Consider the following 57,671-nt stretch of genomic DNA (forward strand, 5'->3'; position numbering starts at 1 on the left):
TTCAGCGCTATCACCTCTACTGTCCTACCAGCGCTTTCATAGCAGACGGCCAGATTATTTAGGCTGGTGGTGTAATCCTCTGCCCAGCGCGCAGGCTGCTCAGCATAAAGCACTTTTCGAATAGCCAGTGACTCCTCTTGCAGCGCTATCGCCTCTACTGTCCTACCAGCGCTTTCATAAAGATAAGCCAGATTATTTAGGCTTCGGGTGTAATTCTCTGCCCAGCGCGCTGGCTGCTCAGCATAAAGCGCTTTTAGAATAGCCAGCGACTCCTCTTTCAGCGCTATCACCTCTACTGTCCTATCAACGCTGTGATAAGAGGAAGCCAGATTATTTAGGCTTTGGGTGTAATCTTCTGCCCAGCGCGCTGGCTGCTCAGCATAAAGCGCTTTTCGAATAGCCAGTGACTCCTCTTGCAGCGTTATTGTCTCTACTGTCCTGTCAACGCTTTTATAAAGATAAGCCAGATTATTTAGGCTTCGGGTGTAATTCTCTGCCCAGCGCGCTGGCTGCTCAGCATAAAGCGCTTTTAGAATAGCCAGTGACTCCTCTTGCAGCCTTATCGCCTCTACTGTCCTATTAACGCCGTTATAAGAAGTAGACAGATTATTTAGGCTGGTGGTGTAATCCTCTGCCCAGCGCGCTGGCTGCTCAGCATAAAGCGCTTTTCGAATGCCCAGTGACTCCTCTTGCAGCGTTATCGCCTCTACTGTCCTGCCAACGCTGTAATAAGAAGTAGACAGATTATTTAGGCTGCAGGTGTAACCCTCTGCCCAGCGCGCTGGCTGCTCAGCATAAAGTGCTTTTAGAATACCCAATGACTCCTCTTCCAGCGTTATCGCCTCTACTGTCCTACCAGCGCTTTCATAGCAGACGGCCAGATTATTTAGGCTGCTGGTGTAATCCTCTGCCCAGCGCGCTGGCTGCTCAGCATAAAGCGCTTTTCGAATACCCAGTGACTCCTCTTGCAGCGTTATCGTCTCTACTGTCCTGCTAACGCTGTCATAAGAATAAGCAAGATTATTTAGGCTGAATGTGTAGTCCCTTGCCCACATGTCCCGGTTATACCTAAATGCCATTGCCAGTAGCGCCACATTAGCGCTCTGGGTGTATAACTTGTGCTCAAAAGCTTCTGCCGCTAGTAAGTTTTTAACATCTTCGGCTTCAAACCTAGCGTTCATCTCTTTGTGGGTAAAATCGAAAAACTCATCCTGCGCGTTAGGATGCGTTTCTTGCTGCACCAATACTGCGAGCGAGAAATTCAGTTGTTGACGCAAAAACACATTAAATAAGCCATGACGGTAGTGATGTCGATTAGGTTGTAGGCGTCTTAATATTTCAAACACCTCTTCCAATATTTCAACGTGCTCGTCTTTAAGTGAGCAACCTGCTTCTTGTTGCAAAAATGCTTTTAAAGCTTTGAGAGAGGGGTACTCAGCTGTATCTACTGTGGTTAGCTTCTCGATAAGGTGAGCAACAAGGGCACTGTCAAATGGAGCGCCAATTAATGCGGATAGCTGTAAACTGAAAACGGCAGCATCCCCGTAAGGAGTGTCGCCCTCGCTAAAGTAATCGTGAATAATAAGCAGACGTTCTTCCATTACTGCATAAGATGATAACGTGAAGTAGCTTTGGTCATTCTCTTGTGCGCTTGAGTGAGTAAAGGCATGCTGATGCGTGTCATGAAGTAACGAAAAAACGTTTTCAATGATTGCATTAACCTGCGCTGCCGATAACGCGCTTAACCGGAAAACCCCTTTACTTACTTGAGTGAATAATGGGGTGATGGTGATATTATCTTCGGCCTTACGTTGATAAAAGCGAAAGTCTGAAATCAAATTCAAGGCTTCAATGGCGAATAGTGTGACCACTTGCGTTTCGGCTGTAATCTCTTGCTCTGTTAACACGGTAATGATTTTTTCAGCGATTAAAGAGGATGTCTGTTCGTCGCTAATAGCGTATGTTTGTTCAATTAACGCTTCCAGCGTCCTCTTATCCATTCCTTCAATGATAATTTGCGCTTTTATTTTAATGCTATCAGGAATGAGGTTAACACTATCGGTCGTTTGCGCTTCTGTTACCGAGGTATTCAATTTAATAGCATCAAATAACGCTAGCTGATATGGCGAATGCTGTTGATTTTTCAATGCTAATTTATAGCTGGTGTTACTGTCAGAGTGGCGAGCTGTAAAGATTACCTCTGTTGAAAAATGGGTTGCTAGTTGTGTAAGAATAAACTCTGAAGACAGCTCGTCAATCCATTGCAAATCATCAACAAATAAAAGTATGGGGCTTTTTTCGGCTTCAGCGTCTATAAATTTTGATACGCTTTTGAGTTCTTTTATCGCTAGGAAAAGGGAACCAAACTGCTCTTGCTTTGCATTTTTGCTGTTTTCGTTGTTAAGCGCATCAACACTTTGAATTTGATGCTGATTGATTGTTGCCGCATTCCAAGCCGATGCAGCGCCGTCATGCACCGAACCAAAACCTGACAAATCAGAGATGAATTTAACTGCCTTTTTGATGCCTTTAATGGCTGCAATACGATTGTTTTTTAACGCCTCATATTGATCTTTATAGGTACCTGTTGCGTCATTAAGCTGCCCAAACTGAGCTTTAGCTTTTTCCCATTCAATGCGTTTATCTTTTATCTTGCGCTCAAAAAAGCCTAATTGTGTTTTATATTCTTCAGTGAGCCTCACTAACTCCAATTGGATCGAATGCTGTAATGAAGCCAGTCCAGTGATCTCTGACGAGTGGCCCGTTTGATTTAAGAGTGTTAATCGCACCTGACTGCTCGCTAGTGCATCTGAATGCATAAATAGCGTGTCTAAATGTTTTTTAACAAGTGCGGTTTTGCCCGTTCCTGGCTCCCCCTTCACTAACGTCCACTGGCTTGTGACTAGTTGTGATCCGTTAAGATGGCAACCCTTAATGAAGGCCTCATGCTCTGTTCGTAGTTGATGCAGCTCTAAAGACCGGCCGACAAATGTTTTTGCTCGAATTGCGGGAACAGGAATGCTAGAGCCAGGCTTTTCTAACATGCCATATCGCTGCACCATATGGCGTAAGCGCGTTAATTTTTGCTTAGTCTCATTATCAGGTAACGCATCAAACGGCTGTTTTTCTGTATAATTAAACAGTACAGACACTCCTGAATGCGTAACAGCCGGTTTATCGTCATCAGATTTAATCACTCCTTGTTTTGCATCTTTAGCATACGAAAAATATAACGATAGCAAAGCTAAAGAAGCCACATCCAGATTGAATGGATCGTTGATAACTATTAATTTAGGTGCACCGTCACCTAACGTTATTAGCAATTTAAGAAGAAATTGCATTGCCTGATGAGGTGTGTGCTCCTCGCTCAAATGTGTTGCAATTGCTTTTATTTCTGCTTGTGCACTGTCACTAAGGTAGAGTTTACGGCCAAGCTCATGTTTATCATTTGCCTTATCAGCCCCTTTAATTGCTACACTTTCAACTTGATCTGCAACCATACCTGTCGATTTATCAATGGCCCCCTTAACGCTTGTATCAACAAGGGAGCTGTCACTTAAACTGTCCTTTAGCCAAGAAATTGTTTCTTTAAATAAATCAGACGCTTTAGTATTTGTGACATCTCCAAGCACATCTCCTATTCCCTGTGAGGCAAAAAATATTGAAAGCTTTAATGCACTGTCTATGACCAACTTATTTCTTAACTCGTCACCGATTAGATGGTAAATCGCACTAAAAATCTGGGAGTTTTTGCCAGCTTCAGCATTGATGGTAATGATGTTTGTTGTGTCGTCATGAGATAATTCAGCATCATAGACATTATGGTAAGTAGCTGCCTCTGAGAACTCTGGCTTGTCTTGTTTGAGCTGTAGGATATGTTTTTTTTGAACTTCTATTAGCAGGGGGGTATTCACTGAATCTTGCAAATCACTGATGTAGTCATCATGTAGCGTGGTCATATATATCCTTGCTTTAGGGAGGCGCTGACTTTATTAATGAACAGAACAACCCGACAGTTACAAAATGATACAGGCTGCTGATATTATTGGGTTTATTTATATATCATATTTATCAAAGTATCACTTTATAAAAGGTGAAATCAGAGCCTTATCTCATTAAATTAACTTATTTGGTATATAGAAAAGTCATAGATTCCACTTTTTACAACGAATATTTTTAGAAAGGGTGTGTCTACACTGAAAACGCGTCCTATTTTTCAGTAGATAAACATTCATGGGCAGGTGCGAGCTTGAGTGCGAGGCTTAAGATAAACTGATTGACCGTAATTCCAGTTTTACTATGCTAAGGATGATATTGTCATTGATTTAGGTGATATGTTTTTTTCACCAATAGATAAATGTGAGGCTATTCTCAAAAGGCTTAGAGGAACAATTATTCATCTTGCTGGTAATCACTCCAAAGTACTGCGAAATCAGCTATGGAATAATCAATGTCACGACCATTTTGAGTTTTCTTTCGATGGGAATTTGGTAGTCCTAAACCATTATCCCATGAGAGTCTGGAATCGCTCGCACTACTCTAATTCATTTCACTTTTTTGGACATTGCCATGGCAATTTAGAGCCGTACAAAAATAGCCTTGACGTGGGTTGGGATGTACACCAGAGGCTTCTAACTCTTCAAGACGTGATTGAGTTAGCCAAAAAGGCTACTCTAGAAGATAAGTATGCTTTTTATATTAACACTGAGGATTAAGGAGCAAATTTTAGCTACAGAGTAAAACCCTGAAGAGTTAATACACAATTAGTAAGCCTCGCTTACTCGTTGCCAACACGTTTTGGGGCATAAGTGAGTCAGCGCAGACTCGCTGACTCGAAAATGGCCCATTGCAAGTCAGCGGTAACAACGAGGCTATTTAGAAAGAATCAATATAGTCTAACTTTCTGTAATCTTTTTTACGGCTTTGCTTGCCGCTCAAAAGACTGATTATCTATACAGGTATAACTGAATTGCTCCAAATTGAGATAATTTGGGGATCAAAGGATGCGAAAAATGAATTTTCTACGCATCGATAATTTTGTAACTATCGAGGAAATGCGTATATATCAAGGCACTGAAAAATGTTAAAAAGTGTTGTACAGACCTCGTAAACAAAGACGCATTCTTTCTCAGGCTATATTTGAAACATCACTAAAGTATTTGAAAAACATATTCTATTTACAACAATGACTTAGCGATGGTATCTTTTCCACATGATTTGAGCAGCCTGGAACGTTATCGTGTTGCTATTGAACAAGCTGTTATATGCATAAGGAGTATTAGTTGAAACTTGCCATATTATTGATGTTTTCGTTTGTACATTTTTCTAGTTTAGCTAGCGATTCGATAGCTGAAAAAATCTGTAACGCTTATGAGAAAGATGAAGATAAAAGCAAATGTTTTAGTGAGTTGGAAGAAGCCCCTCGATATATTTCTTTTGAATTTGGCGGCTCTGCCTGCCCAGATATAAAATACTGGGAAAAGCTGATCGATGAAGTAAGTACTGATGTTACGCCTGATATGAAGGAATTTGATAAACACTGTTTCTCTCTTAGAAAAGGGAATGTTGTTTATGGTTTTTTAAATAAAGTGTATTACAACGGTAGTGAATTGGTTCAAGTTAAATCTAGCGATGGTACTTTGTTATGGTTAGAGACTGCGGGAGTTAAAGACGTAGTATTTAGCCAAACTGAAAAACCAAAACATTGGTTGACTGTTCTAAGAAATCAAGACGGTAAAATAATAAATGCTACTACCCAACGATAAAATGCATATAACTAATAAGGATAGGTCGCGCGCAGCCGCGTACTTACCCCAAGTGTTGAACAAGCCCGAGTGTATCTTTATATAGTAAATATCGGCGTAAGAACTTACGCTTTTTAGGTGTGTTGAGTTGTAGTGACGCACTAATTTGGACCACTCAACTAGAGGGTTTTCAACACTTAAAGTAATCCTTTAAGTGCTAATTTAGCAGGAGCGCTATCTCATTTGTGTCCAGATACGTGTCAGTCGAATGTTGCTGACACGTTCATGCCCCAAAATGATTTCACTGGTAGAAGTTGTTAGTAGCGCAATTAAAGCATTAGCCTTATAAAGGCTAATGCGGAACGCAAGATATAAGAACTGCGTTAACATTGCACTTTATGCAATGATGACAGTACTTTATTTCACTCAGGCGGAGAAACTGTGAATCAGTTCTTCGTTGTTCTAACTCATTGTTGATAGGCTGGTTTACTGTTAGTCTTGAGTGATAAAAGTACTGGCGACCTGTTCTTATTAAGACCGTTATTATTCGGAGTTTAGCCTAATATACTGTTGAACTAAGCCGCTGCGCGGAGCCCCAAAGCCAATCATTTGAACCACACTTACCTCAGTGGATTTTTCCACTATCAAGGAGGTAAGTCATGTTAGTACAAACCCAATTATTCCATGATGAAATAACACTTAGACGTTACTCTGAGCGCACCCGCAAAGCGTATCTGTACGCCATCACTAAACTGGCTGAGCATTATCATCAGTCGGTTGAAACCGTTACCGACACTCAGTTGAGCGATTATTTCCGCTATTTAAACCTTGAAAAACAACTATCAAGAGCCTCTATTCAGCTCCAATTAAATGGTATTCATTTTTACTTTGAACACATTTTAAAACGTCAATTTAAGATTGACGTGTGTTTACCTCGACCTAGCCAAAAATTGCCGCAAGTGCTCAGTCAAGAAGAGATAGGCCAATTACTACAACATTGACCCAATCAGAAATATCACACCATGATAGCGCTGTGCTATGGCTGTGGATTACGTGTCGGTGAGCTGGTAAACATTAAAGTCAGTGATATTGATGGTCAGCGCCAGTTACTCAAAGTGTGTCAGGGAAAAGGCGCTAAAGACCGTTTGGTCATCATTTCGCCGTCATTGCTTAATCTACTGCGCCATTATTGGCAAAGCTATCACCCACAAGACTGGTTATTTGGAGTGAAATACCACGATAACATGTACCCCATACACCCATCGAGCCTGCGTAAAGTCATTAAAAAATCAGCTGCACTTGCGGGTATTACGAAGCCCTGTAGTCCTCACAGCTTACGTCATGCCTATGCAACACATCAATTGACTGCGGGCATGTTACTGAATCAACTCCAACATCAATTGGGGCACAAAAGCATTTAAACCACAGAGCGATATCTGCACTGGTCACCAGAGCTTGGGCATCAAGGGGGCGATTTACTGGCGGGTGTAGGGTGATGATATGGCGCATTATCACTTGAGTGACATACTGCAAACTCATTACGGTCAATACCAGCAACATCATCGACTGAGTCAGCAGAAGCGTTTGGTGTGTCAGCATATTTTGGCTTGTCGCACAGCAGCGCTCGGTCAACAGCAGTGGCAATGTAATCAATGTGACTATCAACAAAACGTGTTTTGCTCATGTCGAGACAGACATTGTCCACGCTGCCAAGGTAAACAAACCCAAGCATGGGTAGAGAAACAGCAACAGCATGTACTACATTGTCGCTATTATCATTGGGTGTTTACTTTGCCCCATGAGCTCAACAGGCTCACTCATACTGATGAACAAGCAAAGCAAGTTTACAGTGCGTTGTTCGAAGCTGTTTGGCAGACTTTAAGTCGATTTGGCATGACCCGTAAACACTTACAAGGGCAATTAGGTTGCACCGCCGTACTGCATACTTGGGGGCAAACCTTAACCCAGCATATTCACTTGCACTGCTTAATTCCTGGTGGGGTGTTAACCAAGCAAGGTGAGTGGCGCGGAGTGAAATCAGACTATTTATTTCCTGTAAAGGCGGTATCAACCGTGTTTAAAGCTAAGATGTTAGCGGCTCTTCGTCTGCGTGACATCAACATCCCTGATACTAATAACCTCATGGAAAAGGCGTGGTGTGTATACAGTAAGGCCTGTTTGTATAAAGCGGAAACGGTAGTCGCTTATCTCGGGCGTTACACCCGTAAAGGTATGCTGCATGAGTCACGGTTAAAGCAGGTTACCGCTAATGCCATTGATATAAGCTACGTTGATTATCGCGATAATCAACGCAAAATCATGCAACTGACACCCGATGAGTTCATCCGGCGTTACCTGCTGCATGTGTTACCCAAAGGCGTGATGCGAATAAGGCATTTTGGCTTTTTGGCTAATAGTTGTCGGCGTAAAAAGTTAAGCCAAATTCGACAACAAATACCCACCAAAGCCCATAAAGACATCAAGATTACTGAGTCGTTAGGGCATTGGTGTTGCCCGCAATGTGCCAATGGACGATTAATTTTTATGGGGCTGGTACCACTACTGACCATGTTATCGCGTAAGGCTAAGTTGAGGTTGTCAGGTTAATCAGAAAAAGTCGGGGCTATGAGTGATAAAATCAGGCTTAGCTAACATTGAGTTAGGTGGGGCAACCACACACATCCTCAAGCGGCCAAATCAGAAGATAGGACAATGAAAGAGCGATGATAAAAGATGGATAACAGCAAAACCTACCTTAAAAGGTGTAATCAGAACAAGCAATTAGTCGAAAGGCTGTACAAGATACCACTACCGCCCAAAAGCAAATTCCTATAGCATAAACTATACCGATTAATATGGATGTGGCATCGGCCAAGTCCAACAAGCGATTTATGCCTTGCAAACAACGCAACGCATAAATACTAAAACGTTATATTTAAAGGATGATTAATGCCCGAACTGGAAGCATGTACAACATGGGAGTGTGTTAATAGCTTTGCCGCTTGGTTCGCTGCTATTGCTACTATTATAATTTCTTCATTAGCACTTTGGCTGTCCGTTAAAGATAGGATGGTTAGGCTCGAGGCAACTTTTTGGAATTCTTTAGTTGCCTATAACAATCCAACAATTCCTGATACATGGTTCTATGCGCTAACATGTGTGAATTTAGGTTATCGACCAGTGACTATTACAAATTATCACTGGAAGTTATTTCAATTCCCATTTACTAAAAAAACTAAAATAGTGACAAATGGACATAAATTCATTGAAGCAGCTCAATTAAGTACAAAATTACCGGCGGATCTAGCAGATGGTAAACAAGCTGTATTTTATCTTCCTTCTACATTTTTTGAGCAATTAGATCGTAGTGATGAATTTATATTTTGTCGCTCTAATAAGCTTTTAGCTTTTTGGCGAATATATACATTTAATGTGTACGTCGACACAAGTGTGAGTAAGGTAATAAAGGCAAAGATGTCATTAAAGATGCGTCGTAACATTTGGTCAAAATATTTGAATATCACAAGTCGTTAAAGCAGGATAAATAAAAGTTGGCTTTTAACGAAGCGTTGGTCTATTAGGAAACTGGAGAGTTATGTATTCAGGTGAGAATAAAAGGAAGCAGTCTCGGAGAAGACGCAAAAAGATGGCTAAGGTACAGCAACGAAAACATAATAGAGGCTTTCGGCTGGAAAAGTTTCACCGAACTACCATTTATAAGCACCTTATTAGCAATGCCAATAGCGTAAAGATACTGGAGCATCTAGGTTCTGGCTTTGAGCGAGAATTATTTTTAGCGTCTCTGAATAATTTGAGTGATAAAGGAAATCCTCTTCGGTTTAATAATTTTGCCTATTGTATGCGAGAGATTATCACTCTAATACTGGCCAAATATTCTTCCGATGAAGATATCTTAAACTGCTGCTGGTATAAAAATGAAACAAACAAGGACGATGGAGTTACGAGAGCCCAGCGAGCTAAGTACGCAATACAGGGTGGGTTTAGTAACGAAATGGTTTTTGAGATACTTCAGCTTGATGAAGAGGAAGAAAAGGATTTTATAAAAGATACGCTTAAACAATTTACAAAGCTGTTTAGAGAGCTCAATGAGCATACGCATCTTCGAGAAAAGAGGTTTAATATCGGAGATATCTTATGCGAGTCTCTTGCATTTCAGGTACTAAGTGTGATGGATAGTATCTTGACACTCATCGAAGACTTGAGAGAGCAAGTTAAATCGTATGTAGAGGGTGAAATTGATGATGCCCTAATATCTGAATTCGTTAGTTCAACATTTAACGAACTGGATATTTTGTCTACACATACCTTCGTTGATTATTCGGAACTAGATAGCTATCACGTTGACTCCATTTGTAGCAAGCATGTCGTAATCAAAGGATATGGAACAGTTTATTGTGACTTACAATGGGGATCTGGATCTGACATGAGGAACGGCAATGGTGCTACCATGAGTGACAGTTTTCCATATGATTTCACTATCCACTCCAAGCTAACACATTTAAAGAAATTGGAGCTTGGGGATGAAGGCATTATCGTTGATACAGACTCATGGTATGAATGACTTAATCGGGTAGGCGGAGGTATCTAGCCTCCAGCCCCCCCACACCACCGTGCATGCGGCTCCGCACAGGGCGGTTCATTTAGAATACCTAACTCACTTTTGGGTTAGGATAATGAACAGTGATCCATCCTTCTCTTAGTGAATATAATCCTGATTTCTTCAAATATTCATTACTCAGCGCTTGCTGTATCCCTAGTGTTTTCGAACTTCGCCATGGACCTTTACTTGTTATTCCACAAGCTAACCGAATAAAGCTATGTAATCATGTCTTTACCTCAGCAGGAAAAACCACTAAGTTGTGTCCCCTATTTTTAGGAGCGCAGTATCACTACCGTATGTCAGACCTATGGAGCTATAGATAGCCCTGCTGACTACTGGTTTCACAGACTGCGTAACCGCGTGTTCTCTACCAGCATTCTCGTTTAAGCAAAATTTCGCTCACTAACAGGTAATGGGGCATAAATGAGTTATCTACCCTAACCCGTTTCTGGAAAAAGGCTTAGAGTCTTGAGTCGAGTTAACCTGTGTTGGATTATAATGGTCGCTACATTGACCTGTATCCGATAAACAGATGATGCATTTCACTCTATTTCAAGGGGTTTAATTTAGGTTTGAATGTTTCGATTCTCTGTGTTTTCAGTATTCCTAGGGCTTTAGAAATACTGTATTGGACTTTACTGACGACACTTAATCAAACTTATATTTCTGTGAAACCCAACGATGTCACCATAAAACAAAACATTGTTATTTTGAGGATATTCCATGCTGTTCTTGGGAGTATAGGTTTATTGATATAGCGAAATAAGTAAGCCACGGTTACCGCAATAAGCCCAGATACAGGTGAAAAGAAAAAACTTAACTCTGTTATACCTATGGTAAAGACTAAAAACACATACAGGAATTGCAGGTAGTGAAAACGACTCTTGTGCTGACGGATTTTTATAGGGTCTAGATAAACATCGTCTAAATTTAGCATATTACATCCTTGTAATGACTGACTAATTAAAGCTTAGTCGATAATAATGATAGTGACTATTCTATTTAGTTTTTTCTCGATGTATTAAAGACTTTAATGCAACTGATGGACCGCTTTAGACTTACTCACGTTTCATAGTATTTGAACAATTTTAATATCGCTTTTATCCATTCACTTGGCGCTATTACTCCCCTCTATAACTTAATGCTCATGGCACCGATTGACTGATAGTCATTAAGTAATAGCAATAATCATTCACAAAATACTACACATTACAAATATAAAGCATGGTTATTTATCACAATATTCTTACCCATATTCGTACTGGTATTGTCGAATTTGAGTCTTATACATCTGAGAAATACGGTATTTATAATCTATTCGATGAAATTAATTTACTTCCTCTAGTTCGTGTTTATGACCAGCGGAGCATAGAGCGTGGTTAACCTTTTGTACTTTGTCATCCTCAAAGCGCTTTACTTGTTTGTACTGTGTAGGTATTTCTTGAAAAAAATAGCAATTAGTTAGACGGAATTAACAAGCATCTTCTCTAGGGTAAAAGTGTTCTAACATCACATTCCAGCACTTCGGCCAATTGGTATGCTTTTTCAAGGGTGATGTTAACTTCTCCACGCTCAATTCTTCCAGCATAGCTTCGATCCACTTCTGCTAAAAGTGCCAATTTATCCTGAGATATTCCTAACTCTTTACGTTTAGTTCGTAAATTTAATCCAAATTGAACAGCTAAGTCTTTCATTTTTCATCTCGTTAAAAATAAAGACTATCTAAAGTTGCGGCTTATAAAGCCACGGATTATAATCCGCAATCTGTTTATAAATGTTTTACTATTCATTTGGACTAGTCATTAACCCCTTGAGATAAAGTTATGTCGAATGTTTCAATCACAATATGCACCACGTTGCATACTATTCTTCAGGATGAGAGCTTTAATAATTTCAAAGTTGTTCAGTTACGCGATAAATTTTTAGCTGCTTCGGCTAATAACCTAAGTATTCGCGAAGCTTATAAGTTTATTTATAGGCAAATTAGCAGACTTGTTAAAAGTGGCGCCTTAATAAGAATTGAAAGTAAAAAATCAAACATAGCTATTTACCAGAAAACAGATCGATTCCATCAATTAGACTTTGTTAAAAAAGAAGTTAATACAAGAACTCAATCGAAAGGGAAACAAGTACTCAAAGTCGAAAATGACGCTATTAATCAATTAAAAGAACGTCTTAAACAAACAGAAGTAGACTTGTTTACAAGTATTGGTGAGTCTGAAGAGTATATGAGTCTATATCTATCCTTTCCTGAGATGAAAGGGCACTTAGAATCACAGTACATGCTTGCTCGTGAAAAGAGTTCCAAATTGTTAGGTCAAATTAAAGCTATCAATTCCGTACTAGCACACCAACAGAAGTAATTTTAGTGAAATTAAGACAATGGCAATCAGAGTGCGTCAATCGTGCTCTAGAGCACTTTAGTGCAAAACATAAACACTTCCTTTGTTTGGCTACTCCAGGGGCTGGTAAGACGATTATGGCTTCAGAAGTCGCTGCTCAGCTACTTGAGCAAGGCCTTATCGATTTCGTACTTTGCTTTTCACCTTCGATTAATATATCGCAGGGTATTCAGCATACTTTCTCTAAACGGCTGGAATGCCGTTTCGATGGTGTCATAGGTGCAGTCGGTTGCTCCTATACGTATCAAAGCATGCTGTCTTTCAAAGAAGACTTCTGGCAACTGTTAAAACAATATCGGGTACTGGTTATATTTGACGAGATCCATCATTGCTCTGGCAGTTCTCTTGAAGATGCTAACGCCTGGGGGGAAGAGATCTTATTGAATATTCAAAACCAAGCCGAATATACTTTAGCCCTAACTGGCACTCCATGGCGCTCAGATCAAGCACCGATAGCTTTATCTCGTTATACAGACCCAGACAATCAAATACAGTGTGATTATATTTATGGTTTAAAGGACGCGGTTGCCAACGGCGTATGCCGAAACCCAAAAATAGTTCTAATCGATAATGAAAGAATCTCGGTTACTGACGAAGAAAATGAAACTAAAACGTTTAATAGTCTAGATGCTCTATTCAAAGGTTCATTAGTTACTTATCAGTCGATCATAAAAAATGAAATTGCCATTCGGCATGCCTTAACTCTTGCGACTAACAAGCTCGACGACATAAGACTGCACAACCCTAATGCAGCTGGACTTGTCGTTGCATCATCGATAGAGCATGCCGCATACATTCTGAATATGCTCAGAAATGAATATGCTCAAACGACTGAAATAGTTACCTACAAAGAAGAGCAACCCTCACTTAAAATCAATGAATTCAGGAATAGTAGTATTAACTGGATTGTCAGTGTTGGCATGATTAGCGAAGGTACTGATATTCCACGTCTACAGGTGTGTTGTCACCTTAGCAGAGTCAAAACTGAACTCTATTTTAGGCAAGTACTCGGTAGGGTTTTACGAGTAAATAAGGCTATCAATCAGGAGGCTTGGTTATTTACTTTTGCAGCACCAAAGCTTGTAGAGTTTGCAAATCGCATCGCTGAAGAGATACCTAATTTTCCCGTTATATTCAGAGAATCCGAAACTGCAACAATCTGCGTAGAGCTGAGTGAAAGTGAAATAAAAAGAACGAGTACCCAACACCAAAATGAATACAACATTAGTTTTAGTACACCAGCTTTAAATGAATCGGACTTTCCCTTATTAGCACCGCCAAAGAATCAAAACCACATTTGGGCAAACTCGCCATCATTTGAAATTTTAGGTGGCTTTAGAGAGAGGGTTGTATCGACTTTTAATTCGCCATTTTGATGCATAGCCCTTATTTATGGTGTCACCATTTTAATGGCTGCTTGTGTTAATTTTTAAGCATGGCAGAGTTTTACGTTTGAGGCCAAGAAAACTAGGTCGCTAACAAACTATTGGACAAAAATGCGATAGAGTTAAAGCACTGGAAAGACTATTGGCATTAGTGAAATTATTGCAATCGGATAACGCCAAAAGCAGCGATGCGAAGCATCCGCTGCCTTTTCTTATTAGCTGTTGCTTGCAAGGACTAAATTATCTATATGTACAAATATCCTGCTAATTCCGCCACTTATAGGGGTTGAAAGCGTAACTTCTACCATGTCATCAACTACGTTAAGGTTTGTTGCGAGAATAAGCGTATCTCCAACCATAATATATGCGGATTTGTCGTCTAGGCTATTCACTGCATTTCTAAATGTGCTCATTTTACTCTCCTTAGTTATTACACTTTCCAAGTGCGACTTTACATGCTTCTCTTTTCTCTGTGTCAACAGATGCAGTCACCATACAAGAGTCATAGGTGGTTAAACATGCTTCGGCCTTAGCTTGTAGAAAAGCAACTGCAACATTGGCGAGAGCTTTATTGTCTAATTTCACCGCAGCCTTAACTGCTTCAGCCTTCGCCTTTTCAGCCTGCGCCTTCACTTTATCTGTAGTGATCATTGCTGTAATTTGCTCGACGATTTCATCTTGACCAAGTTTAAATTCATCATCATCGATCCAGCCATTAGCTCTAGCCTTACAATTGCTTGAGATAAATTCTCTAGCCAACAACACGATTTGAGTTCGCCCTGCTAGCTCAAGTGCGGTCGTTGAAGCATCTGAACTACCTTTTAGACCCAATGCATTAGACACGCTCCCCGACGCACTATCATCACCAGTAGTTGCAGAAGTTTCTACTGACTGTGTGTTTGACGCGTCTAGGGCCAACTTTAAAGCGTTAGACATAGCAATATCGGGCACCGGCTCAGAACACACAATATAGTCCGCATTTTTTTTTCGGATATCTATTGTTCGAAGATTCGCAGGGATAGAATACATATCACCCATATCCCCAATAGCTTCTGAAGATATTTTTTGTGGTTTTTGAGGTGATAGTACTGAACAGCCAGATAGAACTATGATGCCTACCAGAACGATTACTTTTTTCATTTAACTTCTCCATAAGTTGAAATGCCCTTATAAAACGAACCACTCAGTGATAAAAGAGCCAATATCACTTTTCGTCAAATCTAAGCTGCATTCGACAGCTAACGTATTAGTATTTATGCTTTGCGCTGTTTGGGGCATAAATCGCTTATTGGACTTGGCCGATGCTTAGTCCAAAATAATTTTGTATGCTTTATGCAATAGGATTTTCTTTTTTTTCGGCCGCAGAAAGATCCTTTGGCGTGCTATCAGCTCTTTGTAGAGCTACCTGTGCTAACTTGGCAGCCAGGTCTTCTGCTTTTGTTGCCGTGAAAAATGGTAATATTGCGCCAAGAGCTCCGACGGTTGAATCAACTCCTGTATTGTCTTCGGGATTAACACTAACTTTTGACAACAACCCTTTTTCATTGAAGTTAAGTTTAAAGCTTCCTTTCGCAAACTCTGCCGGGTCGAAATTTACATAATAGTACTCGCCTGAAGCAATATATTCGTAACTTTAATCAACTTGTTTTTTACGACATAAGTCAGGCCAATCAGCTCCAGTTATCTCTTCGTCTGAGGTAGTTGTTATCACTTTAACAAATTGTGGCTTAGGGACAGGAACTCCTTTCATTTCATTTTCGTTAGTATCATATGTATGCAGTGTTGTTGAACAACCTGAAATCACTCAAGCTATTATCAATAATAAAGGCATATTTTTCATATTAATTTCCCTAAGAATTAAGATAAAAACTCTTGACGATATATTGTTAGGTGATCATAGATTCTACCCACCTGCCCTGAAGTAAATTCATCCATCCACTGATCGTCTACATAGTTCATATAATTATGAATAGGAGCATCGTTAGTCTCACTAGAACATGCATTGTGCCTTTCTCCTCTCTCTGGTTTTCCATAGTTTGGGGCTTGGTGAGCTGAAGTATCGCCAACATGATCGCCATATGCATCACACCCACCTTGGAATGTATGCCATAAACCTAACCAGTGACCTACTTCATGAACCGCAGTCTTTCCTAGATTGAAATTCGTTGCATTGCCACCAGGTAATGTTTCAGCTAGCATCACAACTCCATCTCTTTCTGGATCACCATCGAGCTCCCAAGGAAAAGTTGCCCAGCCTAATAAGCCCTCAGATAATCCTGCAGTATAAAAATTTAATATGTTGCGGGGATTACTATGTAGTGCTCGTTTAGCATCCCTTTCAGCCCAGCTTCCGTGATCCATTCTGTACCATTCAGCATTGTCAATATTTACGACTGATGATGGGTCATAAGTAAAAGTTAAGCCGAATGATGAATACGCTTCATTTAATACTTCAATTTGCTGGATTCTTTGGGACTCACTGATCTCCCCTAACTCTCCATCCTTAATATGAATAAATTTTACTGGAATTATCGCACCAGATCCTCGGTTCCCTGAACTTCTTACTCTCGCAATTTTATTATCATTTCTCCTAATTTGATAATGATTCGGTGTCGTTGTAGCACAGCCTCTACCCTGCATTACAAACTCTTCTATTGAACCAAAATCTTTATTGTTTATTTTATAACTCATGTGATTCCATCCTTTTGTCTTATAAAGTTTAGAAATTGATAAGGTTGTAGTATTTATTTTTTGCGCTGTTTGCAGAGCATAAGTCGCTTGTTGGATTAGGCTTTAGAACCCAATTTCTTATATTGGCCATCACCTGTTCTTTCACAGCAATATATAGAATTTGATGTTGCATTTTTACTTAAATCAAATTTATATTAGCGATTTATTTTTGTTCTTATTGAACCTTGAGGTTCACGGTTTGTTATAAACAACATAAAGATTTCCTTATCGATTACATTAATATTTAACTATGTACCCCGAAGACGTTATTTCACTTGTCACGACAACAATATTTCCATTCGTTGCAGTGGTATAAAACTCTTTGTTAGATTTGCTTAGTTCAATAACAGACTTGTGAAGATTCTTGTCATAATGTCCAGTGATGACATCATGTTCGTCCGCATCATTAAGATTTGTTGCTCGCTTTATTACGGACTGTCTTGGGTGCCCATAGTTATTACTTATACTTGAGCTACCGATGATGATTTTTGGCTTTAAGGCATTCATCCAGGCTGTAGAATTAGATGTCGTACTACTACCATGATGACCAAGCTTATATAAATCGACGTTAAGCCAGTCATTGTCATAACGAGCAAGCACGGTGTTCTCGCCAGAAAAAGTCGCATCTCCAGTGATGATGGCTTCGAAATCATTAAATCTGACCATTACCATTATAGAGTTAGCATTAGTCTTCCAGGTTGGTTTAGAGGCCTTGGGCGGTGTCTTTGCAGCAAGTATATGAACCTCTGCATCGCCGCAATCTATGAGCTTATTAGGTTGTGTCTCATCATCATAATAGTCTGAAGTGGGTTTAATGAAGTTTGCACCTAACTGACTAAACCAATGACTAAACTCAGAGCCACTGCTATTAATACTATCTGCATCATAATCAGCTACCTCACCGACATAAAATACGTTCTCTATAGGTATATCGCCAATAATGTCATCAGAGAGCACATAGTGGTCTTTGTCTGGATGAGTAATAATGAAGCTTTGAAGAGTGAAGTTGTTATTTAGCGAAGACTTAAATGCAGCCTGTATATCTATGATAGTTTTTGATTTAGGAAGACGACTCGTGCCCATATCAATCAGTACATTATTGTTATTAGGGCAATTAATTAGTGTGGCATCTCCTTGCCCAACATCTAAAAACGTTAAGGTTAATTCAGCACTAGTGTTTGATTGTAGATTTGTCCATGCTTTCGATACGAACCCTTCTTGGCCATCTGCTAATTTTACATTGTAGTAATATGGTACAGCATTAAGGAGTATTGCTTCTTCAGCAGGAAAAAGGCGACCTAATATGGATGAGTTACTAGATGGTTCAGCTCTTAGCACCACACTACTTTTTACTCTATCTGAAGGCACTATCACGCCTTTTGAGTGACCTGGATAACTAATCAGCAGGAGTATAATTAGCAGGTATTTCATTCATCATTCCGTGATGGCATTCCTTGTTATTTATACAACCCTACATCGCGCCTTTTACAATATCAAGGAATTATGTGTACAGTTATTGAGCTATCAAAGTTCAACAACTCTTTAAAACACTTGAAAAACAGATAGTTAATTTTAAATTGGTACACCCCCGATTGTTGCATTTTTGTAAAATCAATCGTTATACTTATAAAAAGTAAGTGTTTTGAAGGTGACTTTATGATGTACTGAATCAGAATATTTGCAGACTAGATAATATTGGCATGTCGATGACAGCGTATTGAACGCGAGACAACCCCTTCTAAGGTAAAAGATTCGTTTGTCGTGATTAAAGCGGATTCGTGCTCAGGATTGGCAGATATTAGAAGCTTGATCTTTATATCAATGATTTTACAAATAAACTCACCTTTATAGCTGCCGACAATGACATCGAGATTGCGAACCACTAAATACCTATCCACCACTAAAATATCACCATCAAAAATGCCGATGTCTTGCATGGATTCGCCTTTGGCTTGACCAATGAATGTTGCACTTGGATGTTCAATCAATAAATCATCAAGACTGAGCGGCAATTACTTGTATTCCGCCGCTGGACTCTCAAAACCAGTAATACCAGCACTTGCATAGATAGGGATAATATTCATAAAAAACCAACACTGTGTATTTATACAGTATTTTATATCCTTCTACTATTTATGCAACGTTTTAAGTTTACCGTCTTGTGAATATTGTTGAATTAGCTCTTTACGCAATACCAGAATTTTCTTGTCGGCATGTATGCCAATGCGGTTATGGGACATTATCACTATTTCCACATCATCTAATAAATTGCCATGAGCATCATGAATACCGGATAGAACGAGGGTTTCTTCTTTTTGGCGGGTTAAATACAGCATCAAACATTCCTTGTTTTTAAAATGGTGTCTAAGTGTAGAACATATATAGTCATTTAATGGTGAGTGTAATTCAATCAAAAAATCGAGGAGAGATTACCTATTATTTAGTAGGGTTAGAATGGAGTGGATAAGACTCAGTGCCAATTAAGATTTAAAAATATTAAAATTACCGATTTTTGTAAAGAATAATGAGTGGTAATTTATTCAATTTTTAGTCTCCAAGGCCTTAAGCTTACAAAAGCTAGTATTTTCGTAAAGAAAACTTAGAAACAAAGAGATTGAAAGCCAATATATAAGGGGGTATGTTCATTCAGCCACTAATTTGAGTACAAATTTTGGTAAATATAACGAGAGTTTAAGGATAAAATAGATTAGCCTATATTAAAGATACTTTTAACCATGAAAAGCCTTTGTATTAGCAGCTACTCCCAGTAGTGATCAGAGGCGTTTAGCTCTTATTAGCAAATCCTTCCTGTGAAAAGAAATAAGCCTATCTTCAATAAAACTTGACCCAATATAAAACTTCATGTGTAAATTAGTTATTGTTTATTTAGCCAGAAATTAACTTAAGTTGTAATTTTTCAAACTAAATACCAGCTTAAAACGGCATAAACTAAAAACTGAGGTTAACTAATGACACTTCACAACCGATCAATAAGCAAGCTACCACTAAGCAACCTGCCAACTATTGGGTCTTTATTAATTTTAGTACTTTCCCCTATGTCAGCTATCAGTGATGAACAGGAGAAAACGGTTGTTCAACTTTGTTCAACTTGCCACAAGGTAAGTAACCTTGAACGAAGTTCTGGTTATAGCAAACAGGATTGGCATTCTCTTATTAGTTACATGGTCAATCTTGATGCTTCAAGCACAAAATCAAATCAAATTAGTGAATATCTCGCAGAAAAATACCCTATCAATGATAAACGTGCATCAAAGGTCATTGAAGGCGATATGAAGCTGCAGTTTAAATATTGGCAGGTGCCTACATTGGGTCAAAGAGCACGAGATCCTATTCAAGGCAAAGATGGAATTATATGGTGGGTAGGACAATGGGGTAATATTCTTGGTCGACTTGATCCAATAAGTGGCAAAATGAAAGAGTATACGCTACCAGATGGTACCTACCCCCACAGTGTCTCGTTAGATAAAAATCTCAGACCATGGTTTTTAGGTAACAAGAATGGAACGATTGGTTATTTAGATCTGAACACTGAAACATTTAAAGTGTTTAATATGCCAGATAAAAAAGCGCGAGATCCTCACACTGGTGTGTTCGATAACAAGGGTTTATTTTGGTTTACATTACAACACAGCAATATGATAGGTAAGTTAGATCCAAGCACTGGTGATATTCAATTAGCTTCTTTACCCACGCCAAACTCTCGTCCCTATGGGATTAAGCTCGACTCAAATGGAACACCTTGGGTGTCATGCAATGGTTCTAACTGTCTCATTAAAGTTAATAAACAAACAATGGCATTAGATGAAATAACACTGCCAGGAAAGTACACTCATACACGGCGTCTCGCCATTACACCTGATGACATGGTCTATTATGTCAATTCTGGCATGGGTAAATTAGGCAAATACAATCCAAAAACAGCTGAAATTTCTGAGTGGAATACTCCAAGTGGAAGAGATAGTCATCCTTATGCAATCGAATATGCTGACGGCGCGATCTGGTTTAATGAATCAGCTAAAAGACCAGAAACCTTAGTCAGATTTGATTTACAGACTCAGACAATGCAGAGCTGGCAAATTCCAAGTAAAGAAGGCGTTTATTCAGGTCTTATTAGACACATGAGAATGGGTAATAACGGTTTAATCATTCATCAAACGGCTACCAATCAACTAGCTGAAATAACATGGTCAAAATAACAGGTGAGAGTTGGCAGTTTTTAACAACTAAAGTTAATTTTCAAAATTAATAACTTACAAGTAAAAATTAGACACAAAAAAAACCGCATTAAGCGGTTTTTTTATGGCGTCTTGATTAATGTTCTTAAAACATTGAAACGAAGAATGCACTAAAACAAATTACGATTACTACTGAGGTGCCAAGAGCCATTTTTAATTCTGTTGTCATTATCTTGTCTCCAAATGAATATGATTTAATTTTAGCGAGTCTCTGTTATTTTCCCACCTTTAAGCCACAATTATGTGAACTCAAACCATAAAATATTCTAATTAAAATCAATTTTTTAACTGCAATAAAAATTTGCTATGCTAACAAAAATTTCTTATCGATAACGAGAGTGTACCTTATGTCACAACTACTCCATACAATGATCCGTGTCGGAAATCTTGAGCGCAGCATTGAGTTTTATACCAAAGTCATGGGCATGAAACTATTAAGACAATCAGAAAACGCTGAATATAAATATACCCTTGCATTCGTTGGTTTTGGCGAAGAGTCAACAGGCCAAGCAGTGATTGAATTAACCTACAACTGGGGAACTGACAACTACGATTTAGGTACCGGATTCGGTCATTTAGCGATCGGTGAAGCAGATATCTATCAGCGCTGTGAGGCCATTGCCGCGGCTGGCGGTAAAATAACCCGCGCACCAGGTCCTGTTGCTGGCGGTTCTACCGAAATAGCATTCGTTGAAGATCCTGATGGTTATAAAATCGAACTAATACAGAAGAAAGCCATGAGCGAAGGATTAGGCTAAAAATTAATTTCTATCTTTAACAGCCAATAAAAAAGCCAGCAAATGCTGGCTTTTTTTGTTTTTAAAGTTCGTTTAGAACTTCATTGAGATACCTGCGTATATTTGACGACCGATAGTGTCATAAACTTCAGGAACTGTACCTGCGTCATTTTCACTTGGGATCATCAATGGCTCTTCATCAGTTAGGTTTTTAACACCGATATTTGCAGAAATTGTATCGTTAAAGAAGTAAGTTCCTGAAATATTGTGATAAAGAATCGAATCAATCGCTTCGTCAGTATTAATGTCGTTCATTTCACCGATATAACGGTTTGAATACATAATACTCCAATCGCCGCGCTTCGCAGAGATACTGAAATTATTTTTGTATTTAGCATAACCACCGAACATGCCACCAATAGTACCAGTATAATCAACACCATCTTGCTCAAACTCAATTAGATGAGTTAAGTCATTGTTAATTCTCCAGTCTACACCACCTAACTCAAATGCATACGCTAAGTTAAAATCGATACCACTAGTATCTTGATAACCGACGTTAGTTAAAGGGTTAGTTAGGTCAGATAAGTCACCACCTGGGCCAATATTAAATTGTTCACAAGATCCTGTATCACCAGCAAAACAACTATCTAAACCAGCTTGAACATCTAAACGCGCAATTGCGTTGTCAATTTTGAATCTCCACCAATCTAAAGTCAGCGATAACCCATCAACATAACTAGGTGAATAAACTAAACCAGCAGTATATGATTCTGATGTCTCAGCATCTAAGTTTTCATCAGATACGTAGTTAACTAAGATCTGATCATCAAGCTCTTTGCCCCAAGGGTCAGTTAGATAATCGTAAGAGCCTGAGTTACCGCCATAAAGTTCACTTACACTTGGTGCACGGAAACCCGTTGCAGCAACAGTTCGTAACATTAAGTCACTGGTTGCTTCATAAGTTAAACCAACCTTCCAAGTAGCAGCGTCACCAAAGGTTGAGTAATTATCATAACGTAATGCAAATTCACCTGTTAACTTTTCAGTAAACGGTACGCTAAGTTCCTGATAAACCGAAATAACATCAAAGCTTCCGTCAGTAGGGTCTTGTTGTGCCGCAGTACCTTCACCTGCAACAATCACAGGATCTGGGTTGTAGTAACCACTTTCATGACGGTACTCTGCACCAATGGCAAATGCCACAGCACCTGCATCTAAATCGAACGCTTCACCGCTAATAACACCTGCTAGAACATGTTGCTCATTACCACCAGAAGTCGTTTCTTTGTAGCTAACAGCATCAATCATTTCTTGGGTCATTGGGTTGCCACCAAACCATGCATCTTGATCTGCATAGATTGATTTTTCCATGTTCCCTTGGTGAATTGAGTTGTGTACCCAAGTGTCTGCAGAGTTGTTACCGTAGGTGTAAGAGGCATCCCAATCTAGCCCGTTACCCGCATCAAGATAACCTGTTAAACCCGCAGAAATACGGAATGTATCAGTTTCTTGTTCATAAATACGGTTACCAACATCGTTCATACGTTTACGGTAATTAATTTGTCCGTCATCGTTAGCTACAATTCCACCAGCGATCATTTCACTATCAAGAGTGACACAATTTTCAGTTACATCAGCATCACAAACATCTAAGTCCATCACTGCTGGCTGAGCTGCCATCATCTGGTGAGATTTACGTTTTGTGTAAAGCACATCAGCATTAAAAATTAAATCATCATTAATTTCTTGAGTACCGTTAAAGAAGAAGCTATAACGCTTATTTGGCGTTTGTAGCCAACTATCTTGAGTAAAGTCATAGCCTTCAGGTTGTGCTATCCACTCTCCGTTCTCAATATTCTTCACTTCTTGAACGATATTGCCATCTTCACCGATAACAGGATTGCCGTTTTCATCCAGCTTATTACCTAAAATGCCACCCTGAGGTGTAGTAGAGCTAGCGCCTTTTGCAACCCAATCACGGTCACCTTGCATAACACCTTGTCTCTCAGAATAAGCTAGACCAAAAGAAAAGTTACCTTTGTCAGTATTAAAGCCATATAGAGCACTTAGCTCGATATTTTCGCCATCGCCTTTGTCAGTTGCACCACCAGTTACATCAAACTGGAAGCCTTCAAAATCTTTCTTGGTAATGATGTTTACAACACCTGCAATTGCATCAGAACCATATACCGCTGATGCACCATCTTTAAGAATTTCAACACGTGCGATCATCGCTACTGGAATGGTATTCAAATCCACTGCGCTATCAGCACCAGAACCTGAATTAACCATACGACGACCGTTTAATAAAACAAGTGTTCTACTTGAACCCATACCACGAAGGTCTACTTGAGCAACACCGTCAGATCCGTTGTTAGTTGTTGAACCAACCGCCATACCAGCCATTGCAGGTTGAGATTGTAGAATCTCATCTACAGAAGTATAGCCTTCTGCTTTAATAGAACTTGCATCAATCACGGTGACTGGAGAAGCCGTTTCCATGTCTTGACGTTGAATACGGGAGCCTGTCACTGCAATTCTTTCTACATTTGCAGATTCCTCTTCAGCATAAGCGCTTACTGAAACAGCTGAAGCAGCAGAAACTGAGGCTAATAACGCCACATTTATGCTGTTTGATAGTTTTGATCTTTTAATCATTTGTTGCTCCCTGGTGATATCTTTTCTTATTCTGTTTACGCAAATAAATAAGTATTTAAATTTGCGTTGGACTAGATACTGAATAACCAGAGATATTTCGTCAAACCACTAACTTGTAACTTTTGACCCATTTTTTGTTAATAAAAATGCACTTTATTTGTAAATCAAAATAAGTGACCGACCTCTCAAAACATTATTTAAATTCAATTACAGATGAATAAACTGCCAAAACGTGAATATTGAAGAATTATTATCTAGATGGTTAATAACATTTTTAATACTTACCTAAACACAAAAGTGTGAGGTGTATCACATAAATATATTGAACCATGATTCTACTAAATCAAATATCTTCAGTTTTGGTACAGTTTTGTAGTTTTCGAAATTCAAAACGCTGAAACATGCAGCAGGACTGGCACTGCTCAGGTTTAGTAAATAAGCTGATTAATTGAACAAGTTTATTATCGACAATGAACAGTAATTATTTTGAGTTAGTTGTATTATTTACCAGACTCTACGAATGAACATTAGCCAACAAATGTTCACATCCCATGAACAAATACACGCGCAGATACAAAATGCTAACATCGGATTTTTTTAAGATATTTCTTAATAAAGATTAATCAAACTTAAATGTTAATATTCTGGTTATTGCTAGTTTGCATAGTTATTCATTTTATTTAGGCAATAAAAAAGGAAAGACTATGCTTTCCTTTGTGGTTTAGTTAACAAGTTATTCTGCAGGCTTGATGATATTAAAGTGTTGATAAGCTCTATCGGTTGCAATACGCCCTCTTGGCGTGCGCTGTATAAACCCTTGCTGAATTAAAAAAGGCTCTAACACATCCTCAATCGTTTCTCTGTCTTCACCTATGGCAGCAGCTAAGTTGTCTAGCCCTACTGGCCCACCCATAAACTTATCAATTATCGCAAGTAACAATTTTCTATCGAGGTAATCAAACCCTTCTAGATCAACATCGAGGAGGTCTAAGGCTTTTTGTGCAACGTCTTCTGTCACAAAGCCATCGTGTTTAACTTCAGCATAATCTCTAACCCGTCTAAGAAGACGATTAGCTATTCTCGGTGTACCACGTGAACGCTTAGCTATTTCAAACGCACCTGCTTCATCAATAGGTAATTCCATCACTTTGGCTGAACGGGTTACAATCGTGCAGAGATCTTTAACGTTGTAGAACTCTAAACGCAGTGGAATACCGAATCTGGCTCTAAGTGGCGATGTTAGTGCTCCAGCACGGGTTGTAGCACCAATTAATGAAAATGGCGGTAAATCGAGTTTTATTGAGCGAGCAGCTGGGCCTTCACCAATCATAATATCTAATTGATAATCTTCCATCGCTGGATAAAGAATTTCTTCCACTACTGGGCTTAAGCGGTGGATCTCATCAATAAACAACACATCACCATGCTCAAGATTGGTCAGTAATGCGGCCAAGTCCCCTGCTTTTTCAAGCACGGGACCAGAAGTCGATTTGATATTAACGCCCATTTCATTAGCTACAATCATGGCTAACGTGGTTTTACCTAGTCCTGGAGGGCCAAAAATAAGCATATGATCCAGTGCTTCTTCACGCTTAAGCGCAGCTTCAATAAACACTTTCAATTGAGCACGAGTATCATCTTGCCCAGTATAATCCTCCAACATTTTAGGGCGCATGGCTCTATCAATATGAACTTCTTGTTCAAATTCTTGTGGTTGGATTAAACGATCAGCTTCTATCATTATCGCCTCTTTATAACATCGACTTTAATGAGGCTTTAATGAGCACCTCACTGGTCATTCCATCACTATATGCACTTAATACTGCTTTACTTGCTTGTGCTGGTTTGTAACCTAGCGCAATTAATGCAGCAATAGCATCTTCTTCAGCATTATTTTCAACCACTGCAGGTTTGTAATTACTTTGCAGCGCAAACTCACGCTCAGAACCCACTGAAGCTTCTAATAAACTCTTAAGTTTGTCACGCATCTCTACGACTAATCTTTCAGCAGTTTTTTTGCCCACACCAGGTAACTTAACCAAGGTAACAATATCGTCGCGCTCAACACAATTAACAAACTCTGAAGCCGTCATGCCTGACAAAATCGTTAGCGCAAGCTTAGGGCCGACACCGTTGGTTTTAATCAGTAATCTAAACAGTGCTCTTTCTTGCTTAGTGATAAAACCATAAAGAAGTTGCGCATCTTCACGCACGACAAAATGAGTGTAAAGCATGGCTGATTGATTAAGTTCAGGTAACTCGTAGAAACTCGTCATTGGAACTTGTAACTCGTAACCGACACCATTTACATCTAGTACTATTTCTGGTGCTTGTTTTTCAACAACAAGACCACTTAATCTTCCAATCATTTATAACGTCCATAGGTTCGGCTTTGGGCTTTACCGCCCATAGCAATTAAACTTTGAAAAGTATGGTGATGGCACACAGCAACACCTAATGCATCTGCGGCATCTGCTTGCGGGGCAGCTGGCAGTTTAAAAATTTGCTGGATCATGTGCTGAACTTGCTCTTTTTGAGCTCGGCCAGTTCCCACTACCGCACTTTTGATTTGAGTCGCACTGTACTCAGCAACTGGTAAGCCAGCATTCATCGCAGCAACAATGGCAACTCCACGAGCTTGGCCTAATTTAAGTGCAGAATCGGCATTTTTTGCCATAAAAACTCGCTCGATGGCAAATTGATCTGGCTGATATTGTTTAATGATTTCAGTCACGCCATCAAAAACTTGTTTTAATCTGGTGGGTAAATCATCAGCTGAAGTACGAATACAACCACTGCCAAGATAGCGCTGCTGCCTGCCTTGGCATTGAATAACGCCATAACCGGTTATTCGTGAACCCGGATCTATGCCCAATATGATACTCATGGTTTAACCCTTACCAATACCATCTTATCCAAGGGTTTCCATCACTTCATCAGAGATTTCAGCGTTATGATAAACCTCTTGAACATCATCATGATCTTCGAGATTATCAATTAAACGCATAAATTTAGCCGCTGTATCTGCATCTAAATCAGCTTTCGTACCTGCAATCATGGTAACTTCAGCATTTATTGCTTCAAACCCTGCTGCATCTAGCGCATCTTTTACACTACCAAATGCATCAGGCGTGGTCATAACATCAAATGCGCCATTGTCATGGGTAATAACATCTTCTGCACCTGCTTCAAGCGCAGCATCCATTAACTCATCTTCATCAATGTTTGCATCATAAGAAATCACACCAGATTTGGTAAACATATAAGCAACTGAGCCGTCAGTACCTAAGTTACCACCAGATTTACTAAAGGCATTACGAACACCTGAAACTGTCCGGTTTTTATTATCAGTCATGGTTTCAACCATAACTGCAGTACCACCAGGGCCATAACCTTCATAAATAATGGTATCTAGCTGTTGACCGTCGAGCTCTCCTGCACCACGTTTAACAGCACGTTCAACGGTATCGCGTGTCATATTGTTCGATAACGCTTTGTCAATTGCAGCACGTAAACGCGGATTTGCATCAGGATCTGATCCACCTTCACGGGCAGAAACCGTCAGCTCACGAATAAACTTACTGAATAACTTGCCTCGTTTTGCATCTTGAGCAGCTTTACGATGTTTAATGTTGTCCCATTTACTGTGACCAGCCATGGCAACTCCTTGAATATGTGTTTCATTGATATTTCTAGGCTACATAAAAACAGACCGAGGCAAAAGCCTCGGTTTGTGGGTTAACGCTTGTTATACAAACCATCTAGGTTTGTTGAATGGCTAGTTAACATTACTCGTCAGCAGCAGGCTTTTCTTGTGGGATAACGCTAATCCCTAAATCAACTAATTGCTGAGGGTTAGCAAACCCTGGCGCATTCGTTAGTGGACACGCTGCCGTCGTTGTTTTCGGGAACGCCATTACATCACGAATTGAGCTAGCACCTGTCATCAACATAATAATACGGTCTAAACCAAATGCTAAACCAGCATGTGGAGGCGTACCATAGCGTAATGCTTCAAGTAGGAAACCAAACTTCTCGTTAGCTTCTTTTTCATCAATACCTAAGATGCCAAATACTGCACTTTGCATTTCAGCATTATGAATACGAACCGAACCACCGCCTAATTCACAGCCGTTAAGCACCATGTCATAAGCATCAGAAATAGCAGCACCTGGATTAGCTGCAAGCTCCTCAGCCGTCACGCCTCGAGGAGCAGTAAACGGATGATGAACGGCGTGGTAACCACCGTTAATTTTCTCGAACATAGGGAAGTCAACAACCCACATTGGGCGCCACTCGCCTTCAAGTAGTTCGAAATCTTCACCCGCTTTTAAGCGTAATGCACCCATTGCTTCAGCCACAACGTTTGCTTTATCAGCGCCAAACAGAATGATGTCGCCAGTTTCTGCATTCGTACGGGCGATAATTTGATTAACGATGTCTTCGTTTAAGAATTTAAGTACTGGTGATTGAATACCTTCAATACCTGCAGATAAATCATTAATCTTCATCCATGCTAAACCTTTAGCACCGTATATGCCTGCGTACTTGGTGTAGTTATCGATTTGCTTACGAGATAAAGAAGCACCAGTTGGAATACGAAGCGCTGCAACGCGGCCCTCTTCATCGTTTGCAGGACCACTAAATACTGCGAACTCAACGTCTTTGACTAAATCAGCAACATCAACTAGTTCAAGTGGGTTACGTAAATCAGGCTTATCTGAACCATAACGAGTCATTGCTTCTGCGTATGACATACGTGGGAACTCACCCAAATCAACATTCATTAAATCACTGAATAAACCGCGAACCATTGTCTCAGTTTTTTCCATGACTTGCTCAGCTGACATGAAAGAAGTTTCAATATCAATTTGAGTAAATTCAGGCTGACGATCGGCACGTAAATCTTCATCACGGAAACATTTAACGATTTGGTAGTAACGGTCAAAACCAGACATCATCAGCAGTTGTTTAAATAACTGCGGAGACTGAGGTAATGCAAAGAACTGGCCTTTGTAAGTACGGCTTGGTACTAGGTAATCACGGGCACCTTCTGGTGTCGCTTTAGTCAAAATAGGCGTTTCAATATCTAAGAAGCCACTATCATCTAAGAATCGACGTACTGCACTGGTGACTTTAGAGCGGAAAACTAAACGATCTGCCATTTCTGGGCGGCGTAGGTCAAGGTAGCGATATTTTAAACGCTGCTCTTCACTGTTGTTTTGATGGTTATCCATACTTAATGGAAGCGGCGCAGAAGTATTGATAATCGTTAGGTCTTGGCCTAATACTTCAATTTCACCGGTTTTCATTTGTGCATTAATTTGACTGTCAGGTCTTGCACGTACTAAACCTTTAACTTGCACGCAGAACTCACCGCGTAAGCTGCTCGCTACTTTGAAAACGTCTTCCAAGTCTGGATCGTAAACAACTTGAACAATCCCTTCTCTGTCACGAAGATCTAAAAATATAACACCACCTAAATCGCGGCTACGGTTTACCCAACCGACTAAGGTGACTTCTTGACCAAGATGAGACTTATTAACGTCTCCACAATAATGACTGCGCATTTAACTCTACCCTTTGTTCGGAAATAGGTGTCTAAAAAATAATTTATTTTGGCATTATATAAAATAATGCTGGCAACTATAGCACTTATAATACGTCAAAAACGTGATTATTAAACGTGTACTACTTATTTGCACGGAAGTATCAATTAGTTTACTGCAATTGAACAGGCTTTAGGGAAAGTTCCCTTTGTAACCGAGTAAAAAAACAGCAAATAATAGGATTTATCTTATTAATTTCTTTTTAACGGTGGTGCTTTATTAAAAGCTGTGTCGATCGCCACCTTGTTTTTTCACTTTATACATTTTTTTATCGGCACTTTGCAGTAAGGCAATCGCATCATCGCCATCATCTGGGTATACAGCTATGCCGATACTCGCAGCGGTGACTAGCTTAATTCCTTCAACATTGATTGGCTCAGATAATACCTTAATAATATTGTCAGCAACTTTAGCAGCACACTCTGCGCTTTCAATTTTATTGAGTAAAATCACAAATTCATCACCGCCAAAACGTGACACTGTGTCTGACTTACGCACCACTGACTTTAATGCCGATGCAATGTTAATCAAAAGCGCATCACCGATATGGTGACCATGTTGATCATTTACACTCTTAAATTTATCTAAATCGATAAACAATAAAGCAAACTTAACGTGCTCTCGTTCATGTGCGCTAATGGCAACCGCTAACCTGTCATCAAGTAAGCCTCGATTGGGAAGCTTAGTAACAGGGTCATGTTCAGCAACGAACTTAATTTTTTTCTCAGCAGTTTTTCTTAAAGCAATCTCTAATTTAAGGCGTTTATTACCCAAAAATACAATAAAGGTAATCACACTAATAATCAGTAAGCCAAATAATACAATTTTGAACCATTTTTGGTATTTGTCAGCTTCTGAACGTAAATCCACAGCTACCCACTTTTGGTACATTTGCTGCTGTTTAGTTTCATCAATGGTTTCTATTGCCCTATTAAGTAGAGGAACGATTTGTTTTAATTTCGGGTAGACACCAATGTGACTTTTCTGCTCGGTTAAATCTGCAACTAGTGCCATTTTTAAATCAGGGAATTCACCTTCATTAAGCACATATGCCAGCGTGACCACTTGTTCGATAAATAAATCTACACTGCCAGAAGATACTGCTTCTAAGCCAGCTTGAGTGTTATCAACCAACACTATATTTAAACCAGGAAATTGCTGACGCAGTAAATTAATGAGGTTATAACCTTTAACGACCGCAATCCGTTTGCCATTGTATTGGCTTAGATTAAATAGCGGCTGCTGAGTTAACGTTGTAGCAATCGCCCAAGGAGATGGCCAATAGCCTTCTGTAAATTCAAGCGCGGGTTCACGATTGATATTCTTAGCCATACTGCCGACTAAATGAATGCTGCCATTCTGTAGATCTTTATTAAGTTTATCCCAGTTTTGATAAGCTATAGGAATGATATCTATATCAAGTTGTGCAGTAATTATCTTTATCACTTCTTTATTAATACCAGAGAACTCACCCAGCTCATTTTGATACTCCATAGGAGCCCACTGGGTTAAATATCCAAGTTTAATGGCACCTAAAGAATCTAAATATTTCTTTTCTTTGTTACTGATATATATTTGTTTATCTACGGTAGAAAATGTTCTATCAGCTTTATTTAATAGCCATTTTTGCTCAAGCTTAGCCATTTCGAAATCGCTAATAAGCTTAAAACCATTAGCGATACGCTCTGCAAGCTCAGCATCTTCTACCTTAGTTAAATTATATATTTGAGTATTAAAGTCGACCTTATTGAACTGATAAAACTCAGACCAGGATTTTTGGTGCAGTAAGTAATGAGACGTATAGGCACTTGAAGCAACAAACCCGGCAATGTCACCATCGCGACTTGCCTTAATTAATTGTTCCATAGAGTCGTAATAACGAATTTGCGCTTTAGGCAGTAATTTCCTGAGTTCTATAATGTAAGGTGATGTGGCAAATAAACCGATGCGTTTACCATCTATTTCACTTATTTCCTTGATTTCTTTGTTGTAGCTAAAAAATCGACTTTTAACAGAATAAAAGTGATTGGCGCGATTGAGCCCTGTATTAATTTCTTCGCTTTCTGGGTAGCCAATATGAACATCTGCATGACCATCTTTAATTAATTTAATACTGCCATTCATATCGCTGGGTATGAAATCAATTGCGATACCCGTTTTTTCTGACCAAAGACGCCATAAATCTACGTAAAGCCCATGGGGTAAGCCATCTAAACCAATATCAACAAAGGGCTCAACATTCATTTGCATGGCAATCAATAAGCCGTTAGATTCACGGCGATAGCCAAACCATCGTTTTTCAACTTCATCAATATGACTATCAGGTATTTGACTAAACCCTTGATTAAATTCAGCTAACCAAGTGTGATTGTGATTTGCAACGGCGGGAGCTAACTCAATTTCTTTAATTAGAATGCGCGAAGATATATGAAAATTGTTGGCTAGTTCTAGGTTAATTGGCACCCCTTGGTTATAACCTTGAATCGCAGCAAAGGCGTATAACTCACCAGCCACCACAGCATCGTATAATGCTTGTTTGGTTTTAAAGCTTTTAAACGTTAGATTGGGTTCAATAGCAAGTAGATCATCTTTATGTGACGTGCCTTCTATAATGCCAATTTTAAAAGGACGAATATCCTCAATGTTTTTTTTATTTGCGATATCTTTATGAAGGTAAAGGTATGAGTTAAGAGAAGAGACTTGCTCGCCGTATGAAAATAGCTGTTGTCTTTCTTCTGTGATTGCCATTCCTATATGAGCATCAACATCTCCATCTGCTAATGCCTGTAGAGATTGCTTCCACTGCATGGGTTTAAATACAAGTTTGACTCCAGTGGCAGAAGACCATTCACGCCATAAATCGACCATGACACCTGCAGGGTTGCCTTTATCATCAACAAATTGATAAGGGTAAGCATCCTCACTCATCGAAATTGAGAGTGTATTTGGTATGGGTAGCGGTGCCGTTTCCGTAGCTTGCTCGTTCGCTATTGTTGGCGACATCACTAAAGTAAACAGTAAAAAAGTAAAAATAGTGCTAATTAACTTCAAGCGCGTTCCTTTGTGCTAAGTTTTTGAGCTAGTTTCTTTTGGCTAGCTTTTTGAGCTAATCGTCATTTGAAATAATCGTCATATTGTTAGTCATTATTTGTTTTAATTATTCTAAACGACTTCCCTTTTATGGTTGTCATATTGTTAACCAACCACAGGATCATTTGTAAATGATTTTAATTATTTGTTCATCATACCGATTTATATCGGCCATTTGACCTATTAGAATAAATTTTTACCCTAAATTAAGTAAATAAACAAAATAAAACAAAAAATACCAATAGGATACTTGCTGCTATTTGCTAGGATTGGCTAAAATGAAGCTATGATTTTCTCAAGTTACCCCAGATGAACTCTCAACAAGATACAATTTACGCCGCAGCAACAGACAAAATATCCGATTTTCAATTTGATAATCGTGTTGCAGGTGTCTTTAACGACATGATTAGACGGTCTGTGCCTGGTTACACCCAAATCATTAGCACCATTGGTGATTTTGCAGACCGTTATGTTACGCCTAAATCTAATATTTATGATTTAGGCAGTTCTCTTGGTTCTGCAACGTTAAGTATCCGTCGTCAAATAGAGCAACGTCAATGCAGAATTATTGCGGTCGACAATAGCGAATCTATGGTAGCTCGTTGCCAAGAAAACCTATCTGCTTATGTCAGTGATACTGATGTTGAATTAATTTGTGGTGACATTAGAGATATAGAAATTACTAATGCATCAATGGTTGTATTGAACTTTACCCTTCAATTTTTACCGGTTCACGACAGAGATGAGTTAATCGCCAAAATTTATCAAGGTCTACTTCCTGGTGGAATTCTAGTGATTTCTGAGAAGTTAAGATTTGAAGATAACGTGATACAAACCTTGCTCGATGAACAACATTTAGATTTCAAACGCGCAAATGGATATAGCGAATTAGAAATTAGCCAGAAACGCAGTGCGCTTGAAAATGTAATGCGCCCAGACAGTTTATCCATGCACCAACAACGCTTCACTGATAATGGTTTTAGTCATTCAACAGTGTGGTTTCAATGTTTTAATTTCGCATCAATGGTGGCTATCAAGTGATCAGTTTCAGTTCCTTTTACCAACAAATTGCCGATTCAAGTCTTCAACATTGGCTCGAAGAGCTTCCAGCAATTCTTGGAAAATGGCAAAGAGAGCACAAACATGGCAATTTGCCAAAATGGGAAAAAGTACTAAACAAACTCAATTACCCAGCTCATACCCATATTGACTTATATAACGGTGTAAAAATTGGTGATGGCAGTCAACTTACAGCCGGTCAAACCGAAAAACTACAAAACCTATTAGGCTTGTTTCAGCCTTGGCGTAAAGGTCCTTTTTATATACATGGTATTGAAATTGACACTGAGTGGCGCAGTGACTGGAAATGGGATCGCGTTAAAGAGCACATTTCACCATTAGATAACCGCACTGTGTTAGATGTGGGCTGTGGTAGTGGTTACCATATGTGGCGCATGCTAGGCGCTGGTGCTAAACGTGTTGTGGGAATAGATCCTTCACCGCTCTTTTTATGTCAGTTTGAAGCCGTTAAGCGTTTAGCAGGCAATGAACACCCTGTACATTTATTACCTTTAGGCATTGAAGAGCTTCCTCCGTTAGATGCCTTTGATACCGTTTTCTCAATGGGTGTCTTATACCATCGCCGCTCGCCAATCGATCATATATTACAATTACGTGACCAACTACGCATGGGTGGTGAACTAGTACTGGAAACATTAGTCATTGATGGTGATGAAAATGCAGTGCTTGTGCCTGAAGATCGTTACGGAAAAATGAACAACGTTTGGTTTCTGCCTTCCGTTGATGCTCTTATGTTATGGTTAAAGAAGTGTGACTTCACTGATATACGCTGTGTAGATGTCGATATCACTTCAATGGCTGAACAACGCTCAACACAATGGATGAAGAACGAGTCATTAGTTGATTATCTTGACCCAAATGATGTTAGTTTAACAGTTGAAGGATACCCTGCGCCAAAACGGGCAACGATTATAGCTATTAAAAATCAACCTAATCACGACCTAGTTTGATGCTATAACTTATATAACTAGTTAAATTATAATTTTAAAGATTCGCTTAGATTACAAAAACAGGAATTGTCATGTTAAAGCAGGTAATAATATTATCCGTCACCGCCGCATTAATATCAGGCTGTGCATCAAGTGAGAAAATCACCCCAGTCGGCAGTGAAGAGTTAAGCGCAAATCTCGCCAGTTCTCAAAGTGCCATTATCGAAGCGATTAATGCACAATGTATAAGTTCTGCAAGTGAGATTCAAAGTTTAAGTACTGAAGTCAACGAGCTCAAATTACACATAACAGACGTCTTAGCTAAACAATCTAAAAAAATGAATGATGATGCGGTGGCACTTGCACAACTTAGCGAGCCACCTCAATGTCCTGAGTCTGTGGTTTCAGACAAGATAGTACTTGGTGAAGTTGAACACGTATTTGTGGATGAATTAAAAGCCTCTTTTGAAACCCGTATTGATACTGGTGCGGAATCATCTTCATTAGATGCCAGAAACATTGTGTTATTTGAACGTAATGGCGTTCAGTGGGTGCGTTTTGATGTGATGACAAATGGTGCAGATCAACCTGGCAATACTTTCGAACACAAAGTGGAGCGTTTCGTACGTATTAAGCAGGACTCTGATTTGCCTGACGATCGCCGCCCTGTTATTCATGCACACTTAAAAATAGGTCAATATGCTGCAGAAACTGACTTAAACTTAACCGACCGTAGTCATCTTGAGTTCCCATTATTGCTTGGTCGTAAATTTATGAAAGATATTGCTGTGGTTGATGTTGGCCAAATTTACATTCATGGCAAACAACCTCAAACAGAATCTACTAAAGAATCTACTAAAGAATCTACTAAAGAATCTACTAAAGAATCTACTAACGAAGCTAAATAGGAATTCAAATGCATTCTCGTAAGCCATTTTTTATCTTTGTTGCCCTACTTTTCATTTCAGGGATCACTACGAGCATCTATCGTAGTGTTGAACATAACGTACCTTTCTTCCCTGGCGAGCAAGTTCAAAGCTGGTCAGTTGAAGCAAAAGTCATGTTTAATGGTACCAACAAACCCGCTGAAGCTTCACTTTCATTACCTCAAGATCCTGCGTTTGATGTTTTAGCAGAAAACGCGACATCTGCAGGTTACGGATTAAATATTTCTGAAGGTGATGATCGCCGCGCAGTATGGTCAATTCGTGAAGCATCAGGTCGTCAATCTTTATATTATCGCGTCACGCTAGTACCTACTGGTCAATTACAAGTTGATGCTGAAGAAGAGCCAACTACGCCAGAACCTTACTTATGGCAGGTCACTGAGCGCGGCGCCGCTGAGCAAATCATTAATCAAGTATGGGAAAGAAGTGCGAGCAATATTTCTTATGCTCAGCAGTTAATGGCTGTGATTAACGATAGCAATCAATCGCAAAATCTTGCTTTGCTTCTATCTGTAAATTCTCGTACTCAACTATTTTTGCAAATGCTGCAATCAAAAGGCGTACCCGCTAAACAAGTTAGTGGTTTGATGCTTGAAGATCAGCGTCGTCGTCAGCAGTTGAATCCTTACGTGCAAGTTTATCAGGATGGTGAGTGGATTTTATTTGATGTTGAAAACAACAAACAAGGTCGCCCAGAAAACTTAGTCTTATGGCAGCACAACGGCATGTCAGTGCTTGATGTTATTGGCGGCAATAATTCACAAGTTAATTTCTCAATGCTTAAAGAAACACGTTCAGCATTAGCCACATCGATTGATATGATGATGAACACTAACTCATTAGACTTCTCTTTGTATCAATTACCACTAGAAGAGCAAAGCACCTTTAAAGGGATTTTATTGATTCCAATAGGTGTATTAGTTGTGGTGTTTTTAAGGGTTATTATTGGTATTAAAACATCTGGTACCTTTATGCCAGTATTAATCGCCCTCGCCTTTATTCAAACCACTTTGTTAACAGGTTTAATCGGCTTCTTACTGATTGTCGCATTTGGTTTGATGATACGTTCGTACTTATCTCAGTTAAATCTCTTGCTCATATCCCGAATATCCGCGGTGATTATCGTAGTGATATTCATTATTGGTTTATTCACCCTTATTTCCTACAATCTAGGGTTAAGTGAAGGGCTCACAATTACTTTCTTCCCAATGATCATCCTTGCATGGACAATTGAGCGTATGTCTATTTTGTGGGAAGAAGAAGGTCCAAAATCAGTAATTATGTCTGGCGGTGGTAGCTTATTTGTCGCAACGTTAGCTTATCTTGCAATGAGTAATACTTGGATCCAGTATTGGGTATTTAACTTCCTAGGTATTCATTTAGTTATCTTAGCTATGGTATTGGTAATGGGTCAGTATACTGGTTACCGCTTAACTGAACTTAAACGCTTTAAGCCATTGGCTGAGGAAAAGTAATGAAAAATTACGCTTGGCCTTGGGAATTACGTCGTAACGGCGTGTTGAATATGAATAAGCGCAATATCGATTACATTGGCAAATATAACCAACGCAAATTTTACAAACGCGTTGATGATAAGCTCATTACTAAACAATTAGCGTTAGCCAATGATATTGCAGTTCCTGACTTAATTGGTGTTGTTGAAGAACAGCACAAAATTAATGAAATACCGCAAATGGTATTAGGCAGAACTGGTTTTGTGATTAAGCCAGCTAAAGGTTCTGGCGGTAAAGGAATTCTCGTAATAACCCATGTTGAAAATGGCCGTTATTACAAGCCAAATGGTGATGAAGTAACGCCAAATGAAGTTTATCGTCATGTATCGAATATCCTGAGTGGGCTTTTCTCACTCGGTGGTATTCCTGATGTGGGACTGGTTGAAGGCTTAATTCAATTTGACCCTGTATTTGATGGTTTCAGTTATGAGGGTGTCCCTGATATTCGCTTGATCGTCTTTAAGGGTTATCCAGTAATGGGCATGCTTCGTTGCTCAACTGCGGCATCGGATGGTAAGGCAAACTTACACCAAGGTGCTGTTGGGGTTGGTTTAGATATTGCCACTGGTAAAAGCTTATACGCAGTGCAATTTGATAAACCTGTGCTCACTCACCCTGACACTAATTATGAACTGTCACAAATCCAAGTACCTAACTGGGATGTTTTATTACATACAGCATCTAGCGCATATGAAATGTGCGAACTGGGTTACTTGGGCACTGACATGGTGTTAGATAAAGTCCGCGGTCCATTACTGTTAGAACTAAATGCAAGACCTGGTTTGGCTATTCAAACGGCCAATGGTAAAGGGATTTTAGGAAGACTTAAACATGTAGAAAGCCTCAAAGGGCCGACGTTATCAGTGGAAGATCGTGTCGCTTATGCAAAGAAGCATTTTTGTAGTAATCCTAACTTTTAGTCTATTGGCAACTGCTTCGGCAGTTGCTAACCCTCTAAATTTATTTATTCAGCAATGCCTGCGCTACCAGCCTTCGCTCGCCGAATTAGATTTAACACAGCCTGTTGCAAAGCAGGCTGTTCAATTTGAGCAGCTCACTCTTGGCTTTAATAACATCAATGACCGTCTTAATTATTATCGTGACTTAGCATCAAATAGTCAGCGCGAAAGTATTTTAATGTGTCAGTTACATTTAGCGGATGAACTACAAGTTATTCTTAACGACCCTAAACTCGAACAACTCATTAATCATTTATCAAGCGCCAGGAGGCCCTATTCGTCTTTAGCGACAAAGCTTGTATCAATAAAACAACGTCAACTCGACATTAATACCAAAGCTAAACTTCACAATGCTCAAGCCACTATCAGAAGAAACCTAAGTAACAAACAGCTTAAGATAGTGTTTAACGATGAAGAATGTGCTTTAGAAACTGCAGTAAGCCCTAGCTTTAGTACTAAATCTAGCAAGACCGAACCTTCACCTTTAAGCCAAAAAGCCATTGAAGTCACGTTGGCCAAATATCTCATTTTACAGCCAAAAGAATCGTGTCGAAAAAGCGCTTGGTTAGCCTATCAATCAAGAGCAAAAAATCTTAATAGCACGTCTTTAAATATCGTCAAAAAAATCAAACAAGTAAGTGCTCTAGATGCGTTAGATACTCAGCTATTAGATATTGAGTCGTTAGATGACTATTTGCAGCAACAAACTATCAATATTAATGTTGCGCCTTGGAATATCGGCCAAAAGCTTAAATCCTTACCCCATGAGAAATATACTGGTACAACTTCAGCGTTAAGTTTACTTGATAAACTTTTTAAGCAACTGCAATTGCTGGGAATTAGGATTGAGCCTATACACCTCAATGAACAACATGTGTTATCTAAGCAGAATGTAACAACACAAACGAAAACTGAAACAGAAACGGCAAAAAATGCTGAAAACCCTGAAAATGAAATAAGCACAATAGGTAATCGTAATTATCGAGTGTGGCATCATCAGCGTTTATTAGGTGAGCTCTATCTGACGTCTGCTAATAGAACAAATTCACACATCATTCGTTATCCTGTGATCGGACACCAATATGGTCAAGCAAGCATCAGTTACTCAGAAACAATTTCTAACAGACGACACGCTGATAAGATTATAAAAGTGACAGCTGAAGCTGTAGCTGGGTTAGCTAGAGGGAATAAATTTTATCTCAACAATAAACAAGGTGTATCGGCAGATAATCATCAAATTGGGATGCTTTGGCTAGCGGAGTTTTTACGACAAGGCCACACACAAAAGCTATCTAAGCGAGAACAGGCCGCCAATGCTTATCGCCAACAGTTACGGATATTCCGTGCTAAAGTCATTTTAGATTTTTACCTAAATGATTCTAACAATCATCAGAAGCTCGCATTAGCATTTGAAAATAGTTTTAATCAACAATGGCAAAATGCTGCTGATTTTGCTTTTAGCTTTAATGGCATTGCAAATGAAGGCATAGATTATTATTTACCACTCTGGCATCAAAGCCTTGTTAGGATCATTTTTGAAGCAAGTAAACCGTCAGTAACAGAACGTCAAGTTTTTGATATTTTTGTAGTTAATGAAGAGAATTTAACCCTAACTGAGCAAATGACCATTATACTTACCGAACCCAATGATCCATTATCAATCATCAGGAGAGCCTTCAATGTTGGCCATTCGCAAATTTAAATCCTTATCGTGCCTCGTAGGATTATCGTTAATTATATCTTCAGCAAGTTATGCTGAAACGAGTCAGTCCTCTTCGTCAACGCCATTAACACATCAAGAAGTGCGAAGTGCGATTCAGCTAAACCTTGAACAGAATATGTATTCTCTGCCACCACGGATACAAGGTCATTATGGGTTAAGAATGTACCGAATGACTGGCGATGAAAAATACACTAATGCTGCACTTATCGATTTAATTACCATTACCGAACGACAAAATTACTTTGCTTGTAATATTGATAAACCTAAATTTATTGAGCAACAAGCGGATAATGCGATCAGTGTTTTAGGAAAAGGTCCTCGTGCTAAAGCGCGTAAAAAAGCCTTACAACCCTTCCCAGAGTTTATATTCTACAGTGATATTTTATTACGTTACTCAAGCCGTATTGACGAATTAGGCTTTATGGGGCCTTGTCATGAGCAAATGGTTAAAGCACTAAAAGCTTATGATCTTAAACCAGCCCTTACCGATCCAAAAATGATTAAATCTTGGGCTGCACAATTAATTAACTACGCATATTGGGCAGAACAGCTTGATGTAGGTAGTTATGTTGAAGATTACAAAAAGGCCTTTATCGCAGCATACCCTGATGATAAAGATAGTGAACTAGATAAAAAACAATTCCAAAACAAACTATACGGCATGACCCACTTTATCTTTGCTGCAAGCGGTTATTACCAGAAAGAAGTGAGTGCCAAAGAGTTCAAATGGATCTTAGACTATTTTGATAACAACATTGATCGCATTCTCAAAGATGCCACAGACGATATTATTTCTGAAGTCGGGATTAGCTTTTATTTAACAGGCATGCGCGATCACCCAGTGATTAAAAAGACCCAAAATCATATTGCGGCATCGTTTAACCCTGAGTATCAGCTTATCCCATCTCCTCGAGGAAACCCTGACATGGTCATGGGTGAACATCGAAACGTGTTAGCCATGATGCTGTTAGATTGGCCTGAAACACTTCATCAAGGTCCTTACCTTGCTGAAACTAAGGCAACTAAAAAATACTTACCAGTGCAGGTAACGCCTAAAAAGCTAGAGAAAAAATAACAAAACGACTAACGAATAAAGGGCGTAGATTTTACTATATACTCGATATCTACGCCCTTTCAATATTCCCACCCAGTTAAATGACTAAGGTATATGAGTTTACTATGAGCAGAGCTAAATCAACTTTAGAACAATGGCGAATCATTCAGTCTGTAGTCGATTTTGGCGGTTACGCACAAGCCGCAGAAAAGCTCAATAAAAGCCAGTCTTCTCTTAATCATGCTGTTGCCAAATTACAAACACAATTAGGCATTCAGCTTCTTGAAGTAAAAGGTCGAAAAGCATACCTTACTGAGCAAGGTGAAGTGTTACTTCGCCGTTCTCGCCATCTGACTCAAACAGTTGATGAGCTTGAACAATTAGCTAGTAATTTAGGTGAAGGATGGGAGCCTAATTTAACGATTGCTCGTGAAATTATTTACCCAATGGATTATTTAGTTGATGCGTTAAAAGCATTTCTACCCCATAGCCGTGGCACACGAGTCACCATTATTGATTCAGTCATCTCTGGTACCCAAGAGTTAATCTTAAATAGCACTGCTGATATTGCCATTTGTGGGATCCCTGCCAAAGGTCATATAGCTGAACCCATTTGTGAATCTGAATTGTTTTTAGTTTGCAGCCCTTCACATCCTTTAGCAAAACTAGGAGTCATCGCTGACGAGCAAGCATTGGCGCAACACCTTCAAGTCGTAATCAAAGATACCGCAACGCACAAAACATCTGATACAGGCTGGCTTAAAGCTGAACAACGTTGGACCGTTTCAAATTTTCATGAAGCAAAAAATATCTTAATGACTGGCATTGGTTTTTGCTGGGCTCCCGCTTACCTTGTTGCAGATGACATTGCGACAGGTGAATTACAACGGTTAATTTTAAAAGGCAGTAAGAGTCGTATCATTCAACTTTCATTACTTGTTCCTAATCGAGATAAACAGGGACCTGCATCTAAACTACTTGAGTCACTTATTTTAAAGCAGCACGATATTAATCATTGTGTGGAATAAGTCTCAAAGTCTTAAATTTAAATAATACAAAGTTATCTAGGAAGGAAGTTAATAAGTAAACTTGAAAGTCATTAATTTAACAATTAACTTGTTCAGGCTTAGTCTCGTTAAGGCTAATTTATACGGCAATATTTATCGAAGTGTATTGTTGCGCTTGATTCGATTCAGTCTCACCACTTGACTCATTAGTTTGGTCAAAAGGATAACTAGGCGTAAAACCTTCATCTTCAAAAAGTGCTAAGTGCTGAGCTAAATTAATAATCTGCTTGGTATCTTCGGTACTGGTGATTTTTTCTTGTCTTTCTGCAGTTAATTCTTTCTTTGCCTCATTCATTTTTTGAACAGCTTCATTTGCGACTTGAATGTCTGCCATAGAGGGTTGAACTGGCGCCATCGCTGCCGCATAAACTTTTTGCATTTTGTTGAAGGTTGCCTGCGCATCACCTTCAATCACACCAACATCAATACTTACCTCTCCTTCAACAGCATAGCGTTTACCATCGGGCCCTTTTTCATAAGTATATTGAGGCGATTGGGCATAGCTACCACCGACGGCTTTGTGAGCTTGTTCGTGAGTTTTAACTTCAGCATCTCTTGCCGATAATTCTTTAATAATGACTGCATCAACCTCAGCTTGCTGCTTTACTTCTTGCTCCTGTTGCGAGTTTTGCTGTTCTTGCTGTGATTGTTTCTCTTGTTCGGTTATCTGTTCGTTATTAACTTGATTATCAACTTGCTCGTCAACTTTTGCTTCAGTCTGAATCGCATTTTCTGCTTCATTAATGCCGTTAGTATCTGTAACACCCGCATTTTCTTGATTAGGATCTATTTGATCACTCAAGCTGGTCTCAGTGATTTTTGGCCCTTGTGAACTCATATTTGTTGAAGCGATTTGATTGGCTCCATTAAGCGGTTTATTTACAGGCTCACTGGCAACTGAACTATGCTGCACCGAGGCAGATAAGCCCAGTACAGAAGCCGCGCCGCTTTTCATATTAAACTGAGCAGAAACTTGATCTGGGCTATTAACGGTCACTTCTCTAGCAACAATTTGTTTAGCAGTTAGAGGACTTGATTGAGAGTTCGAAAACTGAGCGTTATGGCTGGATAATTGACGAGAGACTTTTTGAACGTCTGAATTTGAAATATGGCTGTTTGTGCTGATGTTCGTGCTGGTGCTGATGTTGGTACTATTTTTTGTACTGTTATTACGAATAATCGAATGACCAATGGCGCGATCAAGACTGGGGCCTGGTGTTGAACCTAGCCCTTGAGATGCTGTGTGTCCTTGAATATTCATATATCAGAGATATCAGTATTTATATCGACATCAATTTCGATTAAATATCAAACTGATAAATCGATAATAGTACCAAGATTTTCAGAGGCAACATCAATGACTTCAGCTGATGCTTGAGCTTGTGTTACAGCTTGGTCTGCATCAATTAACGCAGAAACCTTTTCGCTAGTTCCACTTGCTTGAGAGCTGAGTGTGACAGTGTCCTGCTCAACCTTGACTGGAGTTGAACTTGTAGGTTCAGGCGCAGCCACTGCTGTAGTTGCTTGTGCTAAGTCATTTTGAGCACTCTGTAATCCTTGCACACCCGAGGCCATTGCTGAATTTGCTGCAATTTGCATTTCATCACTCCTTTCTATGTAAAGATAACAGTAAGTAAATCCAACCGTAAGCAGAGTTAGCTACTTCTAGTTGATTAATTATCATCCAAGCTCAGCGTTTTGTACAGTAATTCAATCAGGAGTTTACATAACCATTAATACCAAGCGCTTTCCCAATCCTTCCAAACTGGGCTAAGGCCTTTTAGTCTCATTTTATCAATCACTTGATTCACACTTCTATCATCACTGATTTCAAATTGATCTAACTGAGAATTAGGGTTTTGATAGCCACCAGGCTCGGTTGAGCTTCCAGCGCTAATATTAGTTACACCAAGTGGCATCAAATTATCACGGAACTCTGGGGTTTCCCTGGTAGACAAACTGATTTCCAATTGCGCATTAAACAATCGAAATGCACAGATCATTTGTACTAATCCTTCATCGGTTAGTTCAACTTTTGGCGTCACTCCTCCCGTGCAGGGCCTCAATCTTGGAAGTGAAATACTGTAACGAGTTCGCCAATAATGTTTTTCAAGATAAGCTAAATGATGACCCATAATGAGCGCATCAAGTCGCCAATCATCAAGTCCTAACAGCACACCTAAACCAATTTTATCAACACCAGCGGCGGCGACACGATCTGGTGTTGCTAAACGATAACTAAAGTCTTGTTTCTTTCCCCGAGTATGGTGCTTTTTATAAGTACTAGGTTGATAGGTTTCTTGATAAACCATCACGGCGTCCAGCCCTAACTCAACCAGCAATTGATACTCTGACTGACTTAAAGGCTGTACTTCAATAGCAACATAACTAAATTGTTGTTTAACCAAGGGTAATACATGCTTAAAGTATTCGATGCCAACTTTGGTTTCATGCTCTCCAGACACCAATAATATCGAATCAAAACCCCGTTGTTTAATAATGCTCATTTCAGCCAGTAATTCAGCATCATCAAGAGTTTTGCGTTTCAATTTATTACTCATAGAAAAGCCGCAATAATCACATTCATTGGCGCATAAATTTGACAGGTAAAGCGGCAAATATAAACCAATATTTGCACCAAAGCGTTGTCTAGTAAGTTGATACGCCTTTTGAGCCATTTGCTCAATATATGGCTTTGCTGCAGGCGATAATAATGCCATTAGACTATCGACGTTACCTTGTGGACTATTAATCGCACGTTCAACATCTACGGCTGTAGAGCCATATAGGCGCATAGATAAATCATCAAGATTTAGCTGTTTAAATTGCTCGACAAAACTCATTATTGGCCTAAACCTTTAATCACAAATTAAGAAAATTAGTTAATGGACTAGTATGCTCAGCTTGCTTAGTGACATTGCCTAAGCCCGCTAAATAGGCTTGCCGCCCAGTTTTGACGGCTTGATTAAAACATTTCGCCATTAATACAGGATCAGCACTACTAGCAATGGCCGTATTCACTAATACTGCATCAGCGCCCATTTCCATCGCTCTACAAGCTTGTGAAGGTGCGCCAATGCCCGCATCGACAACAACAGGAATGTTTGCTTGTTCAATGATAATTTCTAGGAATGGTTCTGTGGCTAATCCTTGATTACTACCTATGGGACTGCCAAGTGGCATTACTGCAGCGCAGCCCACTTCTTCTAATCGATAACACAAGACAGGGTCGGCATGTACATAAGGCAGTACAGTAAAGCCTTTATTACATAAGGTTTCTGCCGCTTGTAATGTTTCAACGGCATCAGGCATTAAATACTTAGGATCAGGATGGATCTCAAGTTTAATCAGCTTGGTGCCCAACATCTCGCTTGCTAATTCTGCAGCAAAAACAGCCTCTTTAGCATTTCTAGCGCCTGCGGTATTTGGCAGTATTTTGACTCCCATTTGCTGTAATGGTGTCAGTAAATCATCAAAATCTTTACTTGGATCTATTCGTTTCATGGCTAAAGTAACAAGTTGCGATTCTGTCGCTGAAATTGCCGCTAGCATGGTTTTCGCATCAGAAAATTTACCCGTTCCAGTAAATAATCTTGATTCAAAATTGTGGTTGCCAATCGATAACATGTTAACCACCTGCTACAGCTGAAAAAATATCAATCTTATCACTCTGCTGGCATTCAATTTGAGCCCAGCGGCTTCTTGGTACGACTTGATCATTAAGGACTAACGCTAATGATTTGGGATTTAAATTCTTTAATTCAATTAATTGCAGTAAATTGGCATTGCTATCTAGGTTCTCAGCTGAACCATTAAATTCAATAGTAATCATGTTTGTTCCTAATTCAATATATTAGAGATACTTAACTGCATCATTTAGTTAGTTGCGCAGATACAACAGTTGGGGTCTTGGGACATTGCTACCTGACGCCATTGTAGGTTTTGAGCGTTAAATAGGTGCAACTTCCCTTGTATTTCTTGTCGTTGGCTAGGATTACCTTTAAGCCAGTTAACACCGAGCAAAGCCTGCATAGATGCAATGGATAACAGCGCTGAGGTCAACACCCCGACTTGGCTGCAGGATTGATTTACCTGAGAGTCATCCGGATAAAGACATTGATAACAGCCCGAAGTGGCTTTCAGTTGTTTATCAATCAATTCGATGCTGTCTTTATCATCAGCTACACTCTGGTTAATTGGGCTTAAGTGATTAGCCTGTCTCATCTCATTCTGAGAAAAATCCAAACAAAACAATTGACCGTTTGAACCACTGATTGCAGCACTTATTAACGCCGTTTTGCGACAAACTGCTGACTTATTGATGACTAACCGAGATGAAAAGTTATCTGTACAATCAAACACAACATCAACAGTGTTGAATAATGCTTGCTCATCGCTTACAAAACGTTGGCGCAAAGCCGTTATCTCGCAATCAGGGTAGGCATTTGCTAGTTTTTTTGCTGCGATATCTACTTTAGGCTCACCAATATCATCGTCATTAAACAATAATTGCCTTGGTAGATTTGACAGTTCCACACAATCGTCATCCATTAAGCTGATGCGTTTTACACCTGCAGCTGCCAATTGATGGGCCACCGCGTGGCCTAACCCACCGACACCAATAATGAGCACTGAACTACTCATTAGTTTTAGCTGGCCAGCCTCGCCCATATCTTCGAGCAGCACATGGCTTGAGTAACGCATAAATTGTGTATCTGTTAACTCACCCATGGCTTGGCTCACAATTGCTTAGCTCACCAATGCTTAGCTCACCAATGCTTAGCTCACCATGGTTTAGTTCAATCTTGGTTAAAGTATCTGAGCTATTTTGCTGCCACTGCTTCACTAACCTTTTGAACGCGGTTGTTGGGTAATTTGACTCGGTAACAGCTCTTACAACGGCAACACTGCTTACCTTAGTTGCTTTAATTGCATCAAGTACTTGTTCATCTATACCGCCTATGGCAACTGTTGGGCAGATAGGCTGAAGTAGCGCCGCATAGCGTGCTAGTTTGAGCAAGCCTTGTGGTTTAGAAGGCATCACTTTAGTGGTCGTTGGAAAAATATGGCCAAGTGCGATATATGACGGTTTGAGTTGATGGGCGAGCAATATCTCAAATATGCTGTGACTTGAAAGCCCAATAGCAATACCCGCATCTCTTATCGCCACAAGATCGGCTAGTTCAACATCTTCTTGTCCTAAATGAATCCCAAAAGCGCCATGTTTTAACGCTAGTTGCCAATGATCATTAATGAACACTTGAGCGTTATAGTCGCGCCCTAACGTTATTGCTTGTTGAATTTGCTGCTCGATTTTATCAAGCGACAATTCGTCAGAGTGCTTTACTCTGAGTTGCACTGTCGTACAGTCAACTTTAAGCAATGACTCCAGCATATCCAAATCATTGACGACTGGGTAAACACCAATTTCTTGTTCTAGTTGAGCGAAACCTGAGGTTTCACTGGATGTATTGTTAGCTTCTTTGGTAAATTTATCTTCTGATAACGCATTTTTAACCAATGAGTTACCAGCTATATCACTGCCATGATAAGTTGAAACTTTAGGATATAAACTAATATCTTCAGGCCAGCCTGTTTTAGCTAAAGAGCCTGAGCCTTTACCGTGTTGAGTACTTACAATTAAGCCTTTAGAGACATAGGCTTTAGCCATGACAATAGCATCGTGAAGCACATAACCATGCGCCATAAAGCTGGCAATTGCAGATGATAATGTACAACCACTTCCATGATTATTTCGAGTGTTGATGCGCTGTGACGTTAACCAAAATTTTTGGTATTGATGCGATTCACTCACACCATTGACTTGCTGACAAACAAACAAGTCACTGGCCGTGTCACCCTGCCATTGACCTGCATCACCGCCTTTTGCAATAACATGTGACTTTAATTGTTGATTAACAATCACTGCTGCTTCATAAACGTCTTGCTTGGTTTTTTGTTTCGCTAATTGATGACTGGGTTGTCGAACTGGATTTAACCTAAATAGCTCTTGCGCATTAGGTGTAATTAACGTGATTAACCCTTTGAATGGGGAGAAATCTAAGTCAGCAACTTGGTTTAAACCATCTCCACAGCTCGCGACCATCACAGGATCGACAATAACAGGAATGGCTTTGTTGGCTAAATTTTGATTTCTAAAACCCATCAGCCATTCGGCAATAAGATTTAATTGTTGCTGATTGGCAATTAAACCAATTTTAATTGCTGCAGGTTTTAAGTCTTCACTAAGCGCTGCTAATTGAGCGCTTAGTATCTCCTCAGAAACCGGCTCAACTAATTTTACTTCAACTGAATTTTGCGCTGTGATTGTGGTAATCACACTACAAGCAAAACCACCTAAATCATTGATGGTGGCTATATCAGTTTGAATACCAGCACCTCCACCACTGTCTGAACCAGCAATGGTCCAGACAATTGGTTTTTTATGCTCTTGCAGAGACATCATTAGCCCTCAACTTCTTCAAGTTCAGCAGCTTTATCCGCTTCAGCTTCGTTTCGTGCCTTATCTGACACTGGATGATAAAGCGCTGAGCCTGTTGCTTTAAATTCAGCTGACTTTTGCGCCATCGCTGCATCGACATCTAATTTGGGTGCGTTAGCTTGGGTTGCGTGAAACTCACTTGCTTCAACGACTGATACAGACTGCTCAACCCCCGTTGCAGAGGTTAGTTTTTCTTGTTTTGCTGCATATTCCCTGACTTCCTGAGTGATCTTCATCGAACAGAACTTAGGACCACACATTGAACAAAAATGGGCAACTTTAGCAGACTCTTGTGGTAATGATTCATCGTGATAAGCACGCGCGGTATCAGGGTCTAAACCAAGGTTATATTGATCTTCCCAGCGAAATTCAAAGCGCGCTTTTGATAAAGCGTTATCACGAATTTGGGCACCAGGATGCCCTTTGGCAACATCTGCTGCGTGGGCGGCAATTTTATAAGCAATTAAGCCTTGTTTAACATCTTCTTTGTTTGGTAATCCAAGATGCTCTTTCGGCGTCACATAACACAACATAGCGACTCCGTACCATGCCATTTGTGCCGCGCCAATACCGGAAGTGAAGTGATCATACCCAGGAGCGATGTCAGTGGTTTGAGGGCCTAATGTATAAAATGGTGCCTCATCACAATGGGCTAATTGCTTTTCCATATTCACTTTAATCAATTGCATTGGCACATGGCCAGGGCCTTCGATAATGGTTTGAACATCATATTTCCACGCAACTTTAACCAACTCGCCTAATGTTTCCAGTTCAGCAAATTGAGCTTCATCATTGGCATCAGCAATACTGCCTGGACGCATACCATCACCTAGTGACAGTGAGACATCATAGGCTGCACAAATCTCGCATATTTCATCAAAGTGCTCATATAAAAAGCTTTCTTTATGGTGGCTTAAACACCATTTAGCCATAATGGAACCGCCGCGAGACACGATGCCCGTTAGACGTTTAGCCGTCATTGGTACATAACGCAATAACACCCCAGCATGGATAGTAAAGTAATCAACGCCTTGCTCAGCTTGCTCGATTAAGGTATCTCGAAACACTTCCCAGGTCAGATCTTCTGCAACGCCGTTAACTTTCTCTAAAGCCTGATAAATAGGCACAGTACCGATTGGAACTGGAGAGTTACGAATAATCCACTCTCGGGTCTCATGAATGTAACGACCCGTAGAAAGATCCATGACGGTATCAGCCCCCCAGCGCGTAGACCAAACAAGCTTTTCTACTTCTTCTTCAATTGAAGATGTCACTGCGGAGTTGCCGATATTGGCATTAACTTTAACTAAAAAGTTACGCCCGATAATCATAGGTTCTGCTTCAGGATGGTTGATATTTAATGGAATAATTGCACGGCCACGAGCGACTTCATCACGAACAAACTCAGGAGTAATTGGCTGTCCAATTACAGCGCCAAAGGCTTCACCTGGCGCTTTTTGCGTAAGAATTTCATCGCTAACTTGTTCACGAGCCATATTTTCACGAATGGCAATGTATTCCATTTCTGGTGTGATAATACCTTGGCGGGCATAGTGCATTTGAGTGACACATTTACCCGTTTTAGCACGCCTTGGTGGGACTAAAGCTTCAAAACGCAAATGATCCAAGCCATCATCCGCTAAACGTTGTTGAGTAAAGTTCGAGCTAACACCGTCAAGTTGCTCAGTGTCATTTCGCTCATCAATCCAAGTTTCACGGAACTTATTTAAACCTAAGCGTACGTTAATCTGCGCATCTGGATCTGAATACGCACCAGCACAGTCATAGACTTTTATCGGTAAGTTTTGTTCAGTAACTGGAGCATCATCAGTACCACCTAAAATAGTGTCAGCTTGATGAATTTGACGCATTCCCACCAATAAATCATCACGAGTACCAGTTAAATAAATCTTCTCTGAATTTGGGTGTTGTAGCGGTTTTAGTGTATCGATGAAAGCTTGTGCTTGCTCACGGGTTTGGCGACGATTTGACATTAGCAACCTCAAAATTAATTAAATAGAGTTGCTTGTCTGGAGAGTAGTGTTGATGACGAGCGAGTTATAAATAACTCTGTAATTTGCATTTAATGTATAAAAACATCCATAAAGTTTGGATGAGTTTATTAAATTTTTGATCATTCTAAGGATTAAGAACAATCAAAATTACATTATATGTTTCAACGTAAGTTTCAACGTTTGTTTCAATTAAATTGAACATAAACAGTATGAAGAAATAGCAAATTAACTGCTTGTTTCCTTCGCAGGTTTTAACCTGATCAGGTTCAACGGATCCCGAATAAACGGTCTCAGCCATAAGGCACTCCGACAAGATGCAGGCAGTATACTCAGCTAATGAAATAAAATACAAGTGAAAAAAAATCGGCCAAACACAATGACCAATCAAAATAATTCACACAATAAGCAATTGTTATAATTCTAAAATCACAATAAGTGTAAATATAAATATAACTTCAGTGAATTTTTACTAAGGATAAAAGCAACGATTGGTTTCTGAAACGTATAAATACCCAGCAATTGTCTAAGGTAATTGCTTAAAGTAGTTGCTTAAGGTAATTGCACTTTAGACAATCTATTTTGAATTGCCTTGCTCAAGGCTTTCTTCATCTTTGCACTATCACAAGGCTCAGCAAAACCTAAGCCTTCGGCATGAGGATTAATTTGCGAAGGTAATGGCACAATACGATAGCAAGTCTCCCCATGTTTCATAATTCTATTGGGATCTAACCTATGGTTAAGTGTGGTGGCTTGTCGCGTGTCCTCAATCTCTATAATTTCAATATCAAACATCTCAGGTGTGAGCTCACTTAAACTTGCCCCGCTGTTTGAGGTTGCTAAATGAGCTTGTTGTGAAATTAAAGTATTAAGCGCTTGCTCATTTAAGTTTTTCAACACTTGATGCTTAACAGCATTGGTTCCTGTAAATAAGTTTTGATTTAATTTTGTGTCTTTAAACAAATGAGAACTTAAATCATCATCCTTTTCTTGCTGTAAATACATGCTATCTACATTTGCCCAATTAAAATCTTCTTTGGTTTCAATTGTGGTTTTAATGTCAGTGGTGATTTCAGGTATTTCTTTGACATCATTTAACTGGTTTGGAATGCTAATAACGGCTTGCAGGGATCCTTGGTTATTAAGTAAATCGGCCGTTTCGATACTTTTTTCTATAAGGCTTTCAACATTTTCTTCAACATTTGTTTCAGTAGTGTTTTCTATTTTGGGGGCGACTTTAGGTTCTACGCTTGATGATTCATCAAGTACTTCCTCTTTGACTCCATCTTGTATTTTATTGACGTTATCTTTTGATTCAGTAACAGTTTGATCAATTTGGGTTTCATTCAAATCTGAGTCTGAAGTATCTTGTTTCATTAGGCTGTCTAACTGTTCAGCAGTAATGAAATAAGCATTGATCTCTTTCGTTTCAATTTGATTTTCTTGTTTCGAGGTAGCGATTTCTACGAAAACATCTACGGTCTGTTCAGCAAGAACCAGTAATATGATAAAAGCTACAATATGAGCAATGGCGACTAGAAACACGGTTGGCGTTAACGATTTCCTTATGGTGTTGAATTTAGTTAATGTGCCAACATTTTTTGCAGAGTTGTAATTTGAACGAGTTATCTTTCCATCTAATATAAAAGATTCATCAAATTTAAAAGGCTTATCAAAGCTTAATGATTCATTATTATTTTGGCTTGCTATGGACAGGTTTAATTCATAGAGCTCTATATTAGCGCCAGCATTTACCGATTGAGAAACGGCATCACCAGCAATAATATTAATTTGAAAATCTTCTGAGCTAGATTTTTTGAAGTTTGTAGGTTCGTTAACGTGAATCGCTTCAATAGAATTTGAATGGGATGAGCTTTGTTTCGAGGACGCACTATATTTTTCAGCAGGTAACGTCGAAGTAGTCCGCTCCCCTGTTGAAAGCTTAGGTTCATGCTTTTTATTCATTTAGCGCATCCTATCGCCTTGGTGTTAATAAAACTCTGCTTACAAGACCGAGCGTTATAGCATTTATCGCTGCTGTTTTAATCATTGCTGTTTTAATCACAATGGCATCAATCGCTACAGTATTAATCGTTACTGTATTAATCTATTAATCACAGATTACTATCTGATACTCAAACCTAAAATTAGTTCAATAAAGCATCGAGGAAACCATAAAACACTCATTAATTTGCTAACAAATTGAATTAATACACTTTTAAACTTAGCTTACACGTGTACTCCAAAATTCTAGTATTTTGCAATTTAAGCTGTTACTCTAATTTTTCGATTAGTTTATGAAGTTGTATACCAAGATGTCTCTTGAGTTAAATGCGGACCCAAAAATTGAAACTATCTCATGTTCTCAGTCTGACTATTGTGCGACTGAAGAGTTAGCAAACAGTGTCACCCATGGAATAGGCGTGCTGGCAGGCATCGTAGCCATGGTTGCAATGTTAGTTAAAGGATCGTCGCATTTAAATACCACTGAGATGTTCGGCATTGGCATTTACGGGCTCAGTATCGTTTTGCTATTTCTGGCATCGACTTTATACCATTCAAGCAAATCTCAACTTTGGCGCAAACGCTTTAAGATGGCGGATCATTGTGCCATTTATACCCTAATTGCCGGCACTTACACTCCCCTAATGCTGATAAGCTTAGACGGGGAGCAAGCCAATATTGTATTGGCTGCGATTTGGATACTTGCCCTAGGTGGCATCATATTCAAAACACTATTTATTGGTCGTTTCAAAGCCTTCAGCGTGATTCTATACCTAGTCATGGGTTGGTTATGCGTGACGGTTATGAGTGATCTCATCAAAGGTATGACAGATTTAGGTTTTAATTTGCTATTAGTAGGCGGCGCATTTTACAGCATAGGTGTCATCTTCTACGTTAATAAACGCATTCCGTATAACCACGCTATATGGCATTTGTTTGTATTAGCTGGCGCACTGTCCCACTTTCTGTGTATCTATCTAGCCGTGATTTAAATCAACTCTTTAAATAAAACGTCGCTTTAGATCTGCAAAGATTCCTATCAAGCAAATGATAGATTATGCTGTTGTTTTTATTGTGATGATTATTGAATGAACGAGCTATCGCCTAAACAAAGAATTTGGTTTATCGTCAACATGATCCCTGAAGGAAATGTACTTGCCTATGGCAAAGTTGCGGATTTAGCAGGGCTTCCTGGGCGTGCTCGCTATGTATCTAGAGCACTAAAAGAAGCACCACCACATTTGAACTTAGCTTGGCATAGAATTATCAATAGCCAAGGTAAAATATCTTTTAAACTCAATACGATTAATTTCCAAAATCAGCAAGAACGTCTAAGATCAGAAGGAATTGAAGTGAACAAAGGTAAAATTTTACTGTCAAAATTTGAATGGAAACCCGATATGGCGACATTGGTTTTATCGTTACCTTTTTAACTCCTGACAAAGGACCTATTTTGGTGAAATTATTTTCCTTACTCTTCACAGGTATGCTGGCTTTTTCAAGCTTTACGCTGGCAACTGAAGCCGATGTAGCAACGACTAATCAAGATTTCCTTAAACCACTGATCCCGCATAATGCCGAATATAAAGTATTCTACGGCAGCATTGAGTTGGGCAAAGCACGTTACCAACTACCCGCCAGTGATAACGGCTATTTCAATTATCGTTTTGATAGTGATATCAGTTTGCTCATGTTGTCCGATGTAAGAAATATTAAAAGTGAATTTCAATTAATTGATGGCAAACTAAAACCTATTCGTTATTTAAGTGAACGTTCAGGGACAGGTAGCGATTACAGTGAACAAACCGCCTTTGCAGCTTCTCAAGGAGTCATTCATACCATATATAAGGGCGAGCGAGAAAAACTCGACTATGAAGAGAACATCTTTGACCCTTTGATGGTACAACTGCAATTTAGAATGGATATGTATTCCAACCCTGAAACGCTTGAATATGAGATGGTAAAAGAAAAAGAGTTTGATGATTATAAATTTAGAATCATTGGCAAAGAGCAAATGATTTTAGATAGCGGCACCTACCAAACGGTTAAAATTGAAGTGGTGCGCAAAAGTAAAAAACGCCAAACATTGTTTTGGATGGCGCCAGCGTTAAATTACCTTCCTGTTAGATTAACTCACTTTTCAAAAGGCAGTAAACAACTCGACATTAAAATAGACAACTACCAAATATTTAACAGTGAAGATAACGCCTCTGCTATACCAAAAGCTGCGGCACAAACAGATTAGGTAAATTTAAAAGCTAAATTTTTTAAAGAGTCACTTTTTTAAAGTTCAAAGAGTGCCTCAAACTTACCGATTCAAATACCCGAGTTAGAAATCTCTAAAACAAAGCCGACGCGTTTCATTAACGGGTCGGCTTTTTTATTTGAGAGTCTTTGCTGTGTCAGTTACAAGGAACGTAATTAGATTAATCAGTTGCTAACAGTTCACCCTGCCTAAATAATTTCCACTCACCTGGTTTGAGTATGTGCCATTGCTCATTATTAGTAAGAGGCCTAGTTGCAATAACCGTAACAACATCATTCGGTGTCGTTTCTTTGTTGAAATCAATCACCACATCTGTGTCTATTAATGTCGCCTTACCAAACGGAGCGCACCTAGTAATAAAACACAAGTTATTACTACAATAGGTCATTAAATCTACACCATCACTTAAGATCATGTTAAAAACGCCTAATTCACGAATTTCATCTGCAAGGCCGGAAATATAACTAAACACTTTAGTCATGTCATCAGGCTGCTTATGGCCGAACTGAGCTAACACTTGTTCCATTATCCAACAAAATGCCAGTTCGCTATCTGTATCACCTACAGGTTGAAAACGATTCAATACAAACTTGTCTTGATAGTCCGATAACTGACCATTATGAGCGTAGGTCCAATATTTACCCCATAACTCTCTGGTGAAAGGATGGGTGTTTTCAAGTGAAACACAGCCACGATTTGCTTGACGAATATGGCTTACAACTATCTCGCTTTTTATCGGGTAAGATTTAATTAGCTTTGCAATATGGGATTCGCTGCTTGGAGTCGCATCCTTAAACGTTCGGCTTCCTTTTCCTTCGTAAAAAGTAATTCCCCAACCATCCACATGAGGACCAGTCACCCCGCCTCTTTCTGCTAAACCTGTGAAACTAAACACAATATCAGTTGGTACGTTAGCGCTCATCGCTAATAACTCACACATGGGGAAACGCCTTAAAAAGTATTAAAAGTCAAAAATTTATCTACTGTCTATTGTACCTAGTGCAAATCGTTTTTGGGATATTTTATTGTAGAAATTATTTTAAACAATTGTTTGAAAAAACTTGTAATCGTGGTCAGTAACGTTTAATTTTATGTGATACAGGTCTGACCACCGTTAGTTCTGTGAATAGGATCATTAATTTGTAAGTGCTCAATTTTTGAATGCTTTAAGGAGAAAGACATTGACTACCCTGACTTGGATCATCGCCTTGATCGCAGTGCTCGGCGCAGCAACATATATGCGAGTGTCGTTATTAACGGCAACTGTTGCAGCTGCCGTCGTCATGCTAATTGGCAGCGTATTAGATATTGTTGGTAGCGTGGCATGGATTGTATTTTTAGTGTTAGCACTACCGCTAAATGTTAAATCATTCCGCCAAAACTTCATTTCACGTCCACTGCTTAAAGTATATCAAGGCATCATGCCTGAAATGTCTTCAACAGAAAAAGAAGCGATTGAAGCAGGTACTACATGGTGGGAAGCCGATTTATTCGCAGGTAACCCAAACTGGAACAAATTACACAACTACCCTAAAGGTCGTTTAACTGCTGAAGAGCAAGCCTTCCTTGATGGTCCTGTTGAAACAGTTTGTCAAATGGTTAACCAACATCAAGTTTCTCATGAACTAGCAGATTTACCTCAAGAAGTATGGCAATACCTTAAAGATGAAGGTTTCTTTGCCATGATCATCAAGAAAAAATATGGTGGCCTTGAATACTCTGCTTATGCTCAATCACGCGTGTTACAAAAGCTTGCAGGATTAAGCAGCGAATTGGCGTCAACTGTTGGTGTACCTAACTCATTAGGTCCTGGAGAGTTATTGCAGCATTATGGTACACCAGAGCAGCAAGACCACTATCTACCGCGTTTGGCAAAAGGGCTAGAAGTTCCTTGCTTCGCTTTAACCAGTCCAGAAGCTGGTAGTGACGCTGGCGCAATCCCTGACTTTGGTATTGTGTGTAAAGGTGAATTTGAAGGCGAAGAAGTGTTAGGTATGAAACTAACATGGAACAAACGTTACATTACCCTTGCTCCTGTTGCTACAGTATTAGGTTTAGCCTTTAAATTACGCGACCCAGATAGCTTACTAGGTGATACTGAAGATTTAGGTATTACTTGTGCACTTATCCCAACGGATATTCCAGGTGTTGAAACCGGACGTCGTCATTTCCCGCTTAACTGTATGTTCCAAAATGGTCCAACACGCGGTAATGAAGTCTTTGTACCACTCAGCTTTATTATTGGTGGCCCTGAGATGGCCGGCCAAGGATGGCGTATGCTGGTTGAATGTTTATCAGTGGGTCGTGGTATTACCCTACCTTCTAACTCTGCAGGTGGAATTAAAACCGCAGCGTTAGCAACAGGTGCTTATGCACGTA

General features: G+C 39.5%; 48 protein-coding genes, 2 pseudogenes and 1 riboswitch (1 of these 51 running past the window's edge). Of the genes and pseudogenes, 22 read left to right on the forward strand and 28 right to left on the reverse strand.

Translation table 11 applies throughout. From position 1 onward, the window contains the following. On the reverse strand, window positions 1-3,959 hold a 3,959-nt coding region (locus L2735_RS08700; protein ID WP_248984324.1), incomplete at its 3' end, for a tetratricopeptide repeat protein. A gap of 1,323 nt (window positions 3,960-5,282) precedes the next feature. Between L2735_RS08700 and L2735_RS08705 the strand changes: the two genes are divergently transcribed. From L2735_RS08705 to L2735_RS08730, 6 genes are all read left to right on the forward strand, one after another. Next, entirely contained in the window at window positions 5,283-5,765 is a 483-nt protein-coding gene (locus tag L2735_RS08705) for a hypothetical protein (RefSeq protein WP_248984325.1), read from the forward strand. A gap of 638 nt (window positions 5,766-6,403) precedes the next feature. Next, the gene (locus tag L2735_RS08710) at window positions 6,404-6,745 is read left to right on the forward strand and encodes a phage integrase N-terminal SAM-like domain-containing protein (protein WP_248984326.1); all 342 of its coding nucleotides are present in this window, start codon (window positions 6,404-6,406) and stop codon (window positions 6,743-6,745) included. Between the two features lie 21 nt (window positions 6,746-6,766). Further along, window positions 6,767-7,165 carry a tyrosine-type recombinase/integrase gene (locus tag L2735_RS08715; protein WP_248984327.1) on the forward strand — a complete coding sequence of 133 codons (399 nt, stop codon included), beginning with the start codon at window positions 6,767-6,769 and terminating at the stop codon, window positions 7,163-7,165. A 79-nt stretch (window positions 7,166-7,244) separates the two neighbouring features. After that, window positions 7,245-8,351, forward strand: a complete 1,107-nt coding sequence (locus L2735_RS08720; RefSeq protein ID WP_248984328.1) for an IS91 family transposase — start codon at window positions 7,245-7,247, stop codon at window positions 8,349-8,351. A gap of 342 nt (window positions 8,352-8,693) precedes the next feature. Next, window positions 8,694-9,278: a hypothetical protein gene (locus L2735_RS08725; RefSeq protein WP_248984329.1), complete on the forward strand. Its 585-nt coding sequence runs from the start codon at window positions 8,694-8,696 to the stop codon at window positions 9,276-9,278. A 112-nt stretch (window positions 9,279-9,390) separates the two neighbouring features. Further along, window positions 9,391-10,326, forward strand: a complete 936-nt coding sequence (locus L2735_RS08730; protein ID WP_248984330.1) for a pPIWI-associating nuclease domain-containing protein — start codon at window positions 9,391-9,393, stop codon at window positions 10,324-10,326. An 88-nt stretch (window positions 10,327-10,414) separates the two neighbouring features. Here the strand turns inward: L2735_RS08730 and L2735_RS20000 are convergent. The 3 genes and pseudogenes from L2735_RS20000 to L2735_RS08740 form a co-directional block, all read right to left on the reverse strand. Beyond that, window positions 10,415-10,570: pseudogene (locus L2735_RS20000) on the reverse strand (group II intron reverse transcriptase/maturase); the annotation flags it as partial. A 453-nt stretch (window positions 10,571-11,023) separates the two neighbouring features. Beyond that, on the reverse strand, window positions 11,024-11,302 hold the full coding sequence (locus tag L2735_RS08735) for a hypothetical protein (protein ID WP_248984331.1): 279 nt from the start codon (window positions 11,300-11,302) through the stop codon (window positions 11,024-11,026). 550 nt (window positions 11,303-11,852) lie between these two features. Beyond that, on the reverse strand, window positions 11,853-12,059 hold the full coding sequence (locus tag L2735_RS08740) for a helix-turn-helix domain-containing protein (RefSeq protein ID WP_248984332.1): 207 nt from the start codon (window positions 12,057-12,059) through the stop codon (window positions 11,853-11,855). Between the two features lie 129 nt (window positions 12,060-12,188). On the opposite strand from L2735_RS08740, the gene L2735_RS08745 reads away from it, so the two are divergent. Together L2735_RS08745 and L2735_RS08750 are read left to right on the forward strand one after the other, a co-directional pair. Beyond that, window positions 12,189-12,728 carry a response regulator gene (locus L2735_RS08745; RefSeq protein ID WP_248984333.1) on the forward strand — a complete coding sequence of 180 codons (540 nt, stop codon included), beginning with the start codon at window positions 12,189-12,191 and terminating at the stop codon, window positions 12,726-12,728. A gap of 5 nt (window positions 12,729-12,733) precedes the next feature. Continuing rightward, on the forward strand, window positions 12,734-14,143 hold the full coding sequence (locus tag L2735_RS08750) for a DEAD/DEAH box helicase (RefSeq protein WP_248984334.1): 1,410 nt from the start codon (window positions 12,734-12,736) through the stop codon (window positions 14,141-14,143). 224 nt (window positions 14,144-14,367) lie between these two features. Here the strand turns inward: L2735_RS08750 and L2735_RS08755 are convergent, their stop codons facing one another. The 7 genes and pseudogenes from L2735_RS08755 to L2735_RS08785 form a co-directional block, all read right to left on the reverse strand. Further along, window positions 14,368-14,565, reverse strand: coding sequence for a hypothetical protein (locus L2735_RS08755; RefSeq protein ID WP_248984335.1), 198 nt, complete (start codon window positions 14,563-14,565; stop codon window positions 14,368-14,370). 10 nt (window positions 14,566-14,575) lie between these two features. Next, window positions 14,576-15,292: a hypothetical protein gene (locus tag L2735_RS08760; RefSeq protein ID WP_248984336.1), complete on the reverse strand. Its 717-nt coding sequence runs from the start codon at window positions 15,290-15,292 to the stop codon at window positions 14,576-14,578. Between the two features lie 190 nt (window positions 15,293-15,482). Continuing rightward, complete coding sequence (locus tag L2735_RS08765) at window positions 15,483-15,683, reverse strand: hypothetical protein (RefSeq protein ID WP_248984337.1); 201 nt, start codon at window positions 15,681-15,683, stop codon at window positions 15,483-15,485. A 326-nt stretch (window positions 15,684-16,009) separates the two neighbouring features. After that, window positions 16,010-16,843 carry a zinc metalloprotease gene (locus L2735_RS08770; protein ID WP_248984338.1) on the reverse strand — a complete coding sequence of 278 codons (834 nt, stop codon included), beginning with the start codon at window positions 16,841-16,843 and terminating at the stop codon, window positions 16,010-16,012. 276 nt (window positions 16,844-17,119) lie between these two features. Continuing rightward, on the reverse strand, window positions 17,120-18,313 hold the full coding sequence (locus L2735_RS08775) for an SH3 domain-containing protein (protein ID WP_248984339.1): 1,194 nt from the start codon (window positions 18,311-18,313) through the stop codon (window positions 17,120-17,122). A gap of 254 nt (window positions 18,314-18,567) precedes the next feature. Further along, window positions 18,568-18,966, reverse strand: a pseudogene (locus tag L2735_RS08780) (S24 family peptidase). 45 nt (window positions 18,967-19,011) lie between these two features. Beyond that, window positions 19,012-19,218, reverse strand: a complete 207-nt coding sequence (locus L2735_RS08785) for a carbon storage regulator (RefSeq protein ID WP_248984340.1) — start codon at window positions 19,216-19,218, stop codon at window positions 19,012-19,014. A 720-nt stretch (window positions 19,219-19,938) separates the two neighbouring features. Between L2735_RS08785 and L2735_RS08790 the strand changes: the two genes are divergently transcribed. Together L2735_RS08790 and gloA are read left to right on the forward strand one after the other, a co-directional pair. Further along, window positions 19,939-21,099 carry a Vgb family protein gene (locus L2735_RS08790; RefSeq protein WP_248984341.1) on the forward strand — a complete coding sequence of 387 codons (1,161 nt, stop codon included), beginning with the start codon at window positions 19,939-19,941 and terminating at the stop codon, window positions 21,097-21,099. Window positions 21,100-21,485: 386 nt separating this feature from the next. Then, window positions 21,486-21,896, forward strand: coding sequence for a lactoylglutathione lyase (gene gloA / locus L2735_RS08795; protein WP_248984342.1), 411 nt, complete (start codon window positions 21,486-21,488; stop codon window positions 21,894-21,896). A gap of 72 nt (window positions 21,897-21,968) precedes the next feature. On the opposite strand, the gene L2735_RS08800 is transcribed toward gloA, so the two are convergent. From L2735_RS08800 to L2735_RS08830, 7 genes are all read right to left on the reverse strand, one after another. Further along, complete coding sequence (locus L2735_RS08800; protein WP_248984343.1) at window positions 21,969-24,536, reverse strand: TonB-dependent receptor plug domain-containing protein; 2,568 nt, start codon at window positions 24,534-24,536, stop codon at window positions 21,969-21,971. 733 nt (window positions 24,537-25,269) lie between these two features. Further along, complete coding sequence (gene ruvB, locus L2735_RS08805) at window positions 25,270-26,277, reverse strand: Holliday junction branch migration DNA helicase RuvB (RefSeq protein ID WP_248984344.1); 1,008 nt, start codon at window positions 26,275-26,277, stop codon at window positions 25,270-25,272. Between the two features lie 10 nt (window positions 26,278-26,287). Then, window positions 26,288-26,905: a Holliday junction branch migration protein RuvA gene (ruvA, locus tag L2735_RS08810; protein WP_153914526.1), complete on the reverse strand. Its 618-nt coding sequence runs from the start codon at window positions 26,903-26,905 to the stop codon at window positions 26,288-26,290. Beyond that, complete coding sequence (ruvC, locus tag L2735_RS08815) at window positions 26,902-27,423, reverse strand: crossover junction endodeoxyribonuclease RuvC (RefSeq protein ID WP_248984345.1); 522 nt, start codon at window positions 27,421-27,423, stop codon at window positions 26,902-26,904. Before ruvC ends, ruvA begins: the two co-directional genes overlap by 4 nt. Window positions 27,424-27,447: 24 nt before the next feature. Beyond that, entirely contained in the window at window positions 27,448-28,194 is a 747-nt protein-coding gene (locus L2735_RS08820) for a YebC/PmpR family DNA-binding transcriptional regulator (RefSeq protein ID WP_248984346.1), read from the reverse strand. A gap of 130 nt (window positions 28,195-28,324) precedes the next feature. Beyond that, window positions 28,325-30,106: an aspartate--tRNA ligase gene (gene aspS, locus L2735_RS08825; RefSeq protein ID WP_248984347.1), complete on the reverse strand. Its 1,782-nt coding sequence runs from the start codon at window positions 30,104-30,106 to the stop codon at window positions 28,325-28,327. Between the two features lie 258 nt (window positions 30,107-30,364). Then, entirely contained in the window at window positions 30,365-33,196 is a 2,832-nt protein-coding gene (locus L2735_RS08830; RefSeq protein ID WP_248984348.1) for a diguanylate cyclase domain-containing protein, read from the reverse strand. A 348-nt stretch (window positions 33,197-33,544) separates the two neighbouring features. Here L2735_RS08830 and cmoA point away from each other — a divergent pair, with 348 nt between their 5' ends. The 8 genes from cmoA to L2735_RS08870 all read left to right on the forward strand — a co-directional run bounded on the left by cmoA (window position 33,545) and on the right by L2735_RS08870 (window position 42,469). Then, the gene (gene cmoA / locus L2735_RS08835) at window positions 33,545-34,276 is read left to right on the forward strand and encodes a carboxy-S-adenosyl-L-methionine synthase CmoA (protein ID WP_248984349.1); all 732 of its coding nucleotides are present in this window, start codon (window positions 33,545-33,547) and stop codon (window positions 34,274-34,276) included. Then, window positions 34,273-35,265, forward strand: a complete 993-nt coding sequence (gene cmoB, locus L2735_RS08840; protein ID WP_248984350.1) for a tRNA 5-methoxyuridine(34)/uridine 5-oxyacetic acid(34) synthase CmoB — start codon at window positions 34,273-34,275, stop codon at window positions 35,263-35,265. Before cmoA ends, cmoB begins: the two co-directional genes overlap by 4 nt. A gap of 71 nt (window positions 35,266-35,336) precedes the next feature. Then, the gene (locus L2735_RS08845; protein WP_248984351.1) at window positions 35,337-36,152 is read left to right on the forward strand and encodes an ATP-dependent zinc protease family protein; all 816 of its coding nucleotides are present in this window, start codon (window positions 35,337-35,339) and stop codon (window positions 36,150-36,152) included. An 8-nt stretch (window positions 36,153-36,160) separates the two neighbouring features. Then, a complete protein-coding gene (locus L2735_RS08850; RefSeq protein ID WP_248984352.1) occupies window positions 36,161-37,666 on the forward strand; it encodes an inactive transglutaminase family protein in 1,506 nt (501 codons plus the stop codon). Then, window positions 37,666-38,625 (forward strand): alpha-L-glutamate ligase-like protein, encoded by a 960-nt coding sequence (locus L2735_RS08855; protein ID WP_248984353.1) that lies wholly within the window; start codon window positions 37,666-37,668, stop codon window positions 38,623-38,625. Before L2735_RS08850 ends, L2735_RS08855 begins: the two co-directional genes overlap by 1 nt. Continuing rightward, window positions 38,588-40,366: a hypothetical protein gene (locus L2735_RS08860; protein WP_248984354.1), complete on the forward strand. Its 1,779-nt coding sequence runs from the start codon at window positions 38,588-38,590 to the stop codon at window positions 40,364-40,366. Before L2735_RS08855 ends, L2735_RS08860 begins: the two co-directional genes overlap by 38 nt. Beyond that, on the forward strand, window positions 40,344-41,462 hold the full coding sequence (locus L2735_RS08865; RefSeq protein WP_283104586.1) for a DUF3541 domain-containing protein: 1,119 nt from the start codon (window positions 40,344-40,346) through the stop codon (window positions 41,460-41,462). The genes L2735_RS08860 and L2735_RS08865 overlap by 23 nt, the downstream gene beginning before the upstream one ends. Window positions 41,463-41,566: 104 nt before the next feature. After that, window positions 41,567-42,469 (forward strand): LysR family transcriptional regulator, encoded by a 903-nt coding sequence (locus L2735_RS08870; RefSeq protein WP_248984355.1) that lies wholly within the window; start codon window positions 41,567-41,569, stop codon window positions 42,467-42,469. A gap of 118 nt (window positions 42,470-42,587) precedes the next feature. Here the strand turns inward: L2735_RS08870 and L2735_RS08875 are convergent, their stop codons facing one another. From L2735_RS08875 to L2735_RS08915, 9 genes are all read right to left on the reverse strand, one after another. After that, window positions 42,588-43,769 (reverse strand): putative metalloprotease CJM1_0395 family protein, encoded by a 1,182-nt coding sequence (locus L2735_RS08875; protein WP_248984356.1) that lies wholly within the window; start codon window positions 43,767-43,769, stop codon window positions 42,588-42,590. A gap of 47 nt (window positions 43,770-43,816) precedes the next feature. After that, window positions 43,817-44,107, reverse strand: coding sequence for a chemotaxis protein (locus tag L2735_RS08880; protein WP_248984357.1), 291 nt, complete (start codon window positions 44,105-44,107; stop codon window positions 43,817-43,819). A 134-nt stretch (window positions 44,108-44,241) separates the two neighbouring features. Then, window positions 44,242-45,351: a 2-iminoacetate synthase ThiH gene (thiH, locus tag L2735_RS08885; protein WP_248984358.1), complete on the reverse strand. Its 1,110-nt coding sequence runs from the start codon at window positions 45,349-45,351 to the stop codon at window positions 44,242-44,244. Window positions 45,352-45,370: 19 nt separating this feature from the next. After that, window positions 45,371-46,135: a thiazole synthase gene (locus L2735_RS08890; protein ID WP_248984359.1), complete on the reverse strand. Its 765-nt coding sequence runs from the start codon at window positions 46,133-46,135 to the stop codon at window positions 45,371-45,373. Window position 46,136: 1 nt separating this feature from the next. Then, window positions 46,137-46,340 carry a sulfur carrier protein ThiS gene (thiS, locus tag L2735_RS08895; RefSeq protein ID WP_248984360.1) on the reverse strand — a complete coding sequence of 68 codons (204 nt, stop codon included), beginning with the start codon at window positions 46,338-46,340 and terminating at the stop codon, window positions 46,137-46,139. Window positions 46,341-46,384: 44 nt separating this feature from the next. Beyond that, on the reverse strand, window positions 46,385-47,251 hold the full coding sequence (locus L2735_RS08900) for a HesA/MoeB/ThiF family protein (RefSeq protein WP_248984361.1): 867 nt from the start codon (window positions 47,249-47,251) through the stop codon (window positions 46,385-46,387). Next, window positions 47,232-48,974: a thiamine phosphate synthase gene (gene thiE / locus L2735_RS08905; RefSeq protein ID WP_248984362.1), complete on the reverse strand. Its 1,743-nt coding sequence runs from the start codon at window positions 48,972-48,974 to the stop codon at window positions 47,232-47,234. Before thiE ends, L2735_RS08900 begins: the two co-directional genes overlap by 20 nt. Further along, a complete protein-coding gene (thiC, locus tag L2735_RS08910; RefSeq protein ID WP_248984363.1) occupies window positions 48,974-51,004 on the reverse strand; it encodes a phosphomethylpyrimidine synthase ThiC in 2,031 nt (676 codons plus the stop codon). The genes thiE and thiC overlap by 1 nt, the downstream gene beginning before the upstream one ends. A gap of 241 nt (window positions 51,005-51,245) precedes the next feature. Then, window positions 51,246-51,344: riboswitch (TPP riboswitch) on the reverse strand. A gap of 230 nt (window positions 51,345-51,574) precedes the next feature. Then, window positions 51,575-52,987 (reverse strand): hypothetical protein, encoded by a 1,413-nt coding sequence (locus L2735_RS08915; RefSeq protein WP_248984364.1) that lies wholly within the window; start codon window positions 52,985-52,987, stop codon window positions 51,575-51,577. A gap of 350 nt (window positions 52,988-53,337) precedes the next feature. Here L2735_RS08915 and trhA point away from each other — a divergent pair, with 350 nt between their 5' ends. From trhA to L2735_RS08930, 3 genes are all read left to right on the forward strand, one after another. Continuing rightward, window positions 53,338-54,018 carry a PAQR family membrane homeostasis protein TrhA gene (gene trhA / locus L2735_RS08920; protein ID WP_248984442.1) on the forward strand — a complete coding sequence of 227 codons (681 nt, stop codon included), beginning with the start codon at window positions 53,338-53,340 and terminating at the stop codon, window positions 54,016-54,018. Window positions 54,019-54,114: 96 nt separating this feature from the next. Beyond that, window positions 54,115-54,459 (forward strand): MGMT family protein, encoded by a 345-nt coding sequence (locus L2735_RS08925; protein ID WP_248984365.1) that lies wholly within the window; start codon window positions 54,115-54,117, stop codon window positions 54,457-54,459. A gap of 23 nt (window positions 54,460-54,482) precedes the next feature. Next, window positions 54,483-55,271 (forward strand): DUF3108 domain-containing protein, encoded by a 789-nt coding sequence (locus L2735_RS08930; RefSeq protein WP_248984366.1) that lies wholly within the window; start codon window positions 54,483-54,485, stop codon window positions 55,269-55,271. A gap of 181 nt (window positions 55,272-55,452) precedes the next feature. On the opposite strand, the gene L2735_RS08935 is transcribed toward L2735_RS08930, so the two are convergent. Next, complete coding sequence (locus L2735_RS08935) at window positions 55,453-56,232, reverse strand: class II glutamine amidotransferase (RefSeq protein ID WP_248984367.1); 780 nt, start codon at window positions 56,230-56,232, stop codon at window positions 55,453-55,455. Between the two features lie 241 nt (window positions 56,233-56,473). Between L2735_RS08935 and fadE the strand changes: the two genes are divergently transcribed. Continuing rightward, window positions 56,474-57,671, forward strand: partial view of an acyl-CoA dehydrogenase FadE gene (fadE, locus tag L2735_RS08940; protein ID WP_248984368.1) — the start only. The gene runs 1,250 nt beyond the window's last position; the window shows 1,198 of its 2,448 coding nt (coding positions 1-1,198); the start codon lies at window positions 56,474-56,476; its stop codon lies off the right edge, out of view.

The organism is Shewanella olleyana (genome assembly GCF_023283825.1).
Classification (GTDB): Bacteria; Pseudomonadota; Gammaproteobacteria; order Enterobacterales; family Shewanellaceae; genus Shewanella; species Shewanella olleyana.

Excerpts from the sequence above, each read along its gene's own strand:
- thiH (WP_248984358.1), bottom strand. The coding sequence starts at position 45,351 with ATGAGTTTTGTCGAGCAATTTAAACAGCTAAATCTTGATGATTTATCT.
- L2735_RS08860 (WP_248984354.1), top strand. The coding sequence starts at position 38,588 with ATGCAAAGAAGCATTTTTGTAGTAATCCTAACTTTTAGTCTATTGGCA.
- L2735_RS08715 (WP_248984327.1), top strand. The coding sequence starts at position 6,767 with ATGATAGCGCTGTGCTATGGCTGTGGATTACGTGTCGGTGAGCTGGTA.
- L2735_RS08845 (WP_248984351.1), top strand. The coding sequence starts at position 35,337 with ATGTTAAAGCAGGTAATAATATTATCCGTCACCGCCGCATTAATATCA.
- L2735_RS08740 (WP_248984332.1), bottom strand. The coding sequence starts at position 12,059 with ATGAAAGACTTAGCTGTTCAATTTGGATTAAATTTACGAACTAAACGT.
- L2735_RS08785 (WP_248984340.1), bottom strand. The coding sequence starts at position 19,218 with ATGCTGTATTTAACCCGCCAAAAAGAAGAAACCCTCGTTCTATCCGGT.
- L2735_RS08915 (WP_248984364.1), bottom strand. The coding sequence starts at position 52,987 with ATGAATAAAAAGCATGAACCTAAGCTTTCAACAGGGGAGCGGACTACT.
- L2735_RS08935 (WP_248984367.1), bottom strand. The coding sequence starts at position 56,232 with ATGTGTGAGTTATTAGCGATGAGCGCTAACGTACCAACTGATATTGTG.
- L2735_RS08720 (WP_248984328.1), top strand. The coding sequence starts at position 7,245 with ATGGCGCATTATCACTTGAGTGACATACTGCAAACTCATTACGGTCAA.
- L2735_RS08745 (WP_248984333.1), top strand. The coding sequence starts at position 12,189 with ATGTCGAATGTTTCAATCACAATATGCACCACGTTGCATACTATTCTT.
- L2735_RS08870 (WP_248984355.1), top strand. The coding sequence starts at position 41,567 with ATGAGCAGAGCTAAATCAACTTTAGAACAATGGCGAATCATTCAGTCT.
- L2735_RS08775 (WP_248984339.1), bottom strand. The coding sequence starts at position 18,313 with ATGAAATACCTGCTAATTATACTCCTGCTGATTAGTTATCCAGGTCAC.
- thiS (WP_248984360.1), bottom strand. The coding sequence starts at position 46,340 with ATGATTACTATTGAATTTAATGGTTCAGCTGAGAACCTAGATAGCAAT.
- L2735_RS08735 (WP_248984331.1), bottom strand. The coding sequence starts at position 11,302 with ATGCTAAATTTAGACGATGTTTATCTAGACCCTATAAAAATCCGTCAG.
- gloA (WP_248984342.1), top strand. The coding sequence starts at position 21,486 with ATGTCACAACTACTCCATACAATGATCCGTGTCGGAAATCTTGAGCGC.
- thiE (WP_248984362.1), bottom strand. The coding sequence starts at position 48,974 with ATGATGTCTCTGCAAGAGCATAAAAAACCAATTGTCTGGACCATTGCT.
- L2735_RS08850 (WP_248984352.1), top strand. The coding sequence starts at position 36,161 with ATGCATTCTCGTAAGCCATTTTTTATCTTTGTTGCCCTACTTTTCATT.
- L2735_RS08710 (WP_248984326.1), top strand. The coding sequence starts at position 6,404 with ATGTTAGTACAAACCCAATTATTCCATGATGAAATAACACTTAGACGT.
- L2735_RS08880 (WP_248984357.1), bottom strand. The coding sequence starts at position 44,107 with ATGCAAATTGCAGCAAATTCAGCAATGGCCTCGGGTGTGCAAGGATTA.
- L2735_RS08820 (WP_248984346.1), bottom strand. The coding sequence starts at position 28,194 with ATGGCTGGTCACAGTAAATGGGACAACATTAAACATCGTAAAGCTGCT.
- L2735_RS08855 (WP_248984353.1), top strand. The coding sequence starts at position 37,666 with ATGAAAAATTACGCTTGGCCTTGGGAATTACGTCGTAACGGCGTGTTG.
- L2735_RS08760 (WP_248984336.1), bottom strand. The coding sequence starts at position 15,292 with ATGAAAAAAGTAATCGTTCTGGTAGGCATCATAGTTCTATCTGGCTGT.
- ruvC (WP_248984345.1), bottom strand. The coding sequence starts at position 27,423 with ATGAGTATCATATTGGGCATAGATCCGGGTTCACGAATAACCGGTTAT.
- trhA (WP_248984442.1), top strand. The coding sequence starts at position 53,338 with ATGTCTCTTGAGTTAAATGCGGACCCAAAAATTGAAACTATCTCATGT.
- ruvB (WP_248984344.1), bottom strand. The coding sequence starts at position 26,277 with ATGATAGAAGCTGATCGTTTAATCCAACCACAAGAATTTGAACAAGAA.
- cmoA (WP_248984349.1), top strand. The coding sequence starts at position 33,545 with ATGAACTCTCAACAAGATACAATTTACGCCGCAGCAACAGACAAAATA.
- L2735_RS08730 (WP_248984330.1), top strand. The coding sequence starts at position 9,391 with ATGGCTAAGGTACAGCAACGAAAACATAATAGAGGCTTTCGGCTGGAA.
- L2735_RS08755 (WP_248984335.1), bottom strand. The coding sequence starts at position 14,565 with ATGAGCACATTTAGAAATGCAGTGAATAGCCTAGACGACAAATCCGCA.
- L2735_RS08890 (WP_248984359.1), bottom strand. The coding sequence starts at position 46,135 with ATGTTATCGATTGGCAACCACAATTTTGAATCAAGATTATTTACTGGA.
- L2735_RS08875 (WP_248984356.1), bottom strand. The coding sequence starts at position 43,769 with ATGAATATTCAAGGACACACAGCATCTCAAGGGCTAGGTTCAACACCA.
- aspS (WP_248984347.1), bottom strand. The coding sequence starts at position 30,106 with ATGCGCAGTCATTATTGTGGAGACGTTAATAAGTCTCATCTTGGTCAA.
- L2735_RS08770 (WP_248984338.1), bottom strand. The coding sequence starts at position 16,843 with ATGAGTTATAAAATAAACAATAAAGATTTTGGTTCAATAGAAGAGTTT.
- L2735_RS08790 (WP_248984341.1), top strand. The coding sequence starts at position 19,939 with ATGTCAGCTATCAGTGATGAACAGGAGAAAACGGTTGTTCAACTTTGT.
- thiC (WP_248984363.1), bottom strand. The coding sequence starts at position 51,004 with ATGTCAAATCGTCGCCAAACCCGTGAGCAAGCACAAGCTTTCATCGAT.
- L2735_RS08865 (WP_283104586.1), top strand. The coding sequence starts at position 40,344 with ATGTTGGCCATTCGCAAATTTAAATCCTTATCGTGCCTCGTAGGATTA.
- L2735_RS08925 (WP_248984365.1), top strand. The coding sequence starts at position 54,115 with ATGAACGAGCTATCGCCTAAACAAAGAATTTGGTTTATCGTCAACATG.
- ruvA (WP_153914526.1), bottom strand. The coding sequence starts at position 26,905 with ATGATTGGAAGATTAAGTGGTCTTGTTGTTGAAAAACAAGCACCAGAA.
- L2735_RS08800 (WP_248984343.1), bottom strand. The coding sequence starts at position 24,536 with ATGATTAAAAGATCAAAACTATCAAACAGCATAAATGTGGCGTTATTA.
- L2735_RS08725 (WP_248984329.1), top strand. The coding sequence starts at position 8,694 with ATGCCCGAACTGGAAGCATGTACAACATGGGAGTGTGTTAATAGCTTT.